This window comes from Microbacterium sp. MYb54, from assembly GCF_002979515.1.
Lineage (GTDB): Bacteria > Actinomycetota > Actinomycetes > Actinomycetales > Microbacteriaceae > Microbacterium.
Genome location: NZ_PCPA01000027.1, coordinates 1 through 40,456 on the forward strand (window position 1 = coordinate 1; position 40,456 = coordinate 40,456).

Here is a 40,456-nt window from a genome sequence, read left to right on the forward strand (position 1 = left end):
GGTGGGGTAGAGTTGTCGCAACCGAAGACCGCTGGTCATCTTCGTGTGCGCAAGCACGCGAGATCGAAGCTCTGCATAGCAGGGGCCCGCGCAGGACGCGAACTTCTCAAAGCTCCGTGCGCCTGCGCCGGAGCTTTTTCTCTTGCAGGTGGTCCAGGTCGGCGCCACACCACCGTGCGGCGCCTCGTACACACCAAGGAGTGACCATGGCGCAGAAGGATGCATCGGTCGCCGAGCTCACGAAGTCATTCGAGAACTCGAACGCCGTCCTGCTGACCGAGTACCGCGGTCTGACGGTTGCCCAGCTCAAGGAGCTGCGCAACAGCATCCGTCAGAACGCTGAGTACGCCGTGGTGAAGAACACGCTGACCAAGATCGCCGCCAACAAGGCTGGCATCTCCGCGCTGGACGACGACCTCAAGGGTCCGTCGGCCGTCGCATTTGTGCACGGTGACTTCGTCGCCACTGCCAAGGCTCTGAGTGACTTCGCCAAGGCCAACCCGCTTCTCGTGATCAAGTCCGGCATCTTCGAGGGCAATGCCCTCTCCGCCGACGAGGTCAGCAAGTACGCCGCGCTGGAGAGCCGTGAGGTTCTGCTGGCGAAGGCTGCGGGCATGATGAAGGCGACGATGGGCAAGGCTGCCGCCACCATCGATGCTCTTCGCGAAAAGCTGGAGACCGCCGAGGCCGCGTAAGCGACCGGCGTTCTCGTTCACCAAACCCCATCTATCTAGGAGATACATCATGGCTAAGCTCACCACTGAGGAGCTGCTCGAGCAGTTCGCCGGCCTGACCCTCGTCGAGCTCAACGACTTCGTGAAGGCGTTCGAGGAGAAGTTCGAGGTCACCGCTGCTGCACCCGTCGCCGTTGCCGGCGCAGGTGGCGGCGCTGCAGAAGAGGTTGAGGAGAAGGACTCCTTCGACGTCATCCTCGAGGCTGCTGGCGACAAGAAGATCCAGGTCATCAAGACCGTCCGCGAGCTCACCTCGCTGGGTCTCGGCGAGGCCAAGGCTGTCGTCGACGGTGCCCCGAAGGCTGTCCTTGAGGGCGCCAACAAGGAGACCGCCGAGAAGGCCAAGGCCGCTCTCGAAGAGGCAGGCGCAACGGTTACCCTCAAGTAATCGCGACGCTCACGCGTTTCATCGAAGGTCCCGGGTTCGCCCGGGGCCTTCGTGTGTTTCCAGGGGCGCTTCTTGAATTCCGGAATGCTGCGCGCTCAGCGTGGGGGAGCGGTGGAGCTGCGCACCACGAGGGCGGATGCCGCGGCCACATGTTCGAGCGGGGCGTCGGGATGGTCCATCCGCTGCGTCAGCAGCCGCACCGCTTCGTGTCCTTGCTCTCGAGGCGACTGCCCGATCGTGGTCAGGGCGAACATGTCGGCATGTTCGTGATCGTCGATGCCGACGACGCTGAGCTCGGTCGGTACAGCGATGCCCAGGCGTCTGGCTGCGATGATCGCGCCGATAGCTGCTTCGTCGCACACCCCGACGATGGCCGTCGGGCGTCGTCGTCGGTCGCCGAGCATCCCGGCCGCCGCGGCGTAACCGCCCGGCATGGTCGGGGCAGCTCCGGCGATGCGCGCGTTCGCCGACAGTCCGGCCGCCTGCAAAGCACCGTGGTATCCGTCGAGGCGTCGCGCGTCGCCGAAGCTCAGTTCGGCGGCGGCCGTCGATCCGCCGACGAACGCGATGTCGGTGTGTCCGAGTTCGATGAGGTGCTCGGTCGCGATGCGTGCGGCCGCCGTGTCGTCGATCGAAACTGAGCTGGACCCTTCGCTGTACGGACCGACGCTCACGAGCGGGCGCTCCGTGCGTTGCAGTCGCTCGAGCTCTTGAGCGCTCGGCTGGATGCCGACGGCGATGATGCCGTCGAAGCGTCTTCCTGGCAGAACGCTCTCGAACAGGTGCTCCCTGGTCTGAGAGCCTTCGGGTACGCCGTAGAGCGAGAGGTCGTAGTCGAGCGAGAACAGCGACTCCTGGACCCCGGCGAGCAGCTCGGCGAAGAACCACCGATCCACGGGCGGCATGACGACGCCCACAGTCTGCGTGCGTCCCGTCGCGAGGCTCGTCGCGGATGAATGTGCGACGTAGGAGAGATCACGTGCAGCGTCCACGACTCGCTGTCGGGTCGCCTCCGACACATATCCGCGGCCGCTGAGGGCACGACTCGCCGTAGCCTTCGACACGCCAGCACGCGACGCGACGTCCGCGATCGTGCTCATCGGTCCTCCTCGACCTGATCACGCGGATGCGTGGCACCAGCGCGGGGGGTTCGCGCCGGGTCAAAGCGTAGTCGTTGCGGTGCAAAAAGGGAACCGGTTCCAGACGTCAGGCGAGGGAGCGCTCCCACGTGCCAGGACTGCGCGAGGCGAATGGTTGTGAGCTTGTGACCCTAGCGTGTTGTGCGGGGATGCGGATGGCCAGTAGGTTGGCCTGGAATCGGTTCCCTAACGATGCCCCGGGGTGGCGTCGCACAGGCGGGAACCTGTACTCGAAGAGGAGAATTCACATGGCTCTGTCACAGCGTTCCCGGCGTTACGCGCCGCTCGCCCTGCTGGGGGTCGCGGGCATCGCGCTCGCCGGTTGCGGGGCTCCCGGTGGAGCACCGGGTACCGACGGGGGTGACGGAGGCGACGCCACCGTCACGATCTACGGCACGATCGTCGACTCGGAGGCCGATCTCCTCCAGGAGTCCTGGAAGGACTGGGCCGACGAGAACGGCATCACGATCAAGTACGAGGGCAGCCAGGACTTCGAGACGCAGCTCGGCACGCGCGCTCAGGGCGGCAACCCGCCCGACATCGCGATCTTCCCGCAGCCGGGTCTGCTCAAGGATTTCGCGGACCGCGACTACCTCAAGCCCGCACCGGAGGCGGTCGAGAAGAACGCCAACGAGTACTGGACCGAAGACTGGGTGAACTACGGCACGGTCGACGGCACCTTCTACGGTGCGCCGCTCATGGCCAACGTCAAGGGCTGGATCTGGTACTCGCCGGCGAAGTTCAAGGAGTGGGGTGTCGAGGTTCCGAAGACTCTCGATGAGATGACCGCACTCACCGACAAGATCCAGGCGGCGACCGGCACCCCCGCGTGGTGTGCTGGCTTCGAATCCGGCACGGCGACCGGCTGGCCGGGCACCGACTGGGTCGAGGACTACGTGCTGCGTCAGGCCGGACCGGACGTCTATGACGATTGGGTGACCAACAAGGTGAAATTCACCGACCCGCAGATCAAGCAGGCGTTCGACTCGGTCGGCGGGATCCTGCTGAACCCGGCCAACGTCAACGCCGGTTTCGGTGATGTCCGCTCGATCAACTCGACGGCGTTCGGCGACGTCGCCCCGGCCATCGCCGGCGGCACCTGCGCGCTGACGCACCAGGCTTCGTTCCTCTCCGGGTTCTTCCCCGATGGCACCACGGTCGCCGAAGACGGCGACGTCTGGGCATTCATGCTCCCGGGCGAGTCGGCAGACGACTCCGCTGTCACCGGTGCCGGTGAGATCGTCGGAGCGTTCAGCGACTCCGAGGCCACGCAGAAGGTGCTCGAGTACCTGTCCAGCCCCGAGTGGGCCAACAGCCGCGTCAGCCTCGGCGGCGTCACCTCGGCGAACAACGGGCTCGACCCGGCGAACGCCAAGGACCCGATCCTGCAGGAGACCATCAAGATCCTTCAGGACCCGGACACGACGTTCCGCTTCGACGCCTCTGACCTGATGCCCGGTGCCGTCGGCGCTGGAACGTTCTGGAAGGGCATGGTCGCCTGGGTCAACGGAACCTCCACCGATGAGGTCCTGACGCAGATCGAGACCGGCTGGCCGTCCAGCTGATCGGATGAGGAGGGCCGCCCCACGGGGCGGCCCTCCTTCTCCACTCCACGATGCGCACACAGAGGTGCGCATCGCTGAGCCGCAACGCGTCATGAAGGGGATTCCGTGAACGCGACAGTATTTTTCCAATGGATCGGCACACTTCCGCCGATTCTGCAGGCCGTGGTCGTGGTCATCGCATTCGCGGTGGTCGTGGCGATCATCCTTTTCCTCGTGGACGTGGCTCCGCGCAAGGGAGCGGTGTACACCTGGGTGCGACTGGCCATGTGCCTGCTCATCCCGCTCGCCGTGATGTTCTTCTTCAGCTCCTATTACTGGGCGATGGGGGTCGCCGTCATCGTCGGAGCCCTGTTCTTCTATCTGGATTACCGCTCGCGCGATGGTGCCGGGTATCTGATCCAACTGGTCGCCTTCATGGCTCCGGCGCTGCTCCTCCTGCTCGTCGGCCTCATCCTGCCCTCGATCCAGACGATGTACTCCTCGTTCCTGAGCTCGTCCGGCAAGGACTTCGTCGGCTTCGCCAACTACCTCTGGATCTTCACTCAGTCCGACGGCATCACCTCGGTCGTCAACTCGATCATCTGGGTGCTGCTCGTGCCGACTGTCTCGACGATCGTCGGGCTGGCCTATGCGGTGTTCATCGATCGCACTCGTGGCGAGAAGATCTACAAGGTCCTCGTGTTCATGCCGATGGCCATCTCGTTCGTCGGCGCCGGAATCATCTGGCGATTCATGTACGAGTATCGCGGCGCAGACTTTCCGCAGATCGGTCTGCTCAACCAGATCCTGGTGTGGTTCGGCGGCGAGCCGCAGCAGTGGCTGCTCAACGAGCCGTGGAACAACCTGTTCCTGATCGTGGTGCTGATCTGGGTGCAGACCGGTTTTGCGATGGTCGTGCTCTCCGCCTCCATCAAGGGCGTCCCGCAGGAACTGCTCGAAGCGGCCGAACTCGACGGTGCGAACGCATGGCAGCGCTTCTTGTCCGTCACGATTCCCTCGATCCGTCCGGCGCTCATCGTGGTGTTGACGACCATCTCGATCGCCTCGCTGAAGGTGTTCGACATCGTGCGCACCATGACCGCAGGAAACTACGGCACCTCGACGCTCGCGAATGAGATGTACACCCAGTTCTCGAAGTTCGAGGCCGGGCGCAGCGCCGCCTTGTCGGTCATCCTCTTCGTGCTGGTGCTGCCGATCGTCATCTACAACGCGAGACAGATCAAGAAGCAGCGGGAGGTGCGATGATGAGCGACACCCTGAAGACAGAGACGGCGGCGACCTCCACGCGCGCGATCACCACCGGAGGCGGTCTGGACGGCGCTGCCGGGCGTGCGCGCAAGAAGCTCTCCCGCCCATGGGCATCCGTCGGATCCATCCTGATCGCGGTGCTGTGGACGATTCCGACCCTCGGCCTGTTCATCTCCTCGTTCCGCCCGCGGGACCAGATCCAGTCCAGCGGATGGTGGACCTTCTTCGCCAACCCGCAGGTGACGCTCGAGAACTACGTCGACGTGCTGCAGTCGGGGACGACGCAGCTCACGATCCTCGAGTCGTTCGTCAACTCGATCGCGATCACGATTCCCGCGACCGTGATCCCGCTGATGATCGCCGCGATGGCCGCATATGCGTTCGCGTGGATCGACTTCAAGGGCCGCAACGCCCTGTTCATCTTCGTGTTCGCCCTGCAGATCGTGCCGATCCAGATGGCGCTCGTGCCGCTGCTGAGCTCGTTCTCGCGAGGGATCAACCTCTTCGGACTGCAGGTCACACTCCCGCTGGATGCTTCACAGGGCTACGCGCAGGTGTGGATCGCGCACACGATGTTCGCTCTGCCCCTGGCGATCTATCTGCTGCACAACTTCATGTCGGAGATCCCGGGCGAGATCATCGAGGCGGCTCGCGTCGACGGCGCATCCCGTGGACAGATCTTCTTCCGCGTGGTGCTTCCGCTGACGATGCCGGCCATCGCCTCGGTCGCGATCTTCCAGTTCCTGTGGGTCTGGAACGACCTGCTCGTGGCGCTGGTGTTCGCCGATGGTGCTGCGGCACCGATCACGAAGCTGCTGGCTGAGATCACGGGTACGAGAGGAAACGACTGGTATCTGCTCACCGCAGGTGCCTTCGTCTCGATCATCGTGCCGCTGATCGTGTTCTTCGCTCTGCAGCGCTACTTCGTCAGAGGGCTGCTGGCCGGATCGACCAAGGGCTAGCGTTCCGGATCCGCTTCATCGACGACGCCGCGCCGACCTCAGGGGGTCGACGCGGCGTCGTCGGTGTCAGCTGGAGTAGTCGTACTTCCAGGTCACTGCATCGCGGGGCGAGTCCACGAGGACCGCATCGACGCCGACGCGGGCGAGGTCTTGATAGCGTTCGGCGTCCGCGACTCCGATCGCCATGAGGTTCACGCGGTCGGTGGGATCGATGCAGCGCACGGCTTCGCGATCCCAGGGGGTGATTTCGACCTCGCTCTTCGCGGTACCCGAGGTGAAGGTCTCGCTGACGGTGATCTTGCGACGATCCTCGAATGCCATCCAGGTTCCCGCTGCGGGCGACGGCTCGCACTCGTGGGCGAGGGCGATGTCTAGGAGGCGCTTGCGGGTCACATCGCGGTCCTCAGCGACCTGGACATCGGCGGCATCACGGGCTCGACCGGTCGCCGCCGCATCCGTGGAGTAGATGACGGTGTTCTCCGTGCGCTCCGCATCGCGCAGGACAGCGACGACCGCGTCCGCCAGGGGAACCGGATCTGCCTGCTTGAGATCGAGGAACAGCAGGCGGTCGGCGGGGATGTCCATCAGAGCCTGTCGGAGTGTCGGGAGAAGGGCCGGGGCGTCGCGGTACGGCGTCTCTTCCGATCCGCGCGGGCGGAAGTTCCATCCGGCGTTGAGCGCGGTCAGCTCTGCGACGGTCTTCTCCGCCACGGTCCCGGTCCCATTCGTCTTCTCTTCGAGGCTGATGGGCCGGTACAGCACGGGCACGCCGTCGCGAGAGAGCTGGACGGTGATCCAGAGCGCGTCAGCGCCGTCTTCCAGCGAACCGCGGATGCCCTCCCTGGTGTTCTCCGGATAGTCGGCGGTGCCTGCCCGATGGGCCACGATCAGCGGCGCCTCTTGCCCTTGGCCGGCGGCGGCGGCGGCGTCGGCTTCGGTACCCGTCTGGGCTCCGGCTTTCGGGGCTCGATCTGCCGCGATCATCGGCGCGACGCCGAGCATGAGACCGAGGGCCGTGATGCCTGCCGCCCGCGCCCAGAATGGATGCTGCTTCGAGAACATGGTGATCTACTCCTTCGTGAGCCCGCCGCTGGGGTGATTCCCGCCATCGGGCAAACGTAACATTTTACGCTTTCGAGACCCGGTTCGACCGGCGCCGCAACACAACCCCGGTCGCGGCATCCGCGCGTCTACCCTGAAGTCATGAAGTACGCAGACTCGATCGTCGACCTCGTCGGCGACACGCCCCTCGTGAAGCTCCAGCACGTCACCGAGGGCGTCGCGTGCACGGTGCTCGTGAAGCTCGAGTACCTGAACCCCGGTGGTTCGTCGAAGGACCGCATCGCCGCGCGCATCATCGATGCCGCCGAGGCGTCCGGAGATCTGAAGCCCGGTGGCACGATCGTCGAACCCACCAGCGGCAACACCGGCGTGGGGCTGGCGCTGGTCGCTCAACAGCGTGGCTACAAGTGCGTGTTCGTGCTGCCGGACAAGGTCGGCGACGACAAGATCGACGTGCTGCGGGCCTATGGGGCTGAGGTGGTGGTGACCCCGACCTCGGTCGCACCAGACAGCCCGGAGTCCTACTACAGCGTGAGCGATCGGCTGGCGAGGGAGATCCCCGGAGCGTTCAAGCCGAACCAGTACGAGAACCCGAACGGTCCGCGCAGTCACTACGAGACCACCGGGCCGGAGATCTGGCGTGACACCGACGGCGAGGTCACCCACTTCGTGGCCGGAGTCGGCACGGGCGGCACGATCACAGGGACCGGGCGGTTCCTGCGCGAGATCTCGGAAGGCCGGGTGCGTATCGTCGGCGTCGACCCGGAGGGCAGCGTCTACAGCGGCGGCACCGGCCGCCCGTACCTCGTCGAAGGAGTCGGCGAGGACATCTGGCCGGGGGCATACGACCCGACGGTGCCGCATGAGATCGTGGCCGTCGGCGATGCCGATGCGTTCGCGATGACCCGGCGCCTCGCCCGCGAGGAGGGCATCCTCGTCGGCGGTTCGAGCGGAATGGCCGTCGTCGGAGCGCTGCGTATCGCGCGGGATCTGCCGGCGGACGCCGTGATGGTGGTGCTGCTCCCTGACGGTGGACGCGGCTACCTCGCCAAGATCTTCAACGACGGATGGATGCGCTCCTACGGCTTCAGCGACGTGGAGGACGGTGAGACCGTCGCCGATGTGCTCGCGGCCCGTCCGTCTCGGCAGGGGGCGGGCATCCCCGACCTCGTGCACGCCCACCCGACCGACACCGTGCTCGAGGCGATCGGCATGATGACCGAGTACGACGTCTCGCAGTTGGTGGTGCTGAGTGCCGAACCCCCCGTCATGATGGGCGAGGTGGTCGGCACGGTCGACGAGAAGGGGCTGCTTGATCTACTGTTCCGCGGTGAGGCGAATGCGACCGATGCCGTGGGTGCACATGTGGGGGAGCGGCTTCCGCTCGTGGGCATCCACACCTCGGTCGCGCAGGCCAAGGCCGCGCTCGCCGAGGCCGACGCGTTGCTGGTGACGGAAGACGGCAAGCCGCACACGGTGCTGACACGCCAGGATCTGCTGGCGTACCTGTCGCGCTGAGGAGCGCGCAGCTTCGGCCGACCCGGGGCGTAACGGGGAGGCCTCGTCCCGGACGGCGGACGTAGGCTGACAGACATGTCCGATCACGCCTTCGCCACCAGAGCCATCCACGCAGGACAAGCGCCAGACCCGGTCACGGGCGCGATCATCCCGCCGATCTACCAGTCCTCCACGCACGTGCAGGACAGCGTCGGTGGCCTGCGTTCGGGCTACGAGTACAACCGTGCGGGCAACCCGACGCGCTCGTCACTCGAGACGCAGGTCGCGGCTCTCGAGGGCGGCGCGAGCGCGCTCTCGTTCGCCTCCGGACTGGCGGCAGAGGACGCACTGCTCCGCGGCATCCTGAAGCCCGGCGACCACGTGCTGCTCGGCAACGACGTGTATGGCGGAACGTATCGCCTGCTCACCCGGGTGCTGGCGCCGTGGGGGATCGAGACGACCACGGTCGAGCTGTCCGACGTCGATGTGCTCCGCGCGGCGATCCGTCCCGAGACCAAGATCGTGTGGCTGGAGACACCGAGCAACCCGTTGCTGAAGATCGTCGACATCGCACTGATCGCCGAGATCGCGCACGAAGCCGGTGTGCTCGTGGTCGTCGACAACACCTTCGCCTCACCCGCGCTGCAGCAGCCGCTCGCGCTCGGCGCCGACCTGGTCGTGCACTCCACGACGAAGTACCTGGGCGGGCACTCGGACGTGCTCGGCGGAGCCGTCGTGTTCGCAGATGACCGGTTCTTCGACCAGGTGAAGTTCCAGCAGTTCGCGGTCGGTGCGGTCTCCGCGCCCCTCGATGCCTGGCTGACGACCCGCGGCATCAAGACGCTGGCGCTGCGGATGCGTCAGCACTCGGAGAACGCGCAAGCCATCGCCGAGTGGGCGCAGGCGCGTCCGGAGTTCGCGCAGGTGTACTTTCCGGGACTGGAGTCGCACCCCGGCCACGAGATCGCCGCGAAGCAGATGAGCGGATTCGGTGGGATGCTCTCGTTCGGCCTCGCCGCGGGAGCCGACGCGGCACGGGCCTTCGCCGAGAGCACCTCGATCTTCCAGCTGGCCGAGTCGCTGGGCGGCGTCGAGTCGCTCATCGGATATCCGCCGGACATGACGCACGCCTCGGTACGCGGCACCGAGCTCGCGGTGCCGGAGAACATCGTGCGACTCTCGGTCGGCATCGAGGACATCGGCGACCTGATCGCCGATCTCGAGCAGGGGCTCGACCGCATCGCGCGCTGACCTCTCGAGCAGATGCGCTGACGGGGAGGGGGCGGAGCGGCGGTAACATGGGGGCTTCCCCTGGTCGAATCGATTCGACCATGCAGCCCCGAACTCTGGAAGGACGTCGTGTCCGACGCTCCCCGCACTGACTCCATCCCCGTCGCACCGTCGGAGCGGCTCTCCGCCGAGGAGACCCCGACTCCGCAGCCCGAACGCACGGCGACGGGGAGCATCCGCACCTCCACGGCGACCGGTGCGATCCGCACCCTCGGTTCGAACCCCGCGACCGCGCCGATCATGCTGCACCCCGGAGATGCCATCTCCCTCGGCCGCCGGACGCTGTACATCATCCTGCTCGGTGCGCTCACCGCCCTCGGGCCGTTCACGATCGACCTGTATCTGCCCGCCTTCCCGGTGCTGGAGCAGGACTTCCAGACCACGGCGGCGGCGATCCAGCTGACCCTGACCGGCACGATGATCGGGTTCGCGCTCGGCCAGCTCGTCGTCGGGCCACTCAGCGACAAGGTCGGGCGTCGTGTACCCCTCATCGCGGTCACGGCACTGCACGTGCTCGCGAGCATCGGCGCGGCATTCGCCCCCGATCTCGGCCTGCTCAGCGCCGCGCGGGTGTTCATGGGGGTCGGGGCGGCGGCCGGTGGCGTCGTGGCCATGGCGATCGTCCGCGACCTGTTCGGCGGGCGCCGCCTGGTCGTCATGCTCTCCCGCCTCGCGCTGGTGTCGGGCGTCGCGCCGGTCATCGCACCTCTGATCGGCTCGTGGCTGCTCACTCTCATGCCCTGGCGTGGGATCTTCGTCTTCCTCGCCGCCTACGGCGTGGTGATGCTGCTGTCGACGATCCTCTTCATCCCCGAGACTCTGCCCGTCGCGCGTCGTCAGGGCAGCGGTGGCGCCACCATGCTGCAGCGCTACCGCTCGGTGCTCTCGGACCGGGTGTTCCTCGGGGTGCTCGTGATCGGCGGCATGACCTTCTCCGGTCTGTTCTCCTATCTGTCGGCATCGCCGTTCCTGTTCCAGATCACGCACGGGCTCGATGCGCAGCAGTACGGTCTGCTGTTCGCCGTGAACTCGCTCGGCGTGGTCGTCGGTGTGCAGACCGCGTCGCGTCTGGCCGCACGGTTCGGCCCGCAGTGGGTCATGGCCTACTCGACCGCTGTGCTGCTGATCGCCGGAGTCGCGATCATCGTGACCGACCAGCTCGGGCTCGGACTCTGGGGCACGGTGATCCCGCTCTTCGTGTTCATGACCGCGTGCGGCTTCACGTTCCCCAATGTGCAGGTACTGGCGTTGGACCGCCACGGCAAGGCTGCGGGAACTGCGGCATCGATCATCGGCGCCACGAACTTCGGCGTCGCAGGTCTCATCTCGCCGGTCGTCGGCTGGCTGTCCCACGACGCCGGGATCACTGCGACCACGATGGCCTCGGTCATGGTGGGCTGCGCCGCGATCGGCATCCTGTCACTCTGGTTCATCGTGCGTCCGCGCACGGTCGGGATGCTCGCTCCCTGAGTGTTCAGGCATCGTCCGCCACAATGGGACGATGAACAGGCGGATGCTGCTGTGGTGGGGAGTGGGCCTCCTCGCGCTCGCGACGGCTCTCGGTGCCGTGGTCGTGTTCGGTTATCCGGTGACCCCCGGCTTCGACCGATGGTGGAATGACTCGATCGCCGGAGCGCGCGCGGACTGGATGGTCGACTTCGCTCTCGTCCTGAACTGGATCGGCGGCGGCTGGGTGGCGATCCTCGGGGTCCCGCTGCTGGCGATCCTGGCGCTCGTGCTCGCGCGGCGGTGGCGCGGAGCCGTCTTCGCCGCCATCTGCTTCGCTGCGAGCGCCGGCGGTGTGCAGGTGCTGAAGCAGCTCTTCGGTCGAGCGCGGCCAGACGACATGCTGGTCGTGAGCGACTACGGCTCGTTCCCCTCAGGACACACGGCCAACGCCGCGACGATCGCACTCGTGCTCTGGGTGCTGTTCCCCCGGGTGTGGGTGGCGATCGTCGGTGCGCTGTGGGTGCTGGCGATGGCGCTCTCGCGCACCTTCCTGTCGGTGCACTGGGCAAGCGACACGCTCGGCGGAGCGCTCGTCGGCGCAGGGGTCGTGCTGGTGCTCGCCGCCTGGCTGCTCCCGTGGGTGCAGCAGAAGAGGTCCGAGGTCGACGCGCCGATAGGCTGAGAGGGCCCGTTCCCTCCAGAGGAGTCGTCTTGTCTCGCATCCGTCCGTACCGCCCCACCGATCGTGCCGCGTTGTACGAGATCTGCGTGAAGACGGCCGATGCCGGAGTGGATGCGACCGGGATCCTCTCCGACGACTCGCTGTGGGGTGACCTGTTCGCCGTTCCCTACGCCGAGCGACACCCGGATCTCGCATGGGTGGTCGAGAGCGACGACGAGCGCACGATCGGCTACATCGTGGCCACCGACGACACCGATGCGTTCTACAGCTGGTTCCGGGACGAGTGGTGGCCGACTCTCGAGGAGCGTCATCCCCGGCCCGCCGAGGTCGTCACCCGCGAGGACCGGATGGTCGACTACGGGTACAGCCGCGCTGCCGGCATCGAGCCGAATGCATCCGAGTACCCGGCTCATCTGCACATCGACCTGCTCGCGGAGACCCAGGGGCAGGGACTCGGTCGTCAGCTCATGGAGACGCTGTTCGCCGAGCTGACGCGTCGCGGTGTGCGCGGGCTGCACCTGGGCATCGATCCGAACAACGCCGGAGCCGCAGCCTTCTACGAGCGGCTCGGGATGACGCGCCTTCCTGCTGAGCCCGGTGGGCAGATCTACGGCGTGCGCTTCGACAGCTGACACGCCCGTCGCCTAGACGAGAAACACGAAAAGAGCCCCCGCTGACGCGGAGGCTCTTTTCGTGTGTGGCGGTGACGGCGGGACTCCGGTGCTCGCTGCGCTCGCTCCTCCCCGAATCCCCAGTGCTCGATAAACACGAAAAAAGCCCCCGCTGGCGCGGAGGCTCTTTTCGTGTTTGGCGGTGACGGCGGGATTCGAACCCGCGGTTGCTTGCACAACACACGCTTTCCAAGCGTGCTCCTTCGGCCGCTCGGACACGTCACCAAGGAACAACCTGTCCATACTATCCGATGCGCGGCGGGCGACGTGACAGCTGCCCGGAAGACTGCGGTCGAGATCTCAAGTGTGAAATATTGCATGTCACTCGTCACCTGGATAGCCTCATGTGAGGACGAATCGCATCCGCTGGGGGCGCGACATCCTGAGGGGGAGCATGGACGCGAGCTCGACGACGACGTCACGAAACAGCCACCGCACCGCAACGGCCTTCGAGCAGTGCGTCAGCGGAAGACGGACGAGCGTCGCGGGTACGGTGTTCTTCCTCGAGGCGGGGGAGCACCTCGAGGCAGTGCTGAGCCAGGCCGGCCCCGGCGACGTCGTGTTCGCTCCTGCTCGCTCGGCGATGCGGAGTGACCCGAGAGTCATCGGCTACGACGGTGATCTCCGCGAGCCCGGTGACGAGGTGATACTCGACGGCACGCACACGTTCGAGCTTCGGGAGTACGTCGCCGCTCCCTTCGTCTCGATCGTCGGGCGCACCATCATCCGACAGTGCAGTGCCGAGGGAGTGGCCGCGTTCTTGAGCGACGCCGACACGGCGAGGGACTACGGGGTCTTCGTCGATCAGCTGCTGAGCAGCGCCGTTCTGCTCGACTCCCTGGCATCCTTCAACGGGACCGGCTCCGAGGGAGACTCCCTCGTGCGGGTGCACGTCACCTCAGACGGTGAGTACCGCGATGGACCGGACGGTCTCCTCCTCGGTGTCGTGGGCGACGACCGGGCGCACGTCGAGGCCCGCGCCATCGGCGGCGCAGGCCGAGGGCGAGCCTTCGCCCGCATCGTCGACCGCGGCATGCTCGGTGCTGATCTCGATGACAGGCCGTGGTTCGCGCGGTACCTTGCGGCGATCAACCTGCTGCGTCAGTGGGGTGGAGTTCCTTCCCGTCCCACGATCTCGGGTTTCGGCGGACATCTCGTGCGGGCACTCGACGAGCTTCCCGCGCTTCCGGGGGTCGTCTCAGCGGATGCGCCGTACCTGCTGACCGGAGACGGCGAAGAGTACGTGCTGGTCGATCCTGGGAGCCGACGCCGGTTCCGACTCGGAGCCGACACCGCGCGCGCGGCCGAATGTCTGATCGCGACGGCGGATGAATCCTCGGCGGTGGCGCTGCTCGCGGCCGAGCTCGGCAGAGCGGCGAGCAGCGTCACCTCCGTGGTGCGTGAGGTCCAGGCCAGATTCGTGGCGGCGGGTCTCGACGTCACCGTGAACGGGCGAGGGGGTATCTGATGCGAGGCGGCGAACGGGCGGTGGAGACAGAGATCGCCGGAGCGAGGGCGCTCCGCGAATGGATCACGGGAAAGCGGGAAGAGCACTCGCGGGTGTTCCTCATAGAGACCGGAGCCCCTGTAGCCGGCGTCGAAGAAGTCGCCGGTAGCGACGACGTGGTTCTGCTGCCCGAGGACAACCGAACGTACGAGGGGCCCGCCGGCGCCGTCCACTACAGCGGCGCACTGTGCGAGGTCGGGGACGAGTTGTTCTTCGGCGAACGCGGCGTCGAGCTCCAGGACTACGTCGCTGCGGCGTTCGTGCAGATCGTCGGCCCCACAGCGGTGCGCTTCTTCGATGCATCGAGCTGGAGGGTCTTCCTCGACGACGCCGAGCTCGCTCGTCGAACGGGGATCTTTCCGTCGGCGTTGATCGACCCGCGGGTGATTCTCGCAGACCGCAGTGCGCTGGAGAATCCGGGTGCACGCGAGACTCCGAGCGCCCTGAGGGTGAGCCCGGATGGCCGAGTCAGGATCGGCGTGCAGGGAGAGGCCATCGGCAGCGTCGACGACCTGTCGTCTCTGCTTGCGGTCCCACTGCCTCGCGCCGCAGCGTTGGGAGACATCGCGCCCCGCGAGGTGCTCGCTGCTGACCTGGCGAGTCGCGAATGGATCGGGCGATACCTCAACGCAACGGACTTGATGAAGATGCTCCGCCTAGAGAACGGCGCCGCCAGGATCTCGGGATTCGGCTCGTTCCTGTTCGATGACGACCTTTCGGATGCCGAACCGCTGACCGCGGACCCGTTTCTGATCGAGACCGCGGACGGCCTCGTGCTCGCAGACACCACAACCCTGCGCCGCCAGCTGCTCTCGCCTTCGACGGCACGGGTGGTCGCGGTCACGCAGACCTCGAGCTCGACGGAGACCGCGGCCGAGCGTGTGGCGCGACAGCTGGGCACGTCGATCCCTGAAGCGCGCACCCTGTGCCTCGAGGCCGTCACCGCACTCGGTGTCCATCTGGGCAGACGTGCCGAACACTCGAGCCGGATGAGGGGACTCGAAGGATGAGCCTCCCGCACGCGTTGTGGACCTCGATGCTCCCCGCAGATTCGATCTTCACGCCCGACCAGGTCGCCGTGGGCGCGGCCGGACACCATATCGAGTTCGCTGACGGATCCACACGTCTGTGTGCGACGAGTGGGCTGTGGAATGTTCCTCTCGGCTTTGGCAACCCGGCGATCGCCGAAGCAGTGATGAACGCGACGCATGATGCGTCATACCTGTCCCTCTTCAGGGCGCCGCATCGGTACGCCGAGGACGCCGCCGAAGCCCTCATCGAGCTCGCGAACCCCATCCGGTACAGCCGAGTCATCTTCTCGACGTCTGGCGGGGCGGCAAACGACGCGGCGATGAAACTGGCCAGGCAGTACTGGGCGCAGAGAGGCTACGGATCCCGGTCGCTGATCGTCGGTCTGAAAGGCAGCTATCACGGGACTGCATACGGCAGCCACGCCCTGAGCGGAGACGACCTCCTGCAATCCGTCTACGCCGTCGACCGCAGAGCGGTGAGGCATGTGTCTCACAGCGACGACGGAGAAGAGCTCGAGCTGCTGCTGAAACGTGAAGGATCCAGGGTGGCCTCGGTCGTCGTCGAACCCGTCCTCGGCAGCGGTGCGCACGCGCTGTCCGACGCATTCATCGACCGCCTCCTCGCCCTGCGCGAGGAGTACGGGTTCCTGGTCGTCGCTGATGAGGTGGCGACCGGATTCGGCCGCACCGGGACGATGTTCGCCACTGACCGATGGGCTGCCGCGCCGGACATCCTCATCCTCTCGAAAGCGTTGACGAACGGCGCGATGGGGGCTGCGGCGCTTCTGGTGGGGGAGCGTGTGGCATCAGAGTACGTGCGCGGCGGCTGGACGTTCGTCCACGGTGAGACTCAGGCGGGTACGCCGGCGTGTGCGGCGGCCATCCTCGCCGTGATCGAAGAACTGCACCGCGTCGACGTGGAACCGACTGCACAGGCGCTGGGGACCGACCTGCTTCGCCTCGCGACCGGGTTGAGAGCGGACGACGTGGTCACGGAGATCACGGGAAGCGGGTGCTTCTTGGGTCTCGGGCTTCGCGACAAGGACGAGAGCCCGCTCTCCGGGCCCGACATTCTTCGCGTCGTCTCAGCGATCGCGCAGAACGGCGTCCTGGTGCAGCCCGGCCCGAGCTCCATCGAACTGATTCCGGCGTATGGATTCACCTCGGATGAGCTTCTCGAGGTCGACGCGGCTGTCCGTGCGGGTCTGGCGCAGGCGCGGGACGTCTCCGAATGACCTCGGACTCCAGTGGTCGCCTTCCTGCCCTGTGGCACGGAGAAGGGGCAGCGCGCCAGATGACGAGGCGGCTCACCATGGGCCGTGAGACCCTCGTGATAGCGGATTCGGCGGTCGGGCTTTCCTTCCTCGATGGGCAGCCGTCGAAAACCATCACGGTGGACGCGCCCTCGGTAAACGTTACGGCCGTCGTCATGATCGCACGGGAGATCGTCCGTCTATCACCGAACGTCATCGTGGCAGTCGGCGGAGGAACCGTTCTCGATGCCAGCAAGATAGCCGCGCTCGCCCTCCTCCCAGGGCGGGTGTTCGACTACGCCATCGAACATGCGTCGAGGTCAGCGCTGACCTTCTTGCCCCGTTCCCGGCCGCCGGTCGACATCGTCGCTGTGCCGACCACCATCGGCACCTCGTCGGAGACGAACAGTGTCGGGATCCTCAAGAACGAGAGCGGATACCGGCTCATCGTCGGGCTCTCCCTGACACCCCGCCACGCGATCATCGACCCGTGCAACCTGACCACGCTCACGCGCGCAGCAGTCAGCGAGGGCGCGCTGGAAGCTTTCCTCCGTCTGGCTGGCGCGTCGACGAGTTCGCGGAGAAGCGCGAGTCAGCGCAGAGATGCTGTCTCCCTCGGCAGGTTGCTCCTCGAGGCAGTCGCGCGCGACTCGGGTTCGCCTGCGGGAAGGCTGCGCCTCGCGCGGCTGAGCGCGGCGACTCAGCGCAGCGCGGCGCTGCGTGGGCAGGATCCCTACAGCGCCCGCCATTGGTATGTGGCGAACGAGGTGGCCTTTCTGCTGCAGGTCCGCAAGATGGTCGCCACGGCCGCCGTGATCGCCGCGGTCTGGCGTCGGATCTGTGCAGGAGACGTGCGTTGGGGAGATCGGGAGAGCCTTGAAGGCTTCTGGACGCAGGTCGCGGGCGGGATGGCATTGCCCCTCGACCCGCCCCTCGGCATCGCTGCGCTCATCGAACGCTGGGGTATACAGCGTCCGCCGAGACCGACCGGTGACGACATCGACCGCATCTCCGTGACCACCGAGAAGACATGGGGAAATCGCCACCCGATGCTCCCCGGTCTTGTCGCCGAAGACTTCCGCGATGTGCTCCGGGATTCCTGTTGGAGCTCTGAGTCGGTCGGCTGTGATCGCCGACCTCCGGTGTTCGTTTCGAGGAGGTGAATTACATGGACAAGAAGGTTGAAAGCAGAATCCAGTTTCAAGAACTGGACACGATGGAGGCCCCCAGCTGGGAGAGCTTCTATCAGGGCGCGATAGGTGCGCTGGTTCTGATCGGGATCGGCGCGGCCGCTGCGACCTGATCCTTCCGTGCAGGAACCGAAATGGGAAGGGAGGTGAAGATGCAAGCCAAAACACCGACCCTCGAGTTCACGGAACTCGAGGCCATGGAAGCCCTGAATGACACCGATGACTACATTCGAGGCTTTGCCGTGGGCGTCATCATCGGGATTCTCGCTCTGACCTAGGAGCTGCATTCGAACGGTCGACAAAGGAGGTGCAGATTGCAGCCAACATCACTGGAGTTCGTGGAACTCGACCAGATCGACTCACCACTTGAATGGTGGGAGCACGCAAGTTACATCATTGCCATCATCGGCGGCGCAGCAGCGATCGCAACCTAACCGATGGGGTGCGGGCGAACTTCTCACGCCCGCGCCCCATCACCCCCGCGGAGAGGCGATGTGTGAATGTCAGGTTTGATTACGGAAGCAGTATTGGCGCGACTCGAGATGGTAGACGCGGTTCCCAGGGAACAAGATCTGTACGCCGGGGATGGCACCGATTTCTACGAGCGACTGGTCGGTCCCGACCGTGCAGAGATTCGAGAGATCCTGGCGCTCGCGAGAGACGCCGCGGATCCCATTCTCGATATCGCCGCAGGCGGGGGAAGACTGACGATTCCGCTGGCGAGATCGGGCAGACGGGTGACCGCGATCGATCTGTCCGATGACATGCTCTCCCACCTTCGCCGTGCGCTGCCGGAAGAATCGACGGTGGAGTGCATCGTCGCGGACATGCGCGACTTCTCCCTTGAGCGTCGATATGGACTCGTCATCATCGGCGCGACATCCATCACTTTGCTCGATCGGGTGGGGCGGTCGCTTCTCTACGCGAACGTGCATCGTCACCTCGCCGCCGGCGGCGTGTTCGCCTTCACGGTCGCCGGAGGCAGCTCAGCGGAGAGCCTCATGGTGCCGAGAGCTCAGGAGATCGGGGTTCCGGGGCCCTGCGGGGAGGAGACCTATCTCTTCGCACAGCAGATGGAGGAAGGCGGTGCGGCGCGGGTGGTCAATTGGGTTCGCGTCTCTGACATCGCAAAGGGCGGGGAAGTGCCGGTGCTCACCAGCCGCCTGCAGGTTCTCGACCACGACGTTCTCGCGCGCGAGCTCATCGAAGCCGGTTTCGCCCCTCCTGCCGTGTCTCCCGTTCGCACGAACCACGGAGTGGAGATCCTCCTTCTCACGACGTCGTGGACAGGATTGCCGGGAGCGGCGGATGACGATGCCTCCGACTAGCCCCGCTCGCCGACGGGTGTCCCGCGAGACAGCTCCGCTCGCTGCCGACGCGCGCCCGCACCTCGCTTCTGACATCGCCTTCGAGGTGGTCGCCGATGAAGCGGTATGGATCGTGATGGTCCATGGCGTGCCTTCGTCGAGGGTCTCCCGTGCGGTCGTCGACCTGCTGACGGCGATGAACGGCGAGACCCCGCTTCGCGATCTGCACGTGCGCTTCGCCGCCACCGAGTCGTTGGAGAGCTTTCTTCACCTCGCCGAGCGCTTCCGCGCCAATGGACTCCTGGAAGGCGACACGAAGCTCCCGCCCGGACGACTGACCTATCGTCCGCCTTTCACCGTGCAGTTCGCGACACTTCATGCGCCGGGCATCTTTCGTCGCCTGGACCGTCTGCTCGTCCCGCTGTCACGCCGCACGGTTCTGATTTCGGTCGTCGTCCTGCTCTGCCTGGGGCTTCTGGCCGCAACCGTTCAGGCGCGGGACCTGCTCAACGTCATCACCACGCCGATGCCATTGACCGGCCTCCTGATTCTCGTCGCCGTGCTTTCGCTCATGACCCTGCTCCATGAGGTCGCCCACGGGCTCACGCTCACGAGGTTCGGCGGAAGACCCCGACGGGCGGGCTTCATGCTCTTCTATCTCGCTCCCGCGTTCTTCGTGGATGTGACGGACGGCTGGCGCCTCCCGGACCGCAGGCAACGCGTTGCGATCGCCTTGGCCGGCCCTGCCGTGCACGCTGTGGTCGCCGCCGTCGCGCTCCTTGCCGCGCTCGCACTTCCTCAACCGGCCATTCACCAGATCCTCCTGCTGCTCGCGCTCTCCTGCGCCGCCATCGTTCTCGTCAACCTGATCCCGTTCGTGCGGTTCGACGGGTACATCGCGCTGATGAGCGCCCTCGATGAGCCGAACCTCAGGGTCCGCGCGATCGGGGACGGTGCGAACTTCCTGACCCGCTTTCTGTTCGGCGGACGTCGGACGAGCAGGGGGCTCGACGTGTGGTGGAGCGTCCCGTTCGGTCTTGCCAGCCTCGTGGCACCGGTCGTGCTGGTGTTGTTCGCCGTCGCCCGTACCGCCCAAGCTCTCGCCGGGGGCGGACCGGTTCTCGGTCTGTTCGTGGTCGCGTTGGAAACGGTCGTCGTGCTCGTCGGCATCGTGCTCGTGTCGAAGGCCCTGCGACGCGTGCTTCGATCGGGTGTTTCCCGGCTCCGGTTCGCGGTCGTCACTACCGCACTGGTCGCGAGCATCGCCGTCGCCGGGGTCGTCATCCCCGTCCCTCTGACCGCCACGCTCGGCTTTGCCGCGCGCGACGCCCAGGTCGTCCTCGTGAGCGCAGGCGACGAGGCCGAGGCAGAAGTGCCAGAGGGCGCCCCTGTGGTGTTGATGAGCAGCGGCGTCCTCGCGAACGTGCAGGTCGGCGAGGGAACAGTCAGGCCTCGGCGACCGGAACCGACGACGGTGCCGCTTGATGCTCTGTTTCCGGTGACGGCTGACGGTGTATCGGTCCCCGCAGCGATCGTCGCCGGGGTGGACGTCTCCGAGGAGAGCGGTGAGCTGCCGGCGACCGGGCAAGCCCGTGTGGAGCTCGGCACGAGAAACCTGTGGCAGACGCTCTGGACGAGGGGCGTGACGCTGCCGCTGTCGACCCTTCAGAGCGAGAACGAGGAAGAGGATGAGAAATGAACGACCACGCGATTGAAGTCCGAGGACTCACGAAGAAGTATGGCCGTCGGACCGCCGTCGAGGAGCTTTCGTTCGTCGTGCCGCGCGGGTCGGTCGTCGGCCTTCTGGGCCCGAACGGTGCGGGCAAGTCGACGACGCTGCGAGCGATCGTCGGCCTGCTCACGCCTACGAGCGGCGACAGCGTCATCGACGGCGTGCCCTTCTCCGCACTCGACAACCCCGCGTCGCACGTCGGTGTCCACATGGACGGGTTCGGCTTCGAGCTGGGCATCACTGCGAGAAGACACCTGGAGATCTCGCGCCTCGCGGCCGGCGCACCCCGCAGCCGCGTCGACGAGGTGCTCGAGGAGGTGGGGCTCGCAGCCGACGCGCATCGCCGGGTGAAGACGTTCTCGACGGGGATGGCCCAGCGGCTCGGGTTGGCCACCGCGCTTGTCGGTTCGCCCCGAACACTGATCCTGGACGAGCCGGCGAACGGGCTCGACCCGGACGGCATCCGGTGGCTTCGCAAGTTCCTCCGGGGCTTCGCAGAGCGCGGAGGTACCGTACTGGTCGCCAGTCATCAGCTTGCGGAGCTGGAGCAGTTCGTGGATGAGGTCGTCGTGATCAAACGGCGTGCCCTCTTCGCCGGACGGCTGAGCGACCTCGTCACGAGGGAAGCAGACTCCCTCGAGAGCAAGTACTTCGATCTCGTGGGAGGAGCGTCCGCATGAGGAACGCGATTCGCAGTGAACTGTTGCGTTCGGTGAGTGGGCTCTCCGTCCTGCCGGTCTATCTCGTCGCCCTCCTCATGCCGGCCTTCGTGCTCTTCACCGACGGGTCGCGTTTCGATCTCGCCGGTGTGGATTCCAGCACGGCCACGTTTCGTCTTCTCGAGCCGCTCGCCTGGTCTGTCATCTCCGCGGCATTCGTCGGTGCGTACGCCGTCACCCGCGAGTACTACTACGCGTCGATGGACAGAACGCTCACCGGAGTCGGGTTCCGTCGTGCATTCTGGGGAAAGCTCGTCGCGGGGGCGGTCATCGCGATCGCGCTGTCGGTGGGCATCTTCGTCCTATGGACGGCGGGCGTCTTCTTCTTCTTGCTACAGAACGGGCTCACGCTCGCGCTCACGCAGGATGCGTGGCATCTGTATGCCGGCGCCCTGGTCGGTGCGGTTCTGGGCGCACTGATCGGAGTGTCCATCGGCTGGATCACCCGCAATTACTACGTGACGGCGATCATCGTCCTCGTTCTTCCGATGGTCGTGGAATTCGCGTTGTTGCGCACGGCGCCGGAGGTGGCGAAGTTCTCGCCCGGATTGGCCATCGCCGCCTTGGGGGTCCCCGGATACGAGGATCGACTGCTCGAGTTCGCGCCGGCCCTCGGCGTCGGACTCGCGTGGACCGTCGGTCTGGTCGCTGCGGCCTGGTTCCGGGGACGCCGGGGAGTCGCGTGATCGGCCAGGCTCTTCGAGCGCAGGCGCGCAGCTTCGCAGGCGACGTCGTCCTCCTCGGGGTGGTGGCCGCAGCGCTCGTGTTGTCGCTCTCCCTGGCGACCAGTGTCCCGCCCGACATCGCGGAGGCGCCGGTCGACGTCCGGGCGGCGTTCACCGAGCCGTTCGGCGTCGTGGTCGCGACCTATGGAGCAGTTCTCGCGGCGGTCTATGGCTCTTTCCGCTACACCATCGACCTCCGTGATGGCGTCATCGCGCAGCGCCTGACGATGCTGCCCCGCTGGGCGATCTTTCTCGTCAGGGTGCCGGCATCTGCCGTCGGCGGGGCCGCTGTGGCACTCGCGGGAGTCGTCGGCGGCCGCATCGCGCTGGGCATCTCGATGGGCGGTTCGCCGCTGGACTGGTCGGCCGTAGGGTCCGCATTGGCGTTCGGTGCCGTTGCGGGTCTCTGGGGGATGGGACTGGGTGTGGTCGTACAGGTCCATCTCGTCGCTCTCTTCGTCGCATCCGCGTCCATGAGCGCGGCCCTGCTTCTCGCGATGTTCTGGAGCGCCGGTGCGATCTATCTCCCACCCCTCGTGATGCTCGAAGCCGTGGGCTTCGACGTCTCCGCCGTGGGAATCATGCCGGAAGACCGTCTCGACCGCTCCCTTGCTGTGTGGGTGACGGCGGGGTGGGTGCTGGTGGCTCTTCTTGCCGGGGGAATATCGTTCCTGAAGCGCGATGTGAAGTAGCCGCCGGCAGCAGCCGGGGAGGACGTTCGGATCGGTACCGCGCGACGACGTAGGATCCCTAGGTGGCAACACCCAAGATCGTCCTCTTCTACGCGTTCACGCCCCTCGCCGACCCCGAGGCGATCCGGGTCTGGCAGCGCGACCTCGGTGAGGCGCTCGGCCTGCGCGGAAGGCTGCTCATCTCGAAGGATGGGATCAACGGCACACTCGGCGGAGACATCGGCGTGCTGAAGAAGTGGTCGCGTTCGTTCCGCTCGTATCGACCGTTCGCCGACGCCGACATCAAGTGGAGCGAGGGGACCGGGGTGGATGCCGAGGGGCGTAGCCTCGACTTCCCCAAGCTCAGCGTCAAGGTGCGCGACGAGATCGTGTCGTTCGGGGCGCCGGGTGAACTCCGGGTCGATGAGCACGGCGTGGTCGGTGGAGGCACGCGGCTGACCCCGGAAGGGCTGCACGGCCTGATCGACGAACGTGGCGACGACGTGGTGTTCTTCGATGGTCGGAACGCTCTCGAGGCGCAGATCGGACGCTTCCGTGGCGCGGTCGTGCCCGACACCGAGACGACACGGGATTTCGTACAGCTCCTCGACTCGGGCGCCTACGACGACCTGAAGGGCAAGCCCGTGGTGACGTACTGCACCGGCGGCATCCGCTGCGAGGTGCTGTCGAGTCTGATGACTGCCCGCGGCTTCGGCGAGGTCTACCAGCTCGAGGGTGGCATCGTCCGCTATGGCGAGAAGTACGGCGACGACGGTTTGTGGGACGGATCCCTCTACGTGTTCGACGGCCGGGGTTCGGTCGACTTCTCCGACCACGCCCGCGTCATCGGCGAGTGCGCAGGTTGCGGGGCGCCGACCAATCGCACTGCGAACTGTCCCGACGTCTCCTGTCGATCGCAGTTCGTCGTGTGCGAAACCTGCGTCGCAGTGCCCTGCACCGCCCACGCGGCCTGACGAAGGGCGCCGCTTCGATTCCGGAGCGGCCTGTTCAGACAGCCACTCCGGGCTCGGCGGCTCGCGGCGCGTAGAGCGAACGTGGCAGCAGAGCGGCCTGCATCCTCGTCGGCCGATCGGCGCTCTCACGCAGGCGCGTCAACACCTCGCGCAACGGTTCCGCGAGGTCTTCCGAGACCTCGCGGGAGCGCGAGTAGTTCGCCTGCTCGACGGCATCCGTGAGCCGCCGCATCGCCGCCGGGTCCACGTCGTGCTCCCGCACCAGACCGGCCGCCCGCACCCGCGGGGTGTCGGCGTCGGACACCGGCAGCTGCAGGTCGATGAGGGTGTCCCGGAGCTCGGCCCAGGCCGCGGCCGAGTCCCCGCGGCGTGCGCGTCCCAGTCGGGTGCGGCGTTCCGCGAGACGGATGAGGGCGGGCAGCAGGAGCAGCACGATGACGCCGAGAGTGGTGAAGGCGACCGGCACCGGGTCGAGGCGTCGCAGATCGTCGCTGCCGGACGCGCTGCTTCCGGGATCGGAGCGATCGACCTCGGGGCCCGAGGTCTGCTCGGTCTGCGGAGCCGTTGTCGGTGCGGGAGTCGACGGGGTCCCGGAGCCGCCGCCCTGCGTCACTCCCGGGCGGAACGCGGTGGGTACTCCCAGCGACGCGGTGGGCTCGAACGGAACCCATCCCACTCCGGGGAACAGCACCTCCGGCCAGGAATGCAGTTGATCGCTGGTCACCGAGAAGACCGACTCGGTGCCGCGCTTCTCGTCGGTCAGCGAGCCGGGAAGATAGCCGACGACGATGCGCGCCTGCATGTCCAGGCTCTCCGCCATCAGGGCGAACGCCCCGGCGAAGTGCACGCAGTAGCCCGACCGTGCTTCGAGGAACGCGGCCACCGCTTCGGCACCGGTGCCGTCGAAGCCCTCCTCCACAGGGGTCTCCAGCGAGTAGGCGAACTGCGAGCGGAACCAGTTCTGCAGGGCGATGAGCCGGTCGTAGTCGGAGCTCGCGGCCGCGGTCACATCGGTGGCGAGCTCGCCGATGATGCCCGGCAGCTCGACCGGTTCGGCATCGGGATCCACGACCGGCGCAGCAGCGTCGATGGCTCGGATCTGCTCGAGCGTGGGGATGAGTCTCGTGGAGGTGACCGTGTAGTCGTTGCCGACGGCGTCGGCGCTGCGCGAGAAGACCGTGCGGTTGTCCGGTGCGATCCGCCACGACCCGCTGAGCCCCTGCACGGCGGTGGCCGGATACGGCACAGGGAGCCACGAGCTGGACATCCGCAGCACCCGGACGGAGGTGTTCTGCTCCTCGGTCGCGACTTCGTCACTCCATTCCGGGGCTCCGAACCCCTCGGCCTGCGGCTGCAGATCGACGTCGTCGGGCTGCCAGACGCGACCGTCGAACCGAGAGAGCGTCGTCAACCTCAGGTACGGGGCGGTGTCGCCTTTCGAAGCCACTGTGAGGACCTCGACCGGATTGGGCTGCCGTAGATCGTCGCCGAGGCGCAGCGATGCATCGACGGTGACGCCGACTCCGTTGCCGGCCATGGTCGCCGTGACGGGGAGCACCGGAGCGATGACCACCGTCGTCGCGAGCGCGGCTGCCCCGACTGCGACGGCGAGCGAGGTGGATGACCGACGTGGAGACTCCGGATGTTGCCGTGCGGTGTACCGGAAGAGGAGGAGCGCGATCGCCCCGAAGAGCACGAACCAGACGACGTTGGTGTCGCCGAGAGTGACGATCATCGGCACGGCGCCGACGATTCCGGTCAGCAGCACGGCGAGCACCGCGGAGCGGTGCGCCACGAGATGATCGAGCAGGATCGCGATCACGGCGAAGCCGACGCCCATCGCGGCCGCGAGGCCGGGAGAGGGGTCCAACGGTGCGGAGCCGAAGACGACCGCCTCGTAGGCGTCTGCGCCGAGCGCTCCGAACACCGCCAGTGTCGCCGTGGTCGGGATGATCCCGAACACGGCGGTGCTGCCGGCCACGAGCAGCGTCATGACGGCGATCGCCACCATGATCTGGACTACCAGGGTGCCGAGATCCTGGATCCAGGCGTCCCGGCGACGCAACAGGTTCCGCATCAGCATCCCGGTGCCCGCCACGACGACGATGACGGCGAGAACCGTGAACGACCATGCTCCCGGGGCGATGACCGAGGTGAAAGGCCACATCGCCACGATCGATGCGGTCGCGGCCAGAGCGCCGGTGGCGACAATCCCGGCCGGTTCCTCGCGGTCGCGGTGCCAGTGCGGAGGCGTCCGCTCGACCGCCTCGGCCGCCCGCGGGCGCTCAGCGCGGAACATCGCCGACCCCGATCCGCGCGGAGACCGCATCTTCCCAAGCCCCGGCGACGTCTTCTCCCAACTGCACGACCGTCCACCCGTGCAGGACGGAGGCCTCGGCCGCGCCGGGGAGCAGCTCGGTGCTGAACAGCATGGGTGCTGAGGCTCCCGCCGAGCGCAGCAGAGCGGCATCTTCCTCGTCGAGGCTGCCGGTGATGTAGACGAGCGGGCCGGGAGGGGTGCCGCCGATGAGGGCCATCAGGTCGCGGCCCTCGCCTCTGGGCGTGACCATCGCGAGGGCCGCGAGCAGTCCGTCGCGATCGTCCTCGTGACCGCGGAGTGCGCCGAGCAGGGTGCCGGCGCTGTCGATCACGTCGACGCTGTATCCCTCCGATGCGAGGTGCACAGCCGCAGAGGCGCACAGCGACACCGCGGCTTCGAACGCAGGGTCGGCTTCGGTTCCCGGCGCGTCCCAGTGACGGCTGCTGCGGTCGAGCACGACCACGGCGTCCGGGCTCGACTCCTCCTCTTCCTGGCGCACCATGAGTTGGCCGCGGTGCGCGGTCGCCCGCCAGTGGATGCGACGCATCGAGTCGCCGGGGATGTAGCCCCGTGGCGAGAGGTTGTCGCTGCCCTGCCCGAGTCTGGTCGACGAGGTGTGCGCGGTGCCACCGGCTGCTCCGACCCGCACGGCGAGAGGCGCGAGGGCGAAAACCTCGGGGACGACGGTCACGCTTCGCGTCTCTCCGAATGCCTGCTCGCGCTGCGCCAGCCCGAACGGATCGACCGTCCGCAGCACCAGCGGACCGAGCGGCCACACACCGCGTCTGACACCGGTGATCAGGTAGCTGAGCTGCCCCGTCTCCGGGGGATACTCCCCGCCGGAGTCTCCGGAGACCGCGTCCGGGAGCACGTCATGCCAGAGCCCTCGGGGCACGCGGATCGCGCGCAGGGTGAACCGCACCGTCACCCGTGACGTCTCGGACACCGTCAGCAGGTCGGTGGAGATCCGTCGGGTGACAGTCCCCGACCGGCGCGGCAGGCGGACGGCGAGCAGCGAGAACAGGGTGACCGCGGCGAGCAGCACGCCGATGTAGAGCAGGATGCGCGTGCCGAGGAGGTTGGCGGCGATCATGCAGCAGAGCGCGGCGACGAGCGCACCGGCACCGCGGCCGGTGAGGGATCGACGTCTTCGCATCATGGGCTCGTTCAGGAACGGGTCGCGACGGGCACGCGCACCCGTTCGACGATCTGGGTGAGCGCGGCCTCGACCGGCTGCGCTCCGGCGCGGTGGGCTCCGCGGGCGGGCAGGAGGCGGTGCGCGAGGACCGGGATCAGCAGAGCGGTGATGTCGTCGGGGATCACGTAATCGCGTCCGTCGAGGGCGGCCCACACCTTCGCGGCCCTGACCAGCTGCAGAGTCGCCCTGGGGCTCGCGCCGAGATGGAGGTTCGGGTCGGAACGGGTCGCCTGCGCGAGGGCGACGGCGTACTCCTCGAGGGCGGGAGCGACATGGACCGAACGCGCCCACGCGATGAGCTGGGCGATGGAGGCGGCATCGGCGACCGGGGTCACGGCGGCGAGCGGGCTGACCACATCGCGTTGGCGGAGCATGAGCGCTTCGGCGGCGGCATCCGGGTACCCCATCGAGATGCGCATCATGAAACGATCGCGCTGAGCTTCGGGGAGGGCGTACGTGCCTTCCATCTCCAACGGGTTCTGGGTGGCGACGACGAGGAACGGCTGGGGGAGCATGTGGGTGGACCCGTCGACGGTCACCTGTCCCTCTTCCATCGCCTCGAGCAGCGCGGACTGCGTCTTGGGCGAGGAGCGGTTGATCTCGTCGGCGATCACGATGTGGGCGAAGACCGCGCCGCGCTTGAATTCGAACTCCCGGTCCACGGGGTTGTAGACGGAGACGCCGGTGACATCGCCGGGGAGCAGGTCGGGGGTGAACTGGATGCGGCGAACCGTCGCGTCCACGCTCGCGGCGAGGGCGCGGGCCAGCATCGTCTTGCCGACGCCGGGGACGTCTTCGATGAGCAGATGGCCCTCGGCCAGCAGGCACACGAGCGCACTGCGAACGGCATCCGGCTTGCCGTCGATGACCTGGCCGATGGAGCCGAGGATCGCAGAGGTCTGCGCGGCGAACCGTTCGGCATCGATGGTCACCGGGCTCAGGGGGGCGTTCTCTGGCATGCGTTCCCTCTCACGTCGGCGCTGCGGTGCGCGTTACTCGATCGTAACCCTGTGGAGGGTGCGCTGCTCTGGCAACATCCCCTGAGACTGCAGGCATCGGGAGGCCGCTGTTCGAAGCAGTGCGCTCGTCGGGCTAGGATGGTTGACGGCTCTCCGCGTGGCGGCATCCAGGCCAATTCCCCCAGGGCGGAAACGCAGCAAGGGTAACCGGGCTCTGCTGGGTGCGCGGAGAGTCATTTTCTTTGCCCAAGGGCCGGTCGGCACGGATCCTCAGTCCACTCCTGGCTGCACCTGCGACAATCGTCCGGTGACCGTCACCCAGCCGCCGAAGGCGCAGCATCCGCTCGGCCGATTCGCCTCGCCGGTGCTCCTGCTCGTCGCGATGTGGGTCGTGCAGTTCGCCGATGCGATCCTCCCCGGCTCGTTCACCGGCTTCGGACTGCGGTCCTGGGATGTCTCGGGGCTGGGCGGCATCGTGCTCGGTCCGCTCCTGCACGCGAACTGGCAGCACCTCATCGGCAACTCCGTGCCGTTCCTCGTGCTGGGCTGTCTCGTCGCGGTCGAGGGCACCCGACGGTTCTGGGCCGTCACAGCGATCGTCGCGGTCGTAGGCGGCATCGGCACCTGGGTGTTCAACGCCCCTGGCACGCTGACGGTCGGCGCCTCCGGACTCGTCTTCGGCTACTTCGGCTACGTCGTGATGCGGGTCTTCGCCCCCGGTCGCGTCGCGCACCGCATCCTCTACGCGGTGATCGCGGTCGTCGTGATCGCGCTGTACGGCGGCTCGATGCTGGCCGGTGTCTTCGGCGTCGCCGAGGGCATCTCCTGGCAGGGGCACCTGTTCGGAGCCATCGGCGGCGGAATGGCCGCTCTGATCGGCCGACGTCCTCGAACCGACCGTGCACCCCTGACGCCATGAGCGCCGCACCGGCATCGCAGGCGAAGCGCAGGCCTGCGACGAAGAGGCCGACAGCCCGGCGCAAGAACAAGCGGAGAGGTCGGAAGCCCGGCACCCGACGGCAGGCCGCGAACCGACTGCGGCGCCGGAAGATCCTGCAGAGAGTTCTCCTGTCGCTCGGGGCCGGCGTGGTCGTCGTCGGCCTCTTCGTGCTCATCCCACTGGGCCTCGCGCGCGACCCCGCCCCGATCTGCATCGACGACCCGCAGACCTTCCCTGAGGCGGGCATCGAGGGATGGAGCGGCGAGCAGCTCGACAACGCGGCGACCATCATCCGCACGGCGGGCGCGCTCGGTTTCGCCCGTGAGGGACAGATCCTCGGGGTGATGACGGCGATGGGCGAGAGCAGCCTGCGCAACATCGACTACGGCGACTGGGAGACGCGCGGCTTCACCAACCCCGACGGGTCGCGCACGACCAGCATCGGGCTGTTCCAGCAGCAGGGGTGGTGGGGCAGCGCCGAGCAGCGGATGGACCCGGCGACGGCGACGACCCTGTTCTTCGACCGGCTGGGGCGGCTGCCCGACTGGCAGGGCATGGAGCCCTCGCACGCGATCCACCGGGTGCAGATCAACACCGACCGTGACTACTACTCGCGGTTCCAGGCCGACGCCACGGCTGTCGTCGACGCGATGTCCGGCCCGTGCGAGTGATGCTGCGGCATTAGACCCGGTGCGATCCTCGGTGGGTTCATGGATGCCGCGCCTAAGCTGAAGTCGTGGCGCAGAGCATCTACATCACCTCGGCCGAAGGACACACCGGCAAGTCGACGATCGCCCTCGGGACGCTCGACGCCCTGATGCGCGTCTCGCCGCGGGTGGGGGTGTTCCGTCCGATCGCACGCTCCGTCACGGCGCGGGACGAGATCCTCGAGCTGATGCTCGCGCACGACGGCGTGCACCTCGACTACGAGGACTGCATCGGCGTCACCTACGACGACGTGCGAGCCGACCCCGATGCCGCGCTCTCGACGATCGTCGCGCGGTTCAAAGCGGTCGAGGCGCAATGCGACTCGGTCGTCATCATCGGCAGCGACTACACGGATGTCGCGAGCCCGGCAGAACTCGGGTTCAACGCCAGGATCGCCGCCAACCTCGGCGCCCCCGTGCTGCTCGTACTCAGCGGCCGCGACCAGCAACGCCAGGCCGAGCAGCTCGGCACCACGACGGCACGCCCCGCAGCCGCGATCGCACAGATCGCCGCGCTCGCACTTCCCGAGTTGGCGCAGGAGCGGGCCGAGCTGTTCGCCGTCGCCGTGAACCGGGCCGACCCGGAAGCGCTCGACGCCATCGTCGACGCCGTGCGCGCCGCGCTGCCCGAGGAGCACACCCCGGTGTGGGCCATCCCAGAGGACCGTGCGCTCGTGGCCCCTTCGATCAGGGGCATCCTCGCCGCCGTCGACGGAAAGCTGCTCAAGGGCGACGACGATCGGTTGACCCGGGAGGCGCTGACGATCGTCGTCGCGGGCATGTCGATGGTGAACGTGCTGCCGCGACTGACCGACGAGGCGGTCGTGGTCATCCCCGCCGACCGCACCGAGGTGCTGCTGGCAGCGCTGCTCGCCGACTCGTCCGGTACCTTCCCGCGCATCGCCGGCATCATCCTGAACGGCCCCTTCCCGCTGCCGGAGCCGATCGTGCAGCTGCTCGACGGATTCGCCTCGACCGTGCCGATCATCACGACCGATCTCGGCACCTACGACACGGCGGTGCGAGTCATGAACACGCGCGGCCGCATCTCGCCGGACTCCCGCACCCGCTACGACCGTGCGCTCGGGCTGTTCCAGGCGCACGTCGACATCGTGGAGCTCACGGAGCAGCTCGGGCTCGCCGAGGCGCACGTCGTGACGCCGCTGATGTTCCAGTACGGACTCATCGAGCGCGCCCGCGCCGATCGCCGCCGCATCGTCCTGCCGGAGGGCGATGACGATCGCATCCTCCGCGCCGCCGGCACCCTGCTCGCGCGAGAGGTAGCCGATCTGACGATCCTCGGCGACGAGGCGTCCATCCGGGCCCGTGCCGTCGAGCTGGGCGTCGACATCGCCGCGGCCCAGGTGCTCAGCCCGACCGACCCCGAGCTGGTCGAGCGCTTCGCCGCGGAGTACGCGCGACTGCGGGCGCACAAGGGCATCACCCTCGCCCAGGCGGCTGACACGGTGACCGACGTGTCGTACTTCGGCACGATGATGGTGCACCTCGGACTCGCCGACGGCATGGTGTCGGGTGCCGCGCACACGACGGCCCACACCATCCGTCCTTCATTCGAGATCATCAAGACCAAGCCGGGGGTCCGCGTCGTCTCCAGCGTGTTCCTGATGGCGCTCGCCGACCGGGTGCTCGTGTACGGCGACTGCGCTGTGATCCCCGATCCGACCAGCGAGCAGCTCGCCGACATCGCGATCTCCTCTGCCACGACCGCTCGTCAGTTCGGCATCGATCCGCGCGTGGCGATGCTGTCGTACTCGACCGGGGAGTCCGGAACCGGCGCCGACGTCGACAAGGTGCGCGCCGCGACAGCCCTCGTGCGCGAGCGTGCACCGGAGCTGCCGGTCGAGGGGCCGATCCAGTACGACGCGGCCGCCGATGCCGCCGTCGCCAAGGCCAAGCTCCCTGATTCGGCCGTGGCCGGCCGGGCGACCGTGTTCGTGTTCCCCGACCTGAACACCGGCAACAACACCTACAAGGCCGTGCAGCGTTCGGCCGGCGCCGTCGCGATCGGTCCGGTGCTGCAGGGGCTCAACAAACCCATCAACGACCTGTCGCGCGGCGCTCTCGTCGACGACATCGTCAACACGGTCGCGATCACGGCGATCCAGGCGCAGGGAGAGCAGGCATGAGCGCGATCCTCGTGATCAACAGCGGATCCTCTTCGCTGAAGTACAGCCTGATCGACATCGAGCAGGAGAACCTGCTGGCCAGCGGGCTGATCGAGCGCATCGGCCAGGATGCGAGCCCCGTCGCGCACACCGTGCGACCAGCGGCCGACGGCGGAGCCGTGCCGACCATGCTCGATGCCACCTATCGCAGCGAGCTGCCGATCGCCGATCATTCCGCCGCCTTCGAGGTCATGCGCGAGCAGTTCGCCGCGCACGGGCCATCGCTCGACGAGCACCGCCCTGTCGCGGTCGGGCACCGCGTGGTGCACGGCGGGGCACGGTTCTACGCCCCGACTCTGATCGACGCCGACGTGGAGCGGCAGATCGACGAGCTCGCGGTGCTCGCGCCGTTGCACAACCCTGCGAACCTCGCCGGCATCCTCGCCGCGCGGGCCGTGTTCGACCAGGTGCCGCATGTGGCCGTGTTCGACACCGCCTTCCACCAGACGCTTCCGCCGGCGGCGTACACCTATGCGATCGATGCCGCGCTCGCCGCAGAGCATCGGGTGCGGCGTTACGGCTTCCATGGCACGAGCCACCAGTACGTGAGCGAAGCGGCGGCGGCGTTCCTCGGCCGCGACCTCGCAGGGCTCAGACAGCTCGTGTTCCACCTGGGCAACGGGGCATCCGTGACCGCGATCGACGGCGGACGCTCGGTGGAGACGTCGATGGGCCTGACGCCGCTCGAGGGCTTGGTGATGGGCACGCGCTCCGGCGACATCGATCCCGCAGCCCTCGTGCACCTGTCCCGCCGCGCCGGCCTCTCGATCGATGACCTCGACTCCCTGCTCAACACCCGCAGCGGCTTGCTCGGTCTCGCCGGCCGCAGCGACATGCGCGACATCCTCGCCGGTGTGGCGGACGGGGAGGATGCCGCGATGCTCGCATTCGACGTCTACGTGCATCGTCTGCGCGCCTATGCGGGTGCGTACATCGCGCAGCTCGGGGGAGTGGACGTCATCTCCTTCACAGCCGGTGTCGGCGAGAACGCGGCGCCGGTGCGGGCGGCGGCGATGGCGACGCTCGGCTTCGCCGGCATCGAGGTCGATCCGGCCCGCAACGAGGCCAGAGAGCGCGGCATCCGCCGGATCTCCACGGATGTCTCGCCGGTGACGGTGCTCGTCGTGCCGACCGACGAAGAACTGCAGATCGCCAGGCAGACGGCCGAGCTGATCTGATCCGTCGGCGGGGGTTACCCCGCGGTGCGCCACCGCATTACGCTTGCACAGTGGCACGGAGAGGTGCCGGCCCGACGATCGCCCTTCTCCTGGAGGCTCTGTGCCTGAAGCACTGCCCGACCTGTTCCACGCCGACGGCGTGCTCTTCGACCTCGACGGCGTGCTCACCCCGACTGCCGAGGTGCATATGCGCGCCTGGCAGGCCGTGTTCGACGACGTGTTCGCGCGATGGGGCATCACCCCGCCTTACACCGACGCCGACTACTACGACTACGTCGACGGCAAGAAGCGCTACGACGGTGTCGCGAGCCTGATGCGCAGTCGCAATGTCGAACTGCCGTGGGGCGAAGTCGACGATGACCCCTCCGCCGAGACCATCTGCGGCATCGGCAACCGCAAGAACGCCGCGTTCGCCGCGTCGCTGCGCGGTCAGGGGATCGCGCCGTACCCCGGCTCGCTCGCGCTCGTCGAGAGCCTGCACGCCGCCGGCATCCCGCTCGGTGTGGTTTCGAGCTCCAAGAACGCCGAAGAGGTACTGGGGGCCGCCGGCCTCCGCTCCTTCTTCCGAGTCGTCGTCGACGGAGTCGTCGCCGAGCGCGACGGGCTCGCCTCGAAGCCTGCCGCCGACATGTTCGCCGCCGGTGCGGTCGCCCTCGGTGTCGACCCGACGCGTGCCGTCGCCGTCGAGGACGCCACCTCCGGCGCTGCATCCGCCGCCGCTGCCGGCTTCACGGCCGTGGTCGGCGTCGATCGCGGTGCCGGTGCCGAGGCGCTGCGCGCTGCCGGTGCCACGGTCGTCGTCGACGACCTTGCCCTTTTCGTTCCCGCTTCCCGCACCGATTTCCCGGAGACCGCATGATCGATCGCGACCGCTTCCCCATCGACCCGTGGCGTCTGATCGACACGCACTACTCCGAGGAGGGTGTCGGCGAGACGCTGTTCTCCGTCGGCAACGGCTACCTCGGCCTCCGCGGCAACCACATCGAGGGTCGTGGTGCGCAGGAGCACGGAACCTTCATCAACGGGCTGCACGAGACGTGGCCGATCCGTCACGCCGAGCAGGCCTACGGCTTCGCCGAGGTCGGCCAGACGATCGTCAACGCCCCCGACGCGAAGGTCATGCGCGTCTACGTCGACGATGAGCCGATCTCGCTCGACGACGCCGATGTGCGGGAGTACCGGCGCACGCTCGACCTGCGCACCGGTGTCCTGGAGCGCCATGTGGTGTGGGAGACGCCGTCGGGCAAACGCGTGCGCATGCGTGACGAGCGCATCGTGAGCTTCGAGGAGCGCCACCTCGCAGTGCTCCGCCTCGAGGTCGTGGTGGAGAACGCCGACGCTCCCGTCACGATCAGCTGCCAGCTGCTCAACCGCCAGGACGGTGCGGGCGTCTACGCCGGCACCCCGATCGGCACGAAGGCCGCGGCCTTCGACCCTCGCAAGGCCGAGAAGATCGCCGACCGCGTGCTGGAGCCGGCCGAGCACTGGCAGGACGGCCTGCGCTCGGCACTGTCCTACCGTGTCGCCGACTCGGGGATGACGGTCGCCGTGGTCGCCGATCATGTCGTGGAGACCGAGAACGAGTACAACGCCCGCACTCTCGTCGAGCCGGACATCGCGAAGAACGTCTTCCGCGTGCAGGCGAAGGCCGGTGTGCCGATCACGGTCACCAAGCTCGTCAGCTACCACACGTCGCGTGGCGTGCCGCCGCGCGAGCTCGTGGATCGTTGCCGCCGCTCGCTCGACAGGGCGGAGGACGAGGGCGTCGAGTCCGTGTTCCGACGCCAGCGGGAGTGGCTCGACGCGTTCTGGGAGCGCAGCGATGTGCAGATCGGCGGGCGCGACGACCTGCAGCAGGCCACGCGCTGGTGCCTGTTCCAGCTCGCGCAGGCCTCAGCGCGTGCCGACGGCGCCGGAGTCCCCGCCAAGGGGGTCTCCGGGTCGGGATACAGCGGACACTACTTCTGGGACACCGAGATCTACGTGCTCCCGTTCCTCACGTACACATCACCGCGGTGGGCGTACAACGCGTTGCGCGCACGTGTCGGCATGCTCCCTGCAGCGCGTCGCCGTGCCGCGCAGCTCAACGAGGCGGGGGCGCTCTTCCCGTGGCGCTCGATCAACGGCGAGGAAGCCTCGGCGTACTACGCCGCCGGCACCGCGCAGTACCACATCAACGCCGACATCAGCTTCGCGCTGGGCAAGTACGTGCGCGCGACCGGCGACGAGGACTTCCTTCGCCGTGAAGGTGCCGACATCGCGATCGAGACGGCGCGGTTGTGGGCGACTCTCGGATTCTGGCGTGCCTCGCGTCTCGTCGAGGGAGCGTCGGGGGATGGGATCGAGACCTTCCACATCCACGGTGTGACCGGTCCCGACGAGTACACGACGGTCGTGAACGACAACCTCTACACGAACGTGATGGCGCGCTACAACCTCCGCTACGCGGCCAAGATCGTGCGGGAGATCAGGGAGAGCTACCCCGACGACTACGTGAAGCTGGTCGACCGCACTGGCCTCGGCCCCGGCGAGGCCGAGGCATGGGATCGGGCGGCCGAGGCCATGTACATCCCCTACAGCGAGGGTCTCGGCATCCATCCGCAGGACTCGCTCTTCCTCGAGCGTGAGGTCTGGGATCTCGCCAACACGCCCGCCGAACAGCGTCCGCTGCTGCTGCATTTCCACCCACTGGTGATCTACCGGTTCCAGGTGCTGAAGCAGGCGGATGTCGTGCTCGCACTGTTCCTGCAGGGCAATCACTTCACCCCCGAGGAGAAGAAGGCGGACTTCGACTACTACGACCCGCTGACCACGGGGGATTCGACCCTGTCGGCCGTCGTGCAGTCGATCCTGGCCGCCGAGGTGGGCTACCAGGACCTCGCGCAGAAGTACTTCGAGCAGTCGCTGTTCGTCGACCTGCACGACCTTCACCACAACGCGGCGGACGGCGTGCACGTGGCCTCAGCGGGCGGCGTGTGGACGGCTCTGGTGTGCGGCTTCGGCGGCATGCGCGACTATGCGGGTGACCTGAGCTTCGATCCGCGGCTTCCGGCGGGGTGGCCTTCGCTGTCGTTCCCGTTGCAGTGGCAGGGGTCGAACCTGTACGTGACGGTGACGAAGGACGAGCTGCGTGTGCAGGTGCGCAGCGGACCCCCGGTTCCGTTCAGTGTGCGGGAGTCCTCGTACATCGCGACCGTCGAGGACGAGGTCGTCGTGCCGCTCGCCGATCAGGGCCCCCTGATCCCCGGACGACCGACACTCCGACAGTTCGCCGATGCCCGACGCGAAGACGGCACGCGCATGTCGGCGTCCGTCCCCGTGATCACGACGACGATCCCGGTGATCGAACCGATCGACTGATGCTCGGGCCCGCCGAAGGTCGGTGGCACGCCGTAGGCTGTTGAGGTGACCACAGCCCTCTACCGCCGCTACCGACCCGAGACGTTCGGCGAGATGATCGGGCAGTCCCAGGTGACCGATCCGCTCATGACGGCGCTGCGCGGAGACCGGGTCGGCCATGCCTACCTGTTCTCCGGTCCTCGCGGGTGTGGAAAGACGACTTCCGCGCGCATCCTGGCGCGTTGCCTCAACTGTGCCGAGGGGCCGACCGACGTGCCGTGCGGCGTCTGCCCGAGCTGCGTCGAGCTGTCGCGTGCCGGCGGTGGGTCGCTCGATGTCGTCGAGATCGACGCGGCGAGCCACAACGGCGTCGACGACGCGCGCGACCTGCGTGAGCGGGCGACCTTCGCCCCCAGCCGCGACCGCTACAAGATCTTCATCCTCGACGAGGCGCACATGGTGACGCCGCAGGGGTTCAACGCGTTGCTCAAGCTCGTCGAAGAGCCGCCGGAGCACGTCAAGTTCATCTTCGCGACCACCGAGCCCGAGAAGGTCCTCGGCACCATCCGCTCCCGCACACACCACTACCCCTTCCGGCTGGTGCCGCCTGCCGCGATGCTCGAGTACGTCGCCAAGCTGTGCGCCGAAGAGGGCGTGATCGTCGAGCAGGGCGTGCTCCCGCTCGTCGTCCGTGCCGGTGGCGGCTCCCCGCGAGACACGCTCTCGCTGCTCGACCAGCTGATCGCCGGGTCCGACGCGCCGGCAGGCTCCGAGACGGTCACCGTCGGCTACGCACGCGCGGTCTCGTTGCTCGGGTACACGCACGCGGCGCTCCTGGACGAGATCGTCGATGCGCTCGCCGCCGGTGATGCCGCTGCCGCCTTCCCCGCGATCGACCGCGTGGTGCAGACCGGGCAAGATCCGCGCCGCTTCGTCGACGACCTGCTCGAGCGTCTGCGTGACCTCATCGTGATCGCGGCGGTCGGTGCCGGCGCCTCGGCAGTCCTGCGCGGCATCGCCGAAGACGACCTGGAGCGCATGCGCGCCCAGGCCCAGTCCTTCGGTGCCGCACGTCTATCACGCACGGCCGACGTGGTGAGCGCGGCGCTCGACGACATGTCCGGTGCGACGTCACCGCGCCTGCACCTCGAGCTCATGGTGGCGCGAGTTCTCGCCGCTGCGACAGATGCCCCGGCTTCGATTCCGGCGCCTGTCGTCGAGCGCGGTGCCGCTCCGGCTCGCGCCGCTGCCGCATCGGCACCCGCGCCCGCGCAGGCTGTGTCTGCGCCCTCTGCTGCACCTGCTGTTGCTGCACCGGCTGTTGCTGCACCTCCGGCTCCGGCTCCGGCCGAGTCCGTGGCGGTGGAAACGACCACGGCGCTCGCGAGCGTCGAGTCGGCTCCGGCGCCCGCAGATGCCGAGCAGAACCCGATTGCCGCGCAGGCCGTCAGCGAGACCCCCGCCGCACCGGAGGCCGCATCGCCGGAATCTGCCGCGCCGCAGGGGCCCGTGACGTTCGAGAGTGTCCGTGGGGCTTGGCCCGCCGTCCTCACGCGGCTCGAGGGCATCAGCCGCACGTCCTGGCTGCTCGCCACCGCCGTGCAGCCGCTCGCGTACGTCACCGACACCGAGGTCCTCACGCTCGGATTCACCAGCCAGCATGATGTCCAGAAGTTCAAGGGCACGACGCCGGGATCGGGGCCGTCCGACCACCTGCGTTCCGCGATCGAGCATGAGCTCGGGGTCAGGGTGAAGTACCTGCCCGCGCCGATGCCCACAGGCGGTGCTCCGCGCCAGCCTTCAGCATCCGGCCCCTCGGCGCCCGCCGATTCCGCTCCCGCATCGGAGCCTGCGTCAGCGGGTCCACCCCGTTCGCAGGTCCGTGGCGCGTCGGCATCCTCGGTGACGGAATGGGCCGTGGCGGCGATTCCCACTGCGCAGGCGGAATCGCTGAACAGCTCGCCGGCACCGACGTCGCCCCTCCCGGTCGACGATGAGCCTGAAGAGGTCGAGGCGGCCGCATCCGCTCCGGTCCCACCGTCCGACGGCGCTGTCGATCGCGACGAGCCTCCGTTGCCGGGCGATGATGATGCTCCCGCCTTCGATGACGAGCCGCCCTACGATCCGTCGTATGAGCCTCCCGCGCCGCGACAGGCTCCCACCGCTCCGCCGACGCCGCAGGTACAGCGTGCGGCTGCTGCTCCGCCGGCCGTCATCGAGCGCACGCCCTCCGTCGGGGGAGTCCAGCGCTACGGTGAGGCCGTGATCCGCCAGGTGCTCGGCGCGACGTTCGTTCGTGAAGAGCCCTACGAGCCCCCGACGAGGTTCTCCTGATGTATGACGGCATCGTTCAGGAGCTGATCGACGAGTTCGGTCGGCTTCCCGGCATCGGCCCGAAGTCCGCCCAGCGGATCACGTTCCACATTCTGCAGACGCCGACGTTCGACGTCGCCCGTCTCGCCGAGCTGCTCAGTGAGATTCGCATCCGCGTGCGTTTCTGCGAGATCTGCGGCAACGTCGCCGAGCAGGAACGCTGCGCCATCTGCCGCGATCCGCGTCGCAGCCAGACACTGATCTGCGTGGTCGAAGACGCGAAAGACGTCGCGGCCATCGAGCGCACCAGGGAGTTCCGCGGGCTCTACCACGTGCTCGGGGGCGCCATCAGCCCGATCGCCGGCGTCGGTCCGGACGATCTCCGCATCACCCAGCTCATGACGCGCCTCGCCGACGGCACGGTGCAGGAGGTCATCCTCGCAACCAACCCCAACCTCGAGGGTGAGGCAACCGCCAGCTACCTGAGCAGGCTGTTGACCACGATGCAGATCACGGTGTCCCGACTCGCTTCGGGGCTGCCCGTCGGCGGCGACCTCGAGTACGCCGACGAGGTCACCCTCGGCCGGGCCTTCGAGGGCCGGCGCATCTTGTGACCGCGAACGCGGGCTTCTCGCGACGCGGCTGGCTGCTCTTCGGGGCGATGGCCCTTCTCTGGGGCGTGCCGTACCTGTTCATCAGCATCGCGGTCGAGTCGATCTCGCCGCCGGCCATCGTGGCAGGGCGCACGCTCATCGCCGCGTTGCTGCTGCTGCCGTTCGCCCTCCGCAGTGGAGCGCTGCGTGCCGCGCTCAAGCACTGGCCCTGGGTGCTGGCCTTCGGTGCGGTCGAGATGGCCGGCCCTTTCCTGCTCCTCGGTCACGCCGAGATGACGCTGCCCTCCGGGATGACCGGGCTGCTGGTGGCGACCGTTCCGCTGTTCGCCGCTCTGATCGCCCTCAGCGGAGGTGATCGCGGGGTTCTGCGGCCGGCCCGCGGGATCGGGCTGCTCGTCGGCTTCATCGGCGTCGCGATCGTGGTCGCTGGTCCCGGGCTCTTCGGTGGCGAGGTCAGTCTTCTCGCCGCAGGAGAGGTGCTGCTGGTCGCCGTGCTCTATGCGATCGCGCCGTTCATCGTGGCCCGCAAGCTCAACGATGTCCCGTCGCTGGGAACGATCACGCTGTCCTTGCTCATGATCGGGATCTTCTATCTCCCGATCGGTCTGCTCACCCAGCACGAGGTGCCCACCCTGCCGTCGATCGCCGCGCTCCTCGCGCTCGCCGTGATCTGCACGGCGGTCGCATTCCTGGCGTTCTTCGCCCTCATCCGCGAGGTGGGGCCGGTGCGCGCTCCTCTGTTCACCTACGTGAACCCGGTCGTGGCGATCATCCTCGGCGCGATCGTCCTCGCCGAACCGCTCACCCCCGGTCTGCTGCTCGGGTTCCCCCTGATCATCGTCGGCTGCTGGTTCGCCGCCACGGGCGGCCGACTGCGCCCGGTGTCGCCTCAAGCGCTCCCGCCCG

Annotated in this window: 37 protein-coding genes, 1 tRNA gene and 1 other RNA gene; 33 read left to right on the plus strand and 6 right to left on the minus strand. The window is 67.6% G+C overall.

Features of this window, described 5'->3' with window-relative positions:
• Positions 1-206 precede the first annotated feature (206 nt).
• Both rplJ and rplL read left to right on the plus strand, forming a co-directional pair.
• A complete protein-coding gene (gene rplJ, locus CQ040_RS18515) occupies positions 207-695 on the plus strand; it encodes a 50S ribosomal protein L10 (protein ID WP_028503421.1) in 489 nt (162 codons plus the stop codon).
• A gap of 49 nt (positions 696-744) precedes the next feature.
• Positions 745-1,122, plus strand: a complete 378-nt coding sequence (rplL, locus tag CQ040_RS18520) for a 50S ribosomal protein L7/L12 (protein ID WP_028503420.1) — start codon at positions 745-747, stop codon at positions 1,120-1,122.
• Between the two features lie 95 nt (positions 1,123-1,217).
• Here rplL and CQ040_RS18525 read toward each other — a convergent pair whose 3' ends face one another.
• Positions 1,218-2,222 carry a LacI family DNA-binding transcriptional regulator gene (locus CQ040_RS18525; RefSeq protein ID WP_105528248.1) on the minus strand — a complete coding sequence of 335 codons (1,005 nt, stop codon included), beginning with the start codon at positions 2,220-2,222 and terminating at the stop codon, positions 1,218-1,220.
• 287 nt (positions 2,223-2,509) lie between these two features.
• Here CQ040_RS18525 and CQ040_RS18530 point away from each other — a divergent pair, with 287 nt between their 5' ends.
• The 3 genes from CQ040_RS18530 to CQ040_RS18540 all read left to right on the plus strand — a co-directional run bounded on the left by CQ040_RS18530 (position 2,510) and on the right by CQ040_RS18540 (position 6,036).
• Positions 2,510-3,826 (plus strand): ABC transporter substrate-binding protein, encoded by a 1,317-nt coding sequence (locus tag CQ040_RS18530; RefSeq protein WP_028503418.1) that lies wholly within the window; start codon positions 2,510-2,512, stop codon positions 3,824-3,826.
• A gap of 105 nt (positions 3,827-3,931) precedes the next feature.
• A complete protein-coding gene (locus CQ040_RS18535; RefSeq protein WP_028503417.1) occupies positions 3,932-5,071 on the plus strand; it encodes a carbohydrate ABC transporter permease in 1,140 nt (379 codons plus the stop codon).
• Positions 5,071-6,036, plus strand: coding sequence for a carbohydrate ABC transporter permease (locus tag CQ040_RS18540; RefSeq protein ID WP_028503416.1), 966 nt, complete (start codon positions 5,071-5,073; stop codon positions 6,034-6,036). Before CQ040_RS18535 ends, CQ040_RS18540 begins: the two co-directional genes overlap by 1 nt.
• Positions 6,037-6,102: 66 nt before the next feature.
• Here the strand turns inward: CQ040_RS18540 and CQ040_RS18545 are convergent, their stop codons facing one another.
• A complete protein-coding gene (locus tag CQ040_RS18545) occupies positions 6,103-7,098 on the minus strand; it encodes a glycerophosphodiester phosphodiesterase family protein (protein ID WP_105528249.1) in 996 nt (331 codons plus the stop codon).
• 141 nt (positions 7,099-7,239) lie between these two features.
• Between CQ040_RS18545 and CQ040_RS18550 the strand changes: the two genes are divergently transcribed.
• From CQ040_RS18550 to CQ040_RS18570, 5 genes are all read left to right on the plus strand, one after another.
• On the plus strand, positions 7,240-8,616 hold the full coding sequence (locus CQ040_RS18550) for a cystathionine beta-synthase (RefSeq protein WP_105528250.1): 1,377 nt from the start codon (positions 7,240-7,242) through the stop codon (positions 8,614-8,616).
• Positions 8,617-8,691: 75 nt separating this feature from the next.
• Entirely contained in the window at positions 8,692-9,846 is a 1,155-nt protein-coding gene (locus CQ040_RS18555; RefSeq protein ID WP_028503414.1) for a cystathionine gamma-synthase, read from the plus strand.
• Between the two features lie 108 nt (positions 9,847-9,954).
• A complete protein-coding gene (locus CQ040_RS18560) occupies positions 9,955-11,355 on the plus strand; it encodes a multidrug effflux MFS transporter (RefSeq protein ID WP_181157033.1) in 1,401 nt (466 codons plus the stop codon).
• A gap of 31 nt (positions 11,356-11,386) precedes the next feature.
• Positions 11,387-12,016 carry a phosphatase PAP2 family protein gene (locus CQ040_RS18565; RefSeq protein ID WP_258131603.1) on the plus strand — a complete coding sequence of 210 codons (630 nt, stop codon included), beginning with the start codon at positions 11,387-11,389 and terminating at the stop codon, positions 12,014-12,016.
• A 29-nt stretch (positions 12,017-12,045) separates the two neighbouring features.
• Positions 12,046-12,648, plus strand: a complete 603-nt coding sequence (locus CQ040_RS18570) for a GNAT family N-acetyltransferase (RefSeq protein WP_105528252.1) — start codon at positions 12,046-12,048, stop codon at positions 12,646-12,648.
• Positions 12,649-12,824: 176 nt separating this feature from the next.
• Here the strand turns inward: CQ040_RS18570 and CQ040_RS18575 are convergent.
• Positions 12,825-12,912: transfer RNA gene (locus CQ040_RS18575), tRNA-Ser, on the minus strand.
• Between the two features lie 169 nt (positions 12,913-13,081).
• Between CQ040_RS18575 and mpaB (CQ040_RS18580) the strand changes: the two genes are divergently transcribed.
• The 13 genes from mpaB (CQ040_RS18580) to CQ040_RS18625 all read left to right on the plus strand — a co-directional run bounded on the left by mpaB (CQ040_RS18580) (position 13,082) and on the right by CQ040_RS18625 (position 23,796).
• Entirely contained in the window at positions 13,082-14,155 is a 1,074-nt protein-coding gene (mpaB, locus tag CQ040_RS18580) for a daptide biosynthesis RiPP recognition protein (protein ID WP_105528253.1), read from the plus strand.
• Complete coding sequence (gene mpaB, locus CQ040_RS18585) at positions 14,155-15,204, plus strand: daptide biosynthesis RiPP recognition protein (RefSeq protein ID WP_105528254.1); 1,050 nt, start codon at positions 14,155-14,157, stop codon at positions 15,202-15,204. Before mpaB (CQ040_RS18580) ends, mpaB (CQ040_RS18585) begins: the two co-directional genes overlap by 1 nt.
• Positions 15,201-16,460 (plus strand): daptide-type RiPP biosynthesis aminotransferase, encoded by a 1,260-nt coding sequence (gene mpaD / locus CQ040_RS18590; RefSeq protein ID WP_105528255.1) that lies wholly within the window; start codon positions 15,201-15,203, stop codon positions 16,458-16,460. The genes mpaB (CQ040_RS18585) and mpaD overlap by 4 nt, the downstream gene beginning before the upstream one ends.
• A gap of 77 nt (positions 16,461-16,537) precedes the next feature.
• A complete protein-coding gene (gene mpaC / locus CQ040_RS18595) occupies positions 16,538-17,641 on the plus strand; it encodes a daptide-type RiPP biosynthesis dehydogenase (RefSeq protein WP_374954149.1) in 1,104 nt (367 codons plus the stop codon).
• Positions 17,642-17,646: 5 nt separating this feature from the next.
• Positions 17,647-17,781, plus strand: a complete 135-nt coding sequence (mpaA1, locus tag CQ040_RS21095; RefSeq protein ID WP_258131605.1) for an MpaA1 family daptide-type RiPP — start codon at positions 17,647-17,649, stop codon at positions 17,779-17,781.
• 39 nt (positions 17,782-17,820) lie between these two features.
• Positions 17,821-17,946, plus strand: a complete 126-nt coding sequence (gene mpaA2 / locus CQ040_RS21100; protein ID WP_258131607.1) for an MpaA2 family daptide-type RiPP — start codon at positions 17,821-17,823, stop codon at positions 17,944-17,946.
• 36 nt (positions 17,947-17,982) lie between these two features.
• Positions 17,983-18,102, plus strand: coding sequence for an MpaA3 family daptide-type RiPP (gene mpaA3, locus CQ040_RS21310; protein ID WP_374954150.1), 120 nt, complete (start codon positions 17,983-17,985; stop codon positions 18,100-18,102).
• 108 nt (positions 18,103-18,210) lie between these two features.
• A complete protein-coding gene (mpaM, locus tag CQ040_RS18600) occupies positions 18,211-18,996 on the plus strand; it encodes a daptide-type RiPP biosynthesis methyltransferase (RefSeq protein WP_258131609.1) in 786 nt (261 codons plus the stop codon).
• Positions 18,977-20,674 (plus strand): daptide biosynthesis intramembrane metalloprotease, encoded by a 1,698-nt coding sequence (gene mpaP / locus CQ040_RS18605; protein WP_146114746.1) that lies wholly within the window; start codon positions 18,977-18,979, stop codon positions 20,672-20,674. The genes mpaM and mpaP overlap by 20 nt, the downstream gene beginning before the upstream one ends.
• Positions 20,671-21,387, plus strand: coding sequence for an ATP-binding cassette domain-containing protein (locus CQ040_RS18610; protein WP_105528259.1), 717 nt, complete (start codon positions 20,671-20,673; stop codon positions 21,385-21,387). Before mpaP ends, CQ040_RS18610 begins: the two co-directional genes overlap by 4 nt.
• Positions 21,384-22,112, plus strand: a complete 729-nt coding sequence (locus tag CQ040_RS18615; RefSeq protein ID WP_105528260.1) for an ABC transporter permease — start codon at positions 21,384-21,386, stop codon at positions 22,110-22,112. Before CQ040_RS18610 ends, CQ040_RS18615 begins: the two co-directional genes overlap by 4 nt.
• Positions 22,109-22,843, plus strand: coding sequence for a hypothetical protein (locus tag CQ040_RS18620; RefSeq protein ID WP_105528261.1), 735 nt, complete (start codon positions 22,109-22,111; stop codon positions 22,841-22,843). The genes CQ040_RS18615 and CQ040_RS18620 overlap by 4 nt, the downstream gene beginning before the upstream one ends.
• A gap of 62 nt (positions 22,844-22,905) precedes the next feature.
• Entirely contained in the window at positions 22,906-23,796 is an 891-nt protein-coding gene (locus CQ040_RS18625) for a rhodanese-related sulfurtransferase (RefSeq protein ID WP_105528262.1), read from the plus strand.
• Positions 23,797-23,830: 34 nt separating this feature from the next.
• Here the strand turns inward: CQ040_RS18625 and CQ040_RS18630 are convergent, their stop codons facing one another.
• Genes CQ040_RS18630 through CQ040_RS18640 form a run of 3 tightly spaced genes read right to left on the minus strand, consistent with a single transcriptional unit; the run spans position 23,831 to position 28,273 of the window.
• Positions 23,831-26,125 carry a DUF3488 and transglutaminase-like domain-containing protein gene (locus CQ040_RS18630; protein ID WP_258131608.1) on the minus strand — a complete coding sequence of 765 codons (2,295 nt, stop codon included), beginning with the start codon at positions 26,123-26,125 and terminating at the stop codon, positions 23,831-23,833.
• Complete coding sequence (locus tag CQ040_RS18635) at positions 26,082-27,272, minus strand: DUF58 domain-containing protein (RefSeq protein WP_105528274.1); 1,191 nt, start codon at positions 27,270-27,272, stop codon at positions 26,082-26,084. Before CQ040_RS18635 ends, CQ040_RS18630 begins: the two co-directional genes overlap by 44 nt.
• 11 nt (positions 27,273-27,283) lie before the next feature.
• Positions 27,284-28,273, minus strand: a complete 990-nt coding sequence (locus CQ040_RS18640) for a MoxR family ATPase (RefSeq protein ID WP_105528264.1) — start codon at positions 28,271-28,273, stop codon at positions 27,284-27,286.
• A gap of 144 nt (positions 28,274-28,417) precedes the next feature.
• Here CQ040_RS18640 and ffs point away from each other — a divergent pair.
• From ffs to CQ040_RS18690, 10 genes are all read left to right on the plus strand, one after another.
• Positions 28,418-28,514: signal recognition particle sRNA small type (gene ffs / locus CQ040_RS18645), an RNA gene on the plus strand.
• Between the two features lie 66 nt (positions 28,515-28,580).
• The gene (locus CQ040_RS18650) at positions 28,581-29,192 is read left to right on the plus strand and encodes a rhomboid family intramembrane serine protease (protein ID WP_105528265.1); all 612 of its coding nucleotides are present in this window, start codon (positions 28,581-28,583) and stop codon (positions 29,190-29,192) included.
• Positions 29,189-29,884: a hypothetical protein gene (locus tag CQ040_RS18655; protein ID WP_105528266.1), complete on the plus strand. Its 696-nt coding sequence runs from the start codon at positions 29,189-29,191 to the stop codon at positions 29,882-29,884. The genes CQ040_RS18650 and CQ040_RS18655 overlap by 4 nt, the downstream gene beginning before the upstream one ends.
• Positions 29,885-29,949: 65 nt before the next feature.
• Positions 29,950-32,067, plus strand: a complete 2,118-nt coding sequence (gene pta / locus CQ040_RS18660; protein ID WP_028503395.1) for a phosphate acetyltransferase — start codon at positions 29,950-29,952, stop codon at positions 32,065-32,067.
• On the plus strand, positions 32,064-33,284 hold the full coding sequence (locus tag CQ040_RS18665; protein WP_105528267.1) for an acetate/propionate family kinase: 1,221 nt from the start codon (positions 32,064-32,066) through the stop codon (positions 33,282-33,284). Before pta ends, CQ040_RS18665 begins: the two co-directional genes overlap by 4 nt.
• 100 nt (positions 33,285-33,384) lie before the next feature.
• Complete coding sequence (locus tag CQ040_RS18670; protein WP_105528268.1) at positions 33,385-34,143, plus strand: HAD family phosphatase; 759 nt, start codon at positions 33,385-33,387, stop codon at positions 34,141-34,143.
• On the plus strand, positions 34,140-36,644 hold the full coding sequence (locus tag CQ040_RS18675) for a glycoside hydrolase family 65 protein (RefSeq protein ID WP_105528269.1): 2,505 nt from the start codon (positions 34,140-34,142) through the stop codon (positions 36,642-36,644). The genes CQ040_RS18670 and CQ040_RS18675 overlap by 4 nt, the downstream gene beginning before the upstream one ends.
• A 45-nt stretch (positions 36,645-36,689) precedes the next feature.
• A complete protein-coding gene (locus tag CQ040_RS18680) occupies positions 36,690-38,957 on the plus strand; it encodes a DNA polymerase III subunit gamma and tau (protein WP_105528270.1) in 2,268 nt (755 codons plus the stop codon).
• Positions 38,957-39,550 (plus strand): recombination mediator RecR, encoded by a 594-nt coding sequence (recR, locus tag CQ040_RS18685; protein WP_105528271.1) that lies wholly within the window; start codon positions 38,957-38,959, stop codon positions 39,548-39,550. Before CQ040_RS18680 ends, recR begins: the two co-directional genes overlap by 1 nt.
• Positions 39,547-40,456, plus strand: a 910-nt coding sequence (locus tag CQ040_RS18690; RefSeq protein ID WP_105528272.1) for a DMT family transporter, incomplete at its 3' end; no start/stop codon positions are given. The genes recR and CQ040_RS18690, both read left to right, overlap by 4 nt.

What these genes read in the sequence shown, in the direction of transcription:
- rplJ (WP_028503421.1), top strand. Translation starts at nt 207, where the DNA reads ATGGCGCAGAAGGATGCATCGGTCGCCGAGCTCACGAAGTCATTCGAG.
- rplL (WP_028503420.1), top strand. Translation starts at nt 745, where the DNA reads ATGGCTAAGCTCACCACTGAGGAGCTGCTCGAGCAGTTCGCCGGCCTG.
- CQ040_RS18525 (WP_105528248.1), bottom strand. Translation starts at nt 2,222, where the DNA reads ATGAGCACGATCGCGGACGTCGCGTCGCGTGCTGGCGTGTCGAAGGCT.
- CQ040_RS18530 (WP_028503418.1), top strand. Translation starts at nt 2,510, where the DNA reads ATGGCTCTGTCACAGCGTTCCCGGCGTTACGCGCCGCTCGCCCTGCTG.
- CQ040_RS18540 (WP_028503416.1), top strand. Translation starts at nt 5,071, where the DNA reads ATGAGCGACACCCTGAAGACAGAGACGGCGGCGACCTCCACGCGCGCG.
- CQ040_RS18545 (WP_105528249.1), bottom strand. Translation starts at nt 7,098, where the DNA reads ATGTTCTCGAAGCAGCATCCATTCTGGGCGCGGGCGGCAGGCATCACG.
- CQ040_RS18550 (WP_105528250.1), top strand. Translation starts at nt 7,240, where the DNA reads ATGAAGTACGCAGACTCGATCGTCGACCTCGTCGGCGACACGCCCCTC.
- CQ040_RS18555 (WP_028503414.1), top strand. Translation starts at nt 8,692, where the DNA reads ATGTCCGATCACGCCTTCGCCACCAGAGCCATCCACGCAGGACAAGCG.
- CQ040_RS18565 (WP_258131603.1), top strand. Translation starts at nt 11,387, where the DNA reads ATGAACAGGCGGATGCTGCTGTGGTGGGGAGTGGGCCTCCTCGCGCTC.
- mpaB (WP_105528253.1), top strand. Translation starts at nt 13,082, where the DNA reads ATGGACGCGAGCTCGACGACGACGTCACGAAACAGCCACCGCACCGCA.
- mpaB (WP_105528254.1), top strand. Translation starts at nt 14,155, where the DNA reads ATGCGAGGCGGCGAACGGGCGGTGGAGACAGAGATCGCCGGAGCGAGG.
- mpaD (WP_105528255.1), top strand. Translation starts at nt 15,201, where the DNA reads ATGAGCCTCCCGCACGCGTTGTGGACCTCGATGCTCCCCGCAGATTCG.
- mpaC (WP_374954149.1), top strand. Translation starts at nt 16,538, where the DNA reads ATGGGCCGTGAGACCCTCGTGATAGCGGATTCGGCGGTCGGGCTTTCC.
- mpaA1 (WP_258131605.1), top strand. Translation starts at nt 17,647, where the DNA reads ATGGACAAGAAGGTTGAAAGCAGAATCCAGTTTCAAGAACTGGACACG.
- mpaA2 (WP_258131607.1), top strand. Translation starts at nt 17,821, where the DNA reads ATGCAAGCCAAAACACCGACCCTCGAGTTCACGGAACTCGAGGCCATG.
- mpaM (WP_258131609.1), top strand. Translation starts at nt 18,211, where the DNA reads ATGGTAGACGCGGTTCCCAGGGAACAAGATCTGTACGCCGGGGATGGC.
- mpaP (WP_146114746.1), top strand. Translation starts at nt 18,977, where the DNA reads ATGACGATGCCTCCGACTAGCCCCGCTCGCCGACGGGTGTCCCGCGAG.
- CQ040_RS18610 (WP_105528259.1), top strand. Translation starts at nt 20,671, where the DNA reads ATGAACGACCACGCGATTGAAGTCCGAGGACTCACGAAGAAGTATGGC.
- CQ040_RS18615 (WP_105528260.1), top strand. Translation starts at nt 21,384, where the DNA reads ATGAGGAACGCGATTCGCAGTGAACTGTTGCGTTCGGTGAGTGGGCTC.
- CQ040_RS18630 (WP_258131608.1), bottom strand. Translation starts at nt 26,125, where the DNA reads ATGCGGTCTCCGCGCGGATCGGGGTCGGCGATGTTCCGCGCTGAGCGC.
- CQ040_RS18635 (WP_105528274.1), bottom strand. Translation starts at nt 27,272, where the DNA reads ATGCGAAGACGTCGATCCCTCACCGGCCGCGGTGCCGGTGCGCTCGTC.
- CQ040_RS18640 (WP_105528264.1), bottom strand. Translation starts at nt 28,273, where the DNA reads ATGCCAGAGAACGCCCCCCTGAGCCCGGTGACCATCGATGCCGAACGG.
- CQ040_RS18655 (WP_105528266.1), top strand. Translation starts at nt 29,189, where the DNA reads ATGAGCGCCGCACCGGCATCGCAGGCGAAGCGCAGGCCTGCGACGAAG.
- CQ040_RS18665 (WP_105528267.1), top strand. Translation starts at nt 32,064, where the DNA reads ATGAGCGCGATCCTCGTGATCAACAGCGGATCCTCTTCGCTGAAGTAC.
- CQ040_RS18675 (WP_105528269.1), top strand. Translation starts at nt 34,140, where the DNA reads ATGATCGATCGCGACCGCTTCCCCATCGACCCGTGGCGTCTGATCGAC.
- recR (WP_105528271.1), top strand. Translation starts at nt 38,957, where the DNA reads ATGTATGACGGCATCGTTCAGGAGCTGATCGACGAGTTCGGTCGGCTT.